Below are 57,671 nucleotides of genomic sequence, written 5' to 3' on the forward strand. Positions count from 1 at the left end.
GCGTCCCCTAGGGGATTCGAACCCCTGTTACCGCCGTGAAAGGGCGGTGTCCTAGGCCTCTAGACGAAGGGGACGCAAAGACATTCATTCTAAAAGTGCAGATTAATTGGCGTCCCCTAGGGGATTCGAACCCCTGTTACCGCCGTGAAAGGGCGGTGTCCTAGGCCTCTAGACGAAGGGGACGCACGAAAAAATCTTGGTGGAGCTAAGCGGGATCGAACCGCTGACCTCTTGCATGCCATGCAAGCGCTCTCCCAGCTGAGCTATAGCCCCACACTTTTATGTTTTTAACCAACTTGCGTTAGCGCTGAACACGGGGCGCATTCTAGGGTGCCACTGAAAATGTGTCAACAATTTTTTCTACAGGTTTTTTCGTTCGGCCATTTTTTAAACGTCACGCTGCATTAATCGACACTTTTCGCCTGAAATTACAGCAGTTATAATAACTTAGCCAATAAATAGCATCCGCAACCCACTGAGAGAGCCTGCAGTAGAAGTTAAAAACTCTTGGCTAACTTTATCAGTAGGATCGTGTTTCCAGCATTTTTTGTATACACTAACGGTAGGCTAATGAGTGGGTTTGCACTCAGTGTCACTATAAAGGAAGCGTCATTATGTACGAGAAGTACTATGGGTTCAGGGATCGCCCATTCCAACTTACCCCCAGCCCACACTTGTTTTACGCCAGTAAATTGCACAAACGAGCTCTGGCCTATCTGCAATATGGCTTATCACAAGGTGAGGGATTTATTGTGATAACCGGCGATGTCGGCACCGGTAAAACCACTATTGCTAATCAATTACTGGCGCAGTTAAACCAGGACGAAATAATTGCCAAGCAAATTGTCACCTCAAAACTTGAACCGGATGATTTGATCCGAATGATTGCCTCCAGTTTTAATCTGGTGGTGACGGAACACAATAAAGCCAGTTATCTTGACGCCATATACAGCTACCTGAAACGGTTACATGCCCAGCACCGTCGTGCCTTGTTATTAGTGGATGAAGCTCAGAATCTGCCTTTAGCAGCGATTGAAGAGCTCAGAATGCTGTCTAACTTCCAACTTAACGGCAAACCTCTGCTGCAAAGCTTTCTGTTGGGGCAAAATGAGCTTAATGCCATTATTCAAGCGCCAAACATGGAGCAGTTTCGTCAACGTATCATTGCCTCTTCAAACTTATCGGCTTTCGCCGAAGAGGACACTAAAGCCTATATTCAGTATCGGCTGCAACAAGCAGGCGGCCAAAGCAGCCTGTTGTCAGAGGCATGTTACCCGTTGATACAGCGATACAGCCGCGGTATACCACGTAAAATAAATACGGTGATGGATCGTATTTTGTTGTTTGGTTACCTGGAAGAGCAGCCGGTCATCAATGACGATGCGGTACAAATGGTGTTAGACGAACTGGCGCAGGAAATTGCCAATCAGCCAGCGGTCGCCATGCCAGTGGCCAGCCAAACTCAGACCTCAGCCACTTCAGCATCCTCTAAAACCATGCTACATGAGCTTACCGCCATGTTAGACAATGAGCTGGAGCAAAAGCTAAAGATGGCGAAAGAACTGGACGCCTTGCTCAAACGGCAACAGCAACTACTAAATAGCCGCGACAACAATGACAGCACCGATTAAAGGTGCTGTTAAAAGCGTTGATTCAGGCTCAGCCAGATGCGGTCTTCTGAGATATCCCGACTAGCCAGGGTAGAATCACGTTCGATACGACGAAACATTGCACTGACATCTGCCCTGCTGTTCAGCTGGTATTTAATACCACCCTCTAACGACACATTTTTATCGGCTCGTTGTTCGGTGCCATAATCAATATCGTAGTAACGTGCGTTTAGTAGCAAACTAGCATGGGGCGTTAAACGCCAGCTGGATTGTAACGAGATAGTATCTCGCTCACTCTGTCGGCCAGATTCGACATAATCATCTTCGCTGCGACTAACCAACAGATTTAATGCCAGCCTGTTGCGGTTGTAACCGGCAGCAAAAGACGCTGACCGCCGATTAATAATTTGCTCAGATAGCTCTAGTTCGGTACCAAATAACTGGCGAAAGCTTTCGCCAGTTTGCAGCTGATAGTTGTTTGTTGGCGGACGAAAGCAATCACTAAACTGCGCGGCCGTGTCAGGGCAAACGAAAATGCCCAGATCTTCTGTTATTTCATCAAGAGTTGATAAGGTTTGTACTGTGTCAGACAAGGATAAACGTAACGACAAGAACCGTAATTGATAACTGCCCTGCACCACGGCAGTGCGCCCGGTATAGCGCCGATCCAAGGTATAGGATAGCGATGTGCGTCGGCTGGGGGCCAAAAACACCTCTGCCGCGGTATAGGTTTCACGCACTTTGAAATCAGGAGAATCATTAGGGGTAATCACCGCCCGGTTTCGGCTGACGCTGATGCGTGATGCCCGGCCAAATTTATATTCCAGCCCTGCACCATAAGAGACAAACTTATTGTTGTAACTGCGTCCGGCATCGTTTTGGTCATAACTGCCGCGCACTATCGCCGATAAATTACGATACAGCGGCACGCCACCCGTTGCTGCGGCTTGTTTAGCCGTGAAACTTTCGCCACTGTCACGATCTGTCTTACGATAGCTGCCACTGGCCTGCCAAAACAACGTAGAGTGGCGGTCAGCACTGCCCATTGCCAGGGTTGTGGTATAAGCGTCGTTATCAAAATTGCCAAAGCCATCGTCAATATCTGGCGCGTCTGAGCGCAAACGGCGATAATCCAACCCCAGCAGGCTATACACATCGGCATTAGCCCCGGTAGACAGACTCATATTTGCGCCAAGGCTGGATGTTTTGGATAAATTATCAGACCCGGTAATAATGTCAGAAAACACGCCAACCTGTGAATTGCGAATACGGTGTGCCGAACTGGCACTAAGCCCCACTCTGAAACGCTCATCCAAGGCACTAAGTTGACTACGCCAGTTATAGCTGGACAAACTTTTATGCGAGCGCTGGCTGTCGTCGTACCAAACTGATTCGTTCTTCAGGCTAAGCGCAGAAGATAATTGCCGCCCCGTGACATTAATCCCTAATGTGGGTGATAAAAGCGCTGCCAGCCCCTTATCCAAACCGCCACCGGTCTCATCCTGTCGCAACCAGAAGCCATAGCCACTTGCTGTTACAGCGGGTTTTATCTCCACCTCTGCAGCTGTTACTGAGGCCACGCCTGTCAGATTTAGCACCAGCAACATCAGGGGTACCCTTACGGGGATCAGCTGCATTTTTTCCGTTCTAATTGGCGCCATAATAATAGCCGTAACCATAGCCTTTACCCTGATTACGATGGGCTTTATTAATTAAAAAGCCGGTCGCAATATCTTTTGGTAGTAACGCTACCGCCTGCTCAATTTCTGAGAGCTTAGTATGGTTTTCCTCGACGACGATAACCGCTTGCCCACACATTGACGCCATAACCGCCGTTTCGTTGACACCCAATAGCGGTGGTGCATCGAAAATAACAATACGATCGTGGTAGCGGGTGGCAAACTCGTTCACTAACATTTCCATCCGTTCACTGGCTAGTAACTCAGTCGATAAATGATGTGGCCGCCCGGCCGTGATAATTTTCAACCGCTCAACATTGGTGCTCAACATAATGTCAGACACGCTAATTTTGTCGGACAACAAATAGTCTGTCAGACCGACATCATGATGAATTTGCAAGGTTTTTGACACACTTGGTCGCAATACATCACTGTCTACCAGCAGCACTGTTTTATCCTGCTCCAGGGCAATACTCAATGCAAGATTAATGGCAGAGAAGGTTTTTCCCTCACCGGGCCGTGAACTGGTGACCAAAATAAGGTTAGGATGCTTAAGTGTCTGACTTAAAGCACCCACAGCGTTATTAATCAGCTTACGTTTTATTACCCGGTATTCTTCGTTAATCAGCCGCCGTTCGCTGGACAGCGAAACAAAGTTACGTTGCTCTAGTTGTTGTAAATTAAGCGTTACCGCTGCTTTATGCTCTCGTGCCGGCTCGACCCGTTCATGAACCGGTGACACAGTTTCAGCCTGAGTTAAAACCTCTGGTTTTACAGATACTCCAGCTGCCGGCTCAATAAATACGTCTTGCTGTGCCGGGCTATGCTCCTGCTGGGCACGCTCAATCGACGTTTCGCGAGGTTTGGCTGGGAATTCTGACTGTTTATTAATGGCTTTTTCAATAATACTCACCGGATCACCCTCAACAACAGTTCAGCTGAACGTCCAAACAACACCTCATTACTGAGCAGCGCGGCATAACACAGCAGCAAGCCGCCACTTAACAAGGCAAAATAGACAAAATGCATTCGCACCTGACGCAAAATGGCCGCTTTCTGTGTATGAGAAACTACGCCAAATACAGGTAGATCAGTAATACTGTGCAACTGCGAAGCGCGGGTTAATACCGGCGAAATCAGACTGCGTAAGAACGCCATAAATACGCCGGCACCAATACCAACAACCAATACCAGTGTATAAAACAAGCCCCGGTTTGGCCCTGATGGCGTTAATGGCACCCTTGGCGGTTCAATAATATTGAACTGCACATCCTGTTGAGACGCATCGGCTCGACGTGACAGCTCAGCTGACTCACGTCTGGCCAGCAAGGCTTCGTATTTTGACTTGGTAATATCGTAATCGCGGTTAAGGCCGGTAAACTCGGCCTCAATCTCCGGTATAAGGTTAAGCTTACTCTCAAGGTTCGCCACAGTGTCTTCAAAGGCTTTAACTCGCACCCGCGCCGAAGCAACCTCGGTTTCCAGCCGGGCAACACTGATCCGTAACTCCTGATACACCGCATTCTGATTTAACCCTGCGCTTTGCTGCGGATTTTCTGAGGAAAACTGCGCCATGGCGGTCAATTCTTCCTCACGTTGTTGCTCCAGTTGCGCCAGCAAACGTTTAGTTTCCAGCACATCGGGATGAAACTCGGTATAACGGATCAGCAAGTTATCCAACTGTGACTGTAAACTGCGGATCCGGTCATCAAACTGTGTGGGTTGACGCGAGGCACTGCCAGACGAAAATGGCATTACGCCAAATACCGGCTCTTCCCCCTCCAATTGACTACGCGCAGAGCTAAGCCGCGTCTCCAGCTCTCGCAATCCAAGGCGGGCCTCTTCAAGACGCTTTTTTTCGCTGCTAATCTGGCCGTAGTAATCACTTTCATTACCCGGCAGTAAACTTAACCGGTTCTTTTTAAAATCCGAAAGTCTGATTTCCGCTTCCATTAAGCGACGCTCATAATCCGCGATCTGCTCATTTAAAAAGCGCTCTGCTGCCTGAGAGTCCGCTCTGCTGGAACCAAGCCGCCCTTCAACAAAGTTGTTTAACGTCTCTTGTACCACTTTCAATGCCAATTGAGGTTGGGGGTTGCTGTACGCAATAACGTAGATATTTTCGCGCCCCGATGCGGATATTTTTATTTGCGACTGCAAGCTATCTATCAGGCTCTCAAATGACTTGTCATCTTTAGCCTGGATATCTAAATCGGTTGCACGGGCAATTTTTTCCAGATTTGGCCTGCTAAGTAAGGTACGGGCCATCAACTTAATTTCATCATCGCTGTTGGTTCGCAGCGCCAGGCCTTGCAGCAAAGGCTGCAATACCGTACTGGTTTCAACATATAGCTTGGCGTTGGCTTCAAAGGTGGGTGGCATGTTGTAAACAAAAAACCATCCCGCCGGACATACCAGCCAGGCGGTTATAACAATATAGCGGCGTCTTAACCACACTCCCTGTAGATAAGTTTGCACCTGCTCTATGGCTTGCTGCAGTTCTCTCATTTATCACTCCCTGAACTGTTACTGCTTTTCTGTGACTTCGTCTTTAAAACCAAGCCTCAGGAATTATCACGACATCTCCTGGCAACACGTCAACATTAGCGCTGATCTCTCCCTCCCGGATCAGATCATCCAGCCGTAATTCAAATGTCTGCTGTTTACCATCAACCACTCTGACAAGCTTGGCAGCATTACCATCAGCAAATTCTGTCAGGCCGCCCACTTCAATCATCAAATCCAGTAATGTCATATACTGATTGTAATTAATCGCTCTGGGGTTGGTGGCAGCACCAATAACACGCACCTGCTCACTGTAGGGACCAACAAAATTAGTAACCGATACCGTAACTACCGGATCGCGGATGTATTTACTTAAAATTGCCTCCATGTCGCGGGCGATTTGCGTAGGCGTTTTCCCGCTGACAGGCACATCCTCAACCAACGACGTTGAAATTTTGCCATCAGGTCTGACAATAAAGGTGCCGGACAACTCAGGGTTGCGCCAAACAAAAATGGAAACGTTATCGAGGGGGCCTACCAGATACTGATAGTTTTCAACTGAGGTAGTAAGGGAACTCTGCACTGTGGCGCCCGGCAAGGTATTGCTACTGCAACCACTGATAAATAAACAGAATAACACCCAAAAACCGCACATTCCTTTAGCAGATCTTGCCATCATAATACTCGTCCTTATGCTGATGCCTAACTAATATAACTTAAAAATTTACGCTTGTGCTGCAAAAAACGAAAAATTAATTTCTGTTTTTATTTTAAAATAGTATAATTAACGAGCTAACTTTTGCAGTATAGTAGCTTTGCTGTCCTGCAACAGCCTGAACGCAATGGATGCAACAAGGATGTCGTTATGAGTAAAGCAAGTCGTTACGGACGAAATACGATTGCCGATAAGCTGTTTTTACTGGGTGAAGTAACCTTACTTTTAGCCGCCAGTTTGCTTGCCAGTTATCTCCATGATAAGTACCTCTTTGCTGTCGCACTTGAACACCAGCTGCTTAACGCTGTGTTGTTTTCTGCATCGGTGATGCTGTGCGCGCTGTCAGTCGGCTTGTATGATCAAAAACTACGGGAAGGCCGCAAAGGCATAATAAAACGCGTAGTCATAACCCTACTGTTTAACGCTATCTTACTTGAGCTGATGGTTTTTCAGTTATTTCCGACATTGCATATTGGAACCACTTATTTGGCGGGTGCGTCGGCACTGGCTGCGATCTTTCTGTCAGGCTTCAGGGCTTTTTTCCACTACCACGATATTACCCGCATCAGCCGCCGGCGCGTGTTAGTGCTGGGCGCTGGCGAGCGCGCTTCTATTATTGAAAGGCGCATGCGTCGCAGTGTCGACAAACGCAACTTTGATATTATTGGGTTTGCGCCGATAGAGGGTGATAAAGATGCAGGTATCCCTGCTCACCGCTTGGCGCATTTCGACTACAAGAATGACTTGTTTCAGTTTGTGCAGGAGCACCGCGTCGACCAGCTGGTAATAGCCTGTGATGAACGGCGTAACATGTTACCCGTTGAGCATTTATTTAAATGCAAAACGCGCGGCGTTGATGTGATTGAAATACTGGATTTTATCGAGCGCGAAACCGGCCAAATTGCGGTTAACCTGATATACCCAAGCTGGGTGATCTACGCCAACGGCCTTGAACTAAACCACGGCTTTAAAACCAACCTCGATTACAAGCTTAATGTTGTCCTAGCAGTGTTAATGCTGGCCGTAACCTGGCCAATCATGTTGATTACAGCGCTGTGTATTTATTTGGAAGATGGCTATAAAACCGGAGCTTCTATTTTCTACAGGCAGCTGCGGGTTGGTTATGACGGTAAACCCTTTTATATCGTTAAGTTTCGCAGTATGCGTACCGACGCGGAAAAAAATGGCGCGCGCTGGGCAACTGAAAACGACGACAGGGTCACCCGTGTCGGCCGTGTGATTCGTAAGTACCGCATTGATGAGTTACCCCAGCTGTTAAATGTATTGGCAGGTGACATGGGCTTTGTTGGCCCCCGGCCTGAACGTCCAGAGTTTGTTAATGAATTAGCAAAAGACATCCCCTATTACAACCAGCGTCACAATGTGAAACCTGGCTTAACCGGCTGGGCTCAGCTGAAATATCCTTATGGCGCCACTGCAGAGGACGCTCAGGAAAAGCTCAAATTTGACCTGTACTATATTAAACATCGCAGCCTGATGCTGGACTTGATGATCCTGGTCAGAACCGTGGAAATTGTACTATTCGGCAAAGGGCGCTAGTGATAATGCAGTTAGCAGAGCCAAGAAGTAATGCACTGACCGTTGATGTCGAAGACTATTTTCACGTGGCTGCCTTTGATGCCACCATAAGCCAAACTCAGTGGCATAACTTGCCACAACGGGTTGAGCGTAATACTGATATTTTATTGCAACAATTTGCTGACCATCAAGCAACAGCCACCTTTTTTGTGCTGGGTTGGGTAGCCGAGCGTTTCCCACAATTGGTAAAAAAAATTCATGCTGCCGGTCATGAGGTAGCCAGTCATGGATATGCCCATGCTAAAGCCACAGTACAAAGCGCCGCAGAATTTCAGCAGGATATACGCCGCGCGAAAGCGCTTCTGGAAGATCTGACCGGCGAAGCCGTACTGGGTTACCGCGCACCCAGCTTTTCTATCGACAAAACGAATGAGTGGGCTTTTGCCCTGCTAAAACAAGAAGGCTACCTATACAGCTCCAGTACCTATCCGGTGGTGCACGATTTGTACGGCACGCCGGAATGGCCTCAGCATCCTCACAAACGCGATGAAGGTATTTGGGAATGCCCTATGCCAGTGCTTAACAAGGCTGGCAAACAATGGCCAATAGCTGGCGGTGGTTATTTTCGTCTGCTGCCTTATTGGTTGAGTAAAAAGTGCATCGACAGCTACCTGAAGCATAGCAGCACGCCTTATATGTTTTACTTCCATCCATGGGAAATCGACCCTGGACAACCCAGATTTAATCAGGCGCCAATGAAATCGCGATTCAGGCACTATACCAATCTAACGCGGATGGAGGGCAAACTGGTGCGGCTATTACAAGATTATAAATGGCGCAGTATGCAGGAAGTTTATCAGCCATACTTTGTATAACGTAGTAAGGGATTAAGATGTATCAGCTGAATACATTGTCGCTCAGGGACGAGCACGCCATAGCATGGGATGAGTTTGTCACCGCACAGCAGGACGGTACTTTTTTTCATTTAGCCGCCTGGCAAGATGTGATTAGTGCGGTAGGCCATCAATGTTATTACCTGTATGCCACTGTCGCGGGCAATATCAAGGCCGTGCTGCCTTTGGCCCGGGTGAAAAGCCGCTTGTTTGGCGATGCGTTAGTCTCAACCCCCTTTTGTGTGTATGGCGGGGCCGTAGGTGAAGAGGCCGGCAAACGCTTTTTAGAGCAAGAAGCCGTGAAGTTAGCACAGCGTCTTAAGGTGCAACATCTGGAGCTACGCTACAAAACAGCGCAAGATAATCAGCTTATTACCCGCAGCCAGCATGCTTATTTCGCCTGCGAGCTGGCAGACAGCCCGGAGAGTATTTTAGCCGGCATCAAGAAAAAGCAACGTGCCGTTATCCGTCACGCCCTGAACGAATCTTTAAATTTTACGCTTGATAAACAAAGCGATGACTTTTACCAAACCTATTCAGAAAGTGTACGCAACTTAGGTACTCCGGTGTTTAGCAAAACGTTTTTTAACAGTATTTTGCAGGCATTCCCGGCACAGAGTGAAATTTTAACCGTGCGTAAGCAGCAACACCCCGTGTCATCGGTACTGAGTTTTTATTTTAAGGGCGAAGTCCTGCCTTATTACGGCGGCGGTATCAGCGAAGCAAAATCGCTGAAAAGTAACGACTTCATGTATTACCAACTGATGTGTCATGCCAAAGAAAACAAGGGCTGTAGCCGATACGATTTTGGCCGCAGCAAAATAGACTCAGGCGCCTACCAATATAAAAAGCATTGGGGCATGACGCCTGTTGAATTGCCCTATCAATACCAGCTGATTACAGCCAGCGAGTTACCTAATTTAAGTCCGAACAACCCAAAATATCAGCTATTTATAAAACTGTGGCAAAAGCTGCCGTTAGCTGTTAGCCAATGGCTTGGCCCTCAGCTGTCGAGGTATCTGGGATGAAGCAGCCAAAGCCGCCGTTACTGTTGTTGGTACATCGTATTCCTTATCCGCCAAATAAGGGCGATAAAATCCGCTCGTTTCATTTACTCAAGGCATTAAGCGAGCGTTATCAGGTACACCTTGGCTGCTTTTATGACGATGACTTTGACCAGCAATATATCAGTAGCCTGCAGCAATGGTGCGAAACAGTGTGTTGTCTGAAACTGTCCAAATGGCGGGCGATGTTAACCGGCCTAACGGGCTTTCTCAGCGCCAAAGCAGTAACACTCCCCTACTACTACCAACGGCAAATGGCGGCCTGGGTCACGGCGACTCAACAGCGTTATGGTATAGAAAAGGTGTTGGTGTATTCATCATCGATGGCGCAGTACGTTGACAGTACCCATTTTGCCAAATTAACCCGGGTGATTGATTTTGTTGATATTGACTCAGATAAATGGCGCCAATATGCCAGTAAATCCAGCGGCATTAAAAAATGGTTTTACCAACGCGAAGCGCACTTGCTGCAGCAATATGAGCTGGCGATTTGCCAACGCTTTAACCGCAGTTTGTTTGTATCGGAAGATGAAGCCAGCGCCTTTCGCAACCTGCTGACGCCCGATTTACAGCCCAAGGTACTGAGTTTACTTAATGGTGTTGATACAGATTACTTTAGTCCCGATGCGTCTATACCGCTGCCTGAGCCGTCCTTGCCGGCAAATTTTATTGTCTTTACCGGTGCGATGGATTATTGGGCCAATGTCGATGCAGTATGCTGGTTTTGCCAACACGTGTGGCCGGTGTTACGCCGGCATCAACCCGATTTACAGTTTTGGATTGTTGGGGGTAAACCCACGGCTGATGTCCAGGCCCTTAGCCAACAAGCTGGTGTAGTTGTCACCGGCAGAGTGCCTGATGTACGGCCCTATCTGGCCGCAGCGCGCTTTGCTGTAGCGCCGATGTTAATTGCCCGCGGTATTCAAAATAAAGTGCTGGAGGCCATGGCCATGAACAAGGCTGTGGTTTGCAGCGCTATGGCGATGGAAGGCATTAATGCCCCACGCAATGCCAACGCCGTTGTTGCCGACGGCGTCGAGCAGTTTAGCAAAGCCTGCTTGCAGCTGCTGTCGGAGCACGCAGCACCCACAAACCGGCAATGGATCCTGGAGCATTTCACCTGGCCTCATACACTGGCAGCTTTGCCCCGTCTTATTGAAGCGGAGTACCCGCTATGACAGTCGGCATGCAGCGCACGCTCTGGCTGGCCACAATGGCACTGCTACTGGTGATCTACAGCTTACTGTACGCCAGTACCTGGCTAGATATGGAGCGGGTTTGGCGCAGCTCTGCCACCTATAACCACTGCTATTTAATTTTACCGATCAGCCTGTATTTCTTTTGGCAAAAGCGGCATCAGCGGCCACGGCTCAGTATTAACCCGGGCTGGCTCTGGTTCCCGCTGCTGGCTATCGTGCTGCTGCAAGCCATCTGGCTATTTGGCTACGCGGCTGACCTGGCGCTGCTGATGCATGGTGCAGCTGTGTTAAGTCTGCAGGCTGTGATTTGGTTGCTGCTAGGCAATCAGCGCAGTTATCAGCATCGTTTCGCGCTGGCTTACCTGATTTTTCTGCTGCCATTTGGCGAGGAGCTGTCACCCTTTTTACAAAATATCACCGCTGATCTGACGGTGATGATGCTGCATCTGGTCAATATTCCGGTGTACCGTGAAGGCTTATATCTGGCGACACCGGTTGGCCTATTTGAAGTCGCCGAAGCGTGTTCAGGTTTACGGTTCTTAATTGCAGCGCTTGCCATTTCAGTGTTGTTTGCTCATTTACACTATCGCAAATGGTACAAGCAGCTGCTGTTTGTCGGCTTTATGGCTGTATTGTCAGTGCTGGCCAATGGTGTGCGGGCCTTTATGCTGGTGTTTATTGGTGAAAAGTCTAACATGCAGCTGGGGTTTGGTGCAGATCATTACCTGTACGGCTGGCTATTTTTTGGTTTAGTGCTGTTAGCCGGCTTTTGGCTTGGTGCGCGCTTTGCTGATCCGTTTAGCACACCATCAGCGGCGGAAAAACCGCTGCCAACTACTCAGACAACCTCGTTGCAACTGTCGTTTCCGTTAATAGCAGCCATCGGCATACTGGCACTTACCCTTAGCTTTCGTGCCTCACTTCATGTCCGTGCTGCACCGTTACAGGCAGTGCAGCTTAACCTGCCCTTCGCGGCATCCAACGCAGCAACATCTGACTGGGGGATCCACTTTAACAACAGCCAAAGTTACATCAGCGCGCAGGACGAGCACAATATTGACTATTATTATGCGCAGTATGCTAACAAACAGACACAAGGCGAGCTGATAAACTGGAGTAACCAGTTGTTTAATAAGCAAATCTGGCAAATAAAGCAGCGCGCGCATTACGGCGATTACACTGTATTGGAGCTACGTAACCTTACAGGCGAATATAGAACAGTAGTCTATTGGTATCAGGTTGGGCAACGTCGCACTGCCTCTGAGCTTACCACCAAGCTTTATCAGGCGAGCACTTATTTGGCGGACGACAGCTCAACGGCGGCGGTTATTGCCACCTCAAGCCAGGGCAAAATGACTGAGCCAACTGTCAGCGCCCTGCTGTCTGCAGCCGGGCGCCTGACTGAGTTTACCCGAAGCAACGCACAGCATCAGAGTGCTAACGATGACTGAGCAGCAACCGGTACATATTGCCCATGTCATCTGGCACTTTAGCACCGGTGGGCTGGAAAATGGCGTAGTAAATTTAATTAATCATTTACCCCAGGCCCAGTATCACCACAGCATTATTACGCTTACCGGCCACGACCCGACATTTGCCGCTCGTATAGCCACAACCAATGTCCAGTTTTATTGTTTAGATAAAGCACCCGGCCATGACTGGGGCACCTTTCGCCGGTTAAACCAGCTGCTTAAACGCCTAAAGCCCGATGTACTGCACAGCCGAAATCTGGCCACGCTGGAGCTGCAAACTGTAGGCTGGTGGCGCAAGGTGCCGCTGCGCCTGCATGGTGAGCATGGTTGGGACAGTGCTGATATCGGCGGCAGCAGCAAAAAAAACCAGCTGATCAGGCGCCTGTTTCAGCGCTTCGTTAACCACGTTATCTGCCTGTCTGCGGAATCCGAGCATTATTTGCGCAGTAAAATCGGCATCCCGGCAGCAAGGCTTAGCCGCATTTGTAATGGTGTCGATGTTAAGCGCTTCGCCAACGCCGCGCCGGTACAGCTTTGGCCGCACGCAACAAGCATTTCGCCTGTGCTATTTGTCAGCGTTGGCCGCCTGGCGACAGTAAAAAATCATACTTTGTTGCTGCACGCTTTTGCCTTATTACAACAGCAAGCGCCACAATTCAGTGACAGAGCCCGTTTGGTACTGGTAGGCGATGGCCCATGCCGGACTGCACTGGAACAGCAAAGCCAGGCGCTTGGCATTTGCGACAAGGTCCACTTTAGTGGCGAACGTCAGGATATTGCCAGTGTAATGCAAGCTGCAGACGTCTTTGTGTTGCCCTCGTTAGCCGAGGGCGTGTCCAACACTCTACTTGAGGCGATGGCGGCAGGCACCCCGGTTATTGCCACTGCGGTAGGCGGCAACCCGGATTTGTTACCAGAGCAGCTTACCGCCACTAATCTGGTGCCCACAAATGACGCCCCGGCCTTAATGCAGGCAATGCTTAGGTACCTTAAGCAGCCACAAGCATTAAAAACCGACGCAATGTTGGTAAAAAACCATTGCCATCAGCACTTTAGTATAGATACGATGGTAAACCGCTATAAACGGATTTACGACTTAACAAGGACGCAACGCTAACCATGTGTGGTATCGCAGGAATTTATCAGCTGAACAGTCAGGAGCAGCCTGACAGCGCCATTCTCAGCAAAATGAATGACAGCCAGTGGCATCGGGGCCCCGACGCCGGCGACTATTTTTACGGTCCGGGGGTTGGCCTGGCGCACCGGCGTTTATCCATTATCGACATTGCCGGCAGCCCGCAGCCGATGCAAAGCACCAATCAACAAGCCTGGATCGTGTTTAACGGTGAAATATATAACTACCGTGAACTACGCCAGCAGTTGCAGGAAAAAGGCCACCAGTTTGCCACCGTGGGCGACACCGAAACCATTCTCAACGCCTGGCTGGAGTGGGGCCCAGACTGTGTGCAGCACTTACGGGGTATGTTTGCTTTTGCCATTTGGGATAAAACCCAGCAATGCCTGTTTTTAGCCCGCGACAGGTTGGGTGTAAAACCGATGTTTTACAGCCTGCTGGATAATGGTCAGTTTTTGTTTGGCTCCGAGCTTAAAGTGTTGCGCCAACACCCAGAGTTTGTCCATCAGCTGCGCGACAGCGCCATCGAAGACTACTTTAGCTTTGGTTATGTGCCAGAGCCACATACCATTTATCAGCACAGTTACAAATTGGCGCCGGGCCATACGCTACTGCTGCGCTTTGGTGATAAGCAGCTGCCTGAACCCAAACAATATTGGGATGTGCCAAGCCAATGGCAACATAGTTTAAACGAGCAGGAGCTTAACGAAGATATTATCCGCCGTTTACGCGAAGCCGTGCAGATCCGTCTGGTAGCCGAAGTGCCACTGGGCGCGTTTTTATCTGGCGGTGTCGACTCCAGCGCCGTGGTCGCGATGATGGCCGGCCTGCAAGACGAGCCCGTCAACACCTGCTCTATTGGCTTTGACAGCCCGGAATTTAACGAAACGGACTTTGCCCGTCAGGTTGCCGCCCGTTATCAGACAAACCATCACGAAGATATTGTCAGTCAGGACGATTTTCAACTGCTGGATAAACTGGCCGACTTATACGACGAACCTTACGCCGACAGCTCTGCCATTCCAACCTACCGCGTATGTCAGATGGCACGTAAGCACGTTACTGTCGCCTTAAGTGGTGACGGTGCAGACGAGCTGTTTGCCGGTTATCGCCGTTATAAATTACACCTGAATGAAGAGCATTTGCGCCGCGTGCTGCCGCTGTGGCTGCGCCGGCCGCTCTTTGGCTTCTTAGGCAAGGTGTATCCCAAGCTGGATTGGGCCCCCCGCTTTTTGCGGGCGAAAACCACCTTTCAGTCACTGGCACTGGACACGGTAGCGGCATATCACAATTCTATTGCCATTATGCGCGATGATCAGCGCCAACGGCTGTTCTCCCCCCGCTTCAAACAACAGCTGAATGGCTATAACTCGTTACAGGTATTTCGCCGTTATGGCGACAAGGTGCAGCATTTAGATCCGATGAAAATTGCCCAATATCTGGATATGAAAACCTATCTGGTCGGCGATATTCTCACTAAGGTTGACCGCGCCTCGATGGCGCATTCGTTAGAAGTCAGGGTGCCGTTTTTAGATCACAAATTTGTCGAATGGGCCTTTACCGCTGAGTCAAACGCTAACCTGCGTGACGGCATTGGTAAATACAGCTTAAAACGCGCACTGGAACCCTATTTACCGACAGATGTGCTGTACCGCAAAAAAATGGGCTTTGCCGTGCCACTTGCTGAGTGGTTTCGCGGCCCGCTACAGCAAAAGCTACAGGATAAATTGCTGTCAGAGGCCATGCAGCAAAGCGGCTACTTCAATATGGCTGAGATCCGTCAACTACTGAGCGATCATCAACGCGGCTTAAAAGACAACAGCGCCATTCTGTGGACCTTGCTGATGTTTTCCGCCTTTTTGGAGCGCGCCAGCTTATGAAAGTCCTGCATATTTTCGATCATTCGCTGCCGCTACACAGTGGTTACACCTTTCGCTCGCGTGCTTTGCTAACCCAACAGCACAACATGGGCTATCAAACCTGTCATGTCACCAGCCCAAAGCATCCGCACAGCGACAATGCAATTGAACAGGCCGATGGCTTAAGCTTTTATCGCACCAAACCTTATAGCAGCTGGTTCTGGCGCCTGCCGGTGTTGAAAGAGCTGGCCGTTGTACTCGCTTTAAAGCAGCGCATTTTAGAGGTGATCCGGCTGGAGCAACCGGCTGTGCTGCACGCTCACTCGCCAGCATTAAATGGCCTGGCGGCACTTTGGGCGGCCAAGCAAGCAAAACTGCCTGTCGTCTATGAAATCCGCGCCTTCTGGGAAGATGCCGCCGTTGATCATGGTAGCTGCGAAGAGGGCGATCTGCGTTACCGGCTAACCCGGGCGCTGGAAACCTATGTCGCCAAACGCGCCGATGCCATTACCACCATTTGTCAGGGCCTGAAGCAGGATCTGGTTGAGCGCGGTATCGACAGTGAGAAAATTACCGTTATTGCTAACGCGGTCGACCCGGGCCAGTTTAGCCGCATCAGCGAAAAAAACCTGCAACTACAACTGCAACTTAAACTAAAAAACAAAAGAGTGCTGGGTTTTCTCGGCTCTTTTTACGGCTATGAGGGCCTCGACTTATTAATTAAAGCCCTTAAGCAAATTCGCCAAACGCTGCCGGATACCTGCTTGCTGCTGGTAGGCGGTGGGCCGCAACAACAGGCGCTTCAGCAGCTCGTGCAGCAACTGCAGCTTGAAGATGCGGTGATTATGCCTGGCCGGGTACCACATCAGGAGGTGATGAAATATTACAGCCTGGTCGACTTGCTGGTGTATCCGCGTAAAGCCATGCGCCTGACTGAGCTGGTTACGCCACTTAAACCGCTTGAAGCAATGGCCCAGGGTATGCCGCTTCTGGCCTCAGATGTTGGCGGCCATCTGGAGCTGATTGAACATGGTAAAACCGGCTGGTTGTTCCAACGCGATAATGTTGATGATTTAGCCGAGCAAGCTATCCGTATTCTGAAAAATATCGATGATCACCAGCAGATCATTGAAAATGGCCTTGCCTTTGTCAGCAACGAGCGCAATTGGGCAGCCACCACCCGGCCTTATCAGCAACTGTATGCAAGGCTGTTAAATGACAGCTGAGCTAAAGGGTATAAAGTTGTGTCTGGTTGGGCCTATACCTCCACCGGCCGGTGGTATGGCTAATCAAACCCGTCAGCTACAACAACTATTAGTGCAAGCCGGCACACAGGTAGAGCTGGTGGCGGTTAACGCGCCCTATCGCCCGGCTTGGGTAAGCGGCCTGCCCGGTATTCGGGCACTGTTTCGCCTGTTACCTTATCTGGTGCAGTTATACCGCGCTATTGGCCGTGCTCAGGTGGTACATGTCATGGCGAACTCTGGCTGGTCCTGGCATTTGTTCGCCTGCCCGGCTATCTGGCTGGGCTGGCTGAGAAACAAGCCCGTTATCATCAACTATCGCGGTGGCCATGCAGAAACCTTCTTTGCCAAAAGCTGGCGCATGGTGCATTTTTCTTTGCGCCGGGTCAGTAAGGTGCTGGTACCTTCGGCATTTTTACAGCAGGTGTTTCAGCGTTATCAGTATCCCAGTGCCATAGTGCCGAATATTCTTGATCAGCAACTGTTTCATCCCGTGGCTACACCCGAAGCACTCAGCGCCATTGATAAAGCCAGCGCGGTGCATATTATAGTCACGCGCAATCTGGAAGCGATTTACGATGTTGCAACGGCGATAGCGGCATTTGCCCTGGTACGCCAGCACTATCCCAATGCGCAGTTAAGTATCGCCGGCAGTGGCCCGCTACTCAGCACGCTGCAGCAACAGGTGCAACAGCTTAATTTAACCGACGCCGTGCATTTCACCGGCCGGCTGAGTATCGAGCAAATGGCCGGGTTATATCAAAGTGCTCATCTGCTGCTAAATACCAGCCGGGTCGATAACTCGCCCAACTCGCTGATAGAGGCGATGGCCTGTGCCGTACCTGTGGTATCAACCCGTGTGGGTGGCATTGGCCATCTGGTGCGCGATGAGCATGATGCCTTGTTGTGTGAACCCGGCGACGTCGCCGCCCTGGCCAGCGCGTCGATAAAGCTACTCTCCTCGCTCACGCTGCGCCAACACTTGGTGCAGCACGGCCTGCAGAACAGCCAACGCTTTCACTGGCGCGATGTCAGCAAACAGTTGGCCCAGCACTATCACGATGTGCTTAACACGCAGCGCATGGCAATAGCTGACAGGGAGTCCGATTAAATGACATCGTTGTATACCCGCTTTATCGCGCAGTTGATATTTCCACTGCAGGAGTGGCTGAAAAAGCACGACACGGTGCGCCGGCACCGTGCATTAGAGCAAAGCCAGTGGCTGCCGCTTGAGCAGTTAACCGCGTTACAAAACATTGCACTTCAGCGTTTTGTAAGCCAGGCTTATCAACAGGTACCCTATTACCGCGAATTGATGCAGCAACTAAAGCTGACACCGGCAGATATTCAAAGCAGCGCCGATCTGGCCAAACTGCCCTTTCTGACCAAAGACATTATTCGCCAGCAGTTTGACCGGTTAAAAGCGGCTGATGCCGGCCCGTTAAAACGCTTTAATACCGGTGGCTCCAGCGGCGCGCCGTTGATATTTATGCTGGGTAACGAGCGGGTATCACATGATGTCGCCGCCAAATGGCGGGCAACCCGCTGGTGGGGTGTAGATATTGGCGATAAAGAAATTGTCGCCTGGGGCTCACCGATTGAATTAGGCGCGCAAGATAGGGCCCGTGTAATGCGCGATTTGCTGTTTCGCTCACAGCTTATTCCGGCCTTTGATTTAACCGAGCAGAAGCAACTGGCCTTTTTACAGCGCATTATCGACAACAAACCGAAAATGCTGTTTGGCTACCCCTCGGTTTATCATCTGCTGGCACAAACCGCCCAAAAGCATGGTATCGATATGACCAGGCTGGGTATAAAAGTGGTGTTTGTTACCTCAGAGCGGCTTTACCCTTACCAGCGCGAACTGATTGAGCAGGTCTTTGCGGCACCGGTAGCCAATGGCTATGGCGGGCGCGACGCCGGTTTTATTGCCCATCAGTGCCCGGCCGGCGGTATGCATTTGTCGTTTGAAGACATCGTGGTAGAAATTATCGACCCGGCAACAGGGGCCGTGCTGCCCGATGGTCAGTCTGGTGAGATCGTCGTCACACACCTGGCCACCTCAGAATTTCCGTTTATCCGCTACCGTACCGGCGACATCGCCACCCGCTCAACCACGCCTTGCCGCTGTGGGCGCAGCCTGCCGCTGCTGGACGCTATTGAGGGGCGCAGCACGGATTTTGTTATCGCCGCTGATGGCACCATGATGCATGGCTTAGCACTGATTTATATTCTGCGTGACATCAGTGGCATCAGCGCCTTTAAAATCGTGCAGGAAAGCCTGAATCTGACGCGGGTGCAACTGGTGTGGCCGCAGGGCGAGCTACCCGCGGATGTCAGGGCGCAAATTTGCGCTGGCATCAAAGCCCGCCTGGGTGAGTCTGTAAAGGTTGACATAGAACAGCTGGATGAGATAACGCCGGAAAAATCCGGTAAATATCGTTATGTGGTGAGTAAGGTAAGCGCATGATAGACAGTTTTTATTTGCTCACGGTCATCGTATCGGTGTGCTATTTGTTTTACTGGGCTGACAAGCAGGATAAACCCTGATGCGTGATTTATTACTGGTCGGCTTTTTATTTGTCGCTATGTACTTTTGCTTTAAACGGCCCTTTATCGGTATTGCCGCCTGGACCTTTATTGCCCTTTTGGCACCGGCTAACTGGGCCTTTGGTTTCTCCAATGATTTTCGCCTTAACCTGACCATAGTGCTGGTTACCACACTGTCTTATCTGTTTGTACAAAAACAAAAAAAACTGGCGTTTAATGGCATCAGTTTTTGGATCTTTGCCTTTGCTATCTGGACGCTCATCTCATCGATAGACGCGGTAGATAAAAACTACGCGCTGGGTTATTGGAACCAATTTATTAAAGTGCTGCTGCTGTACTTTTTTATCACCTTTATTGTCAGCAAGAAGCTGCATATCGACACCCTTATTTGGGCTATCGTGCTGGCGGTGTGCTCCTATGCCGCCATGGAAGCGGTAAAAGTGGTACTGTCTGGCGGCGGCCATATGGTTACCGGGCGCTCTGGCGCACTTAGAGACCGTAACGATTTTGCTGTTGCCATTAATATGTGTTTGCCGCTTATTCTGTACCTGATTTATGTGACGAAACATCATTATCTGAAGCTCGGGCTATGGGGGCTGTTTTTTGGCAATATCGTCGCCGTCGTCGGCACCGGTTCGCGGGGTGGCTTTATCGGTCTGGCCATTTTGGCCATCGCCTTTTGGTGGACATCCAAACGCAAGCTCCTGTGGTTGCTGTTGGCTGCTTTAGTCTTGCCTACTGCGTATCAGTTTACGCCAGAGCACTGGCGTGAGCGGCAAAGCACCATTCAGACCGCCAGCACTGACGATGCCTCGTTTATCGGCCGGCTGTGGGCCTGGAAAATCTCGGTGATGATAGCTCGGGATAACCCGTTAACCGGCGGCGGCTTTAAAGCGGTAACTGAGCCGGTGCTCTGGTACAGTTACGCGCCCTACACGCCCTTTTTTGGCCCGATTGAAACCCCACCCATCCCGCCAAGTGTGGATCCCAAAGCGGCACACAATATTTACCTGCAGGTATTGGGCGATCATGGTTATATAGGCTTGTTTTTCTTCGGTATGACCTTACTGAGCATGCTGCTGCTTAATGTCCGTAATGGCCGGTTAGCCAAACAGCATAACCAGCTGTGGTGCGTTAAATTATCGCATGCCATTACGCTGTCGCTGGTGGGCTACGGCGTTACCGGAAACAACGTTAGTCTGGCCTATTTTGATTTGATATATGCAATCGCCGGCATTATCAGCGTCATTGCGGTGTACAAACTGTATCAACCGGCACCGGCACACCCCGTCTCACCAACCTCAGTGGCTGGTGGGCATTCTAGCCGCGGAAACAGCTAGTATGAGCGACATTATCTCCCGCACCCGTAGTGCATTTCGCTGGACGCTGGCGCTTCGCATTATGTCGCAGCTCTTCACCTGGTTTGTGTCGCTGTTTGTTATCCGTTTTTTAACTCCCGCCGACTACGGCATAGTGGCTATTGTCGAGACTGTTTCGATGTTAGCGCTGCAACTTGCCAGCGCCGGTCTGGGGAATGCCTTAATACGACAGGACAATCTGGATAAGCTGTTTATCCGCAAAGTGCTGGGTTTATTAATTCTGTTCAATCTTACATTGGCGCTGTTGCAGTGGTGTAGTGCAGAAAAAATTGCCGAGTTTTATCAGCAGCCACAATTAGGTCAGGTGTTGCAAATTACTGCCATCGCGTTTTTATTTAGCCCCTGGGCGACGCTGGCATCGAACTTACTGGCGCGTGAGCTTAATTTCAAAAGCCGCGCCAAAATAGACCTCAGCGCCAGTGTTATTGGCAGTGTGTTGGCGCTAACATTGGCTTATAACGGTATGGGGTTTTGGTCACTGATATTGGCTAATCTGGCTGTCACAATAATGCGAGCCATTGGCTACACCGCCGTGATGAAAACACTGTATTTGCCTGCCATTAATTTTAGCGGCACGGGCGATGCGATTAAATTTGGTGCAACGCTTACGGCCACCGGCTTGCTGTTTACCCTGTTTATGAAAATAGACATTTTAATTGCCGGGCAGTTTTTACAACAAAATCAGTTGGGTATTTACGCAGTGGCCTTCCACCTGGCCCTGTTACCGCTGGCCAAAGCCATGCCATTAGTAAACGAAGTGGCCTACCCGATGTATGCGGCCATCCGCCATCAGGAGGGCGAGTATGCCCGGGTGTTTTGTTATATTTTTCGCATTATTACCGTGTTTAGTTTCCCGTTGTTTTATGGCCTGGCAGCGGTGGCTGAAGATGCCGTTTTGCTAATTTTGGGCGACAGCTGGCAGCAATCGATATTGCCGCTGCAGCTTATTTTACTCACCGTACCGCTACGTTTAGCCACTAACCTGTTTACGCCACTGATGAAAGCGCTGGGCTACCCGTCAACGGGGCTTATCCACGTCAGTGTCTCTTTAGTGGTTACGGCTATCGTTATTTACCTTGCTGCACCTTATGGCGTAAATGTGATGGCGGCATCCTGGTTAATCAGTACACCGTTATTCTTTTTGTTCGCCCTGCAGCTGTGCACCCGCCGGTCAAAAATTCCGTTTGGTACTATTATTGTTGCACTGGCACCACCGCTATTGGCCTCGTTAGTGATGTTTGTCATGATCTTGGGCTTTAATCACCTTAGCGGCGATGCATTACCACGTTGGCTAAATTTACTGATTACTGTGATAATGGGCGCGTTAGTGTACTGCGCAATCTTATGGATAGGGTTTCGTCAGCGCTTTACCGAAGCGCTGAAATTCAGGTTGTAATCAAGGACGATACATGAAGCTGTACTATTTTAAAGATCCCCATGGCAATTTTGGCGACGACTTAAACCCCTGGCTCTGGCAGCAGTTATGGGGTGATATTTTTAACGAGCACGACACAGACTTGTTCGTTGGCGTTGGTACCTTGCTTAATCACCGCATTCCCGCTGCCACGGGTGTTACCGTATTCGGCTCTGGGCATGGCTATGGCGAGTTACCTAAACACCACAAAGACTGGACATTCTATGCCGTACGCGGCCCGCTAACAGCAAAAGCCTTTGGCTTGCCTGACGAGCTGGCCATTACCGATCCGGCCTCGTTAGCGCCCCGCTTTCACAAATACCGCGGGCCCAAATTACATAAAGTTAGTTTTATGCCGCACTGCGAAAGTGCACGGCTGGGCGATTGGGCCAAAGTTTGTGCCCTGGCAGGCATACATTATATTGACCCTCGCCAACCGTTTTTACAGGTGTTTGATGCCATTTGTCAGTCAGAGCGCTTGCTGACAGAAGCCATGCACGGCGCCATTTTAGCCGACTCGTTCCGTGTGCCTTGGGTACCGGTTAAAGCCTACCGGCACATCTCCGAGTATAAATGGCAAGACTGGTTTATGTCGGTTGGGCTTAACAGCCCGTTCCAGGCGCTCAAGCCGGTATGGCGTGGCGATGATCACCTAAGCACCACATCACGGCTGAAAAACCAGCTAAAACGCGGTTTGCGTCATACGCCTTTGTGGCAAAAAAGCTGGGGCAATCCACCGCCAAAAGCCTCAACACTGCGCCAGATAGAACAAACAGCCAGCGAGCTACGTCAGCTGTGCCATGCTAAAACATATTTAAGCACTGATGCAGTATTTGCCGCCAATACCGAGCGGCTGTTAGCAACGGTGGCGCGCTTCAAACAAGATCAGGGAGTTTGACATGTCGATGCCACTTGTTAGCGTGATCATGCCCTGCTACAACAGTGCCGCGCACTTGAATGAAGCGATCGACAGCGTGTTGTCGCAAGATTACCCCAATATTGAGCTTATCGTAGTAGATGATGGCTCAACCGATAACAGCCCTGAGATCTTGCGCCAGTATGGCGATAACATCCGGGTTATTTTTCAGGCCAACAGCGGCCCTGCTGCCGCCAGAAACACCGGTATGCGCGCTGCAACTGGCGAATACATTGCCTTTAACGACAGCGACGATATCTGGCTGCCAGGCAAACTCAGTGCGCAAATTGCTTTATTAGAATCAAGGCCAGAAATCGGCCTGTGCTACACCGGTTGGATAGTCTGGGATCAACAACAACCCTTGGCCGATATTTTAGCCAAACGGCCCCCGGTATCCGCAGAGCAGCTGGTGCCGGAGCTGTCGGGCTGGCTATACTTAAAATTACTGGCGGTATGTTATATCCATACCACTACGGCAGTGCTCAGAAAAAGCCTGCTACAGCAGATAGGTTATTTTAACGAAGCTTACCGCATTGGCGAAGATCACGACTATTGGCTGCGTATTTCCCAGCATTGCCAGGTAGCCAAGTTACAGCGGGCTTATTCGGTATACCGTGATAACCCGGTCAGTATCACCAAAAAGCTACACGCAAAAAACTACAGCCTACTGGTACTGGAAGCGAACCTGAAACAGTTTGGCTTACGCTGCCCCTCGGGCAATAGCATCAGCCAACAACAAGCCAACCGCTACCTGGGGCAGCGCCATTTTATTTATGGTTATCAGGCCATGTTAAACCGCAATCGTACTGTAGCCTATGAGTCCTTTCGCCACAGCCTGAAGTATGGCCATAATCGCCTTAAAGCCGGTTTATTAATGCTGGCCTGCAGTAACCCGATCACCTTTTCTGTGTTGGTTAAACGAAAGGAAGCCTGACATGTCATGGACTATCGCGCAAAGCGCCGAGCGACAAATACAGTTAAGCCACGCCAAGACGGCCTTTACACTGACACTCAGCAGCCGCCAGCCGATTGCAATTGCAGAAAATGACCAACATATCCTCGCCGTGATTGGCCGCGTAAGACCTTATAACGAGGACTACCTGAGCCAGGACAACGCGCTGTGGTTACTGACACAACCGCTGAATGACGCAGCAACACTGACCAATGCCCTGGCCGGCTTTTTCCTGATACTGCTGGTAAACAAACACAGCGGCCAGATAAGTATTATCAACGACCACGTTGGCAGCATTCCCTGTTATATCGATCAGCGCGATAACAGCAGCCTTCACATCAGTGACAATATGCCCGCATTGCACGGGGCGCAAAACGATGCATCACTTGCGCCACAGGCACTGTTTAACTATTTGTTTTTTCATTGCATTCCCTCCCCACTGAGTATTTATCAGGGCATTAGCAAACTGGCGCCTGGCGTTATTGCGACCGTTAACGCCACCCAGGCAGTGCAACAAACCAATTATTATCAGCCGGTGTTTAAGCCCAGTAATGACAGCGCCGAGGCACTGATGGCACGGTGTAAAAAGCTGATCGCCGTGGCTGTTAAGCGCAATATGGCGGATAACTGTGCGGCGTTTTTAAGCGGCGGCCTGGACAGCTCAACTGTGGCCGGTATGTTGGCCAAACATCAGCAGCCTATGGGCAAAGCGGCGAAAACCTATTCTATTGGCTTTGAAGCTAAGGGTTATGATGAAACCGAATATGCGCTGATCACAGCAAAGCACTTTAACACCGAGCACAAGGTGCACTATTTACAGCCCGATGAAATCGCCCAGCACTTTAACCAGGTCGCCGGGTATTTTAACGAGCCCTTTGGCAACTCGTCGGCCATGGCGGCCTATATTTGCGCCAAAACCGCCAGGGCAGATGGTATTACAGTTATGCTGGCCGGTGATGGCGGCGATGAAATTTTTGCCGGCAACGAACGCTACGTAAAACAAAAGGTATTTCAGCGCTACAGTGCCCTGCCCAGCCCTCTTCAGACCTTGTTAACGCAGGGGTTAGATAATGCGCTGGCCGATAAGCTGCCGCTGATTAAAAAAGCCAGCAGCTATGTGCGCCAGGCCAAAGTCGCGCTGCCAGACCGGCTTGACAGCTACAACTTTTTAAACCGCTTTAACTTAACGCAAATGTGTAGCCCGGCGCTGTTGCAACAGGTTGATACCGGCTTGCCAGCGCAGCAAAAGCGCGAGCGCTACCAGGCCTGCCAGTCAGACGATGCAGTAGATAAAATGATGTACCTGGACTGGAAGTTCACCCTGGCCGACAACGATTTAGTCAAAGTAAGCCAGATGTGTCAGCTGGCAGGTGTCGAGGTGCGCTTTCCGCTGTTTGAAAAAGAGCTGGTCGATTTTAGCTGCACCGTGTCGGCTGAGCTAAAAGCCCCCGGGCAAAAGCTGCGAGATTTTTACAAAAACAGCTTTCGTGGCTTTTTGCCCGATGCCACTCTTAGCAAGAGCAAACACGGCTTTGGCCTGCCGTTTGGCGTATGGATGAAACAACGGCACGATTTACACAGCCTGGCGCTTAATGCACTGCAAAGCTTTAAACAGCGCGATATTTTGCAGCCGGCCTTTATCGACCATGCCATAGATACTTTTGAAAACGGCCACGCCGGCTATTACGGTGAGCTGGTGTGGATTATTGTCGTGCTGGAGCTATGGCTGCAGCAGCACAGCACTTAGCCATTAGGGTTAAGTGCTGAAGCTGATTGTGCTGCTGACAAAGGTGTTGCGTTGATAGCTTGTGCGATAACATCAAACATACTATTAATACCTGCTCTTGCCTGAAGTTTGAACGCCCGAAGAGCCGTCAGCTCTTCTTGCGTGTAGGTGTAATTGCTGGTCATAGCAATCGACGCAATCGCATTTTCAGCAATTATTCTGTCTGGTGATAGACCAATATCGTTCAGCATTGACTGTATTTTATGGCTATTGCCATCAATACCGAGGAAAGGTGTTTCCGTAAGAAGACAGAAGCAAATCACATGGAATCTGCCACTGACAACAACATGGCATGATGCCACCGCATCAAAGAACTGCTTGATGGACTTTTTAACATATAAATTTCTAAGCTGTAAGTATTCCTCAGACCCTGATAATTTTAGTTTTAGCTTAGTCAGTTCAAATTTCACATCCCGCAGCCGCTCGGTCAGATTAAAAACACCGTCATACTTGCTACTTCGCAACACCGGTAAAAATAGTGCATCATTTTCCCGACACAACGCGAAAAGCTTTTTTGAAATTGGTGTGATAGAGCTATCACTTACACCAATATTCTTCCGCTCTGAGTGAGGTTGATAGTCATAACTTAAAGTGATATCAGGCACCACAGTTGAGGGCACTGCGATTTTCGCTAACTCCTTAGCGCTCTCACCTTCACGCACAAAAATAGCGGAAAACTTATCCAGATACTGTTTAAACTCCGGCGGGTTGTCCTGATACGTGGTATTGATAAGAAAAGCCGGTATCCTATGTTTTTCAGCAAGCTCGGTTACCTCAAGTAACTTGCGCCCCGCCGGCCTGTTATGGTGGATAGTACCCTCGCCATTAACAATAATGGCATCACAACGTGCCGCTGCAGCTAAAAATGCCTGGTCGTTGCGCCAATCAGTTCCCTCATCTGAGGTAGCAAGTACCTTGATACCTCTTTTGGCCAGCAAAAGCCGGATTTGTCTCATTACCAACTCACAACCGTGGTGCATTTGTGTAGTGGTATCGTTGACTAACACAACAGATTTCATTAATGACTTCGCCCTAATACGATAACTAATAAATTAATTCGAGATAAACTTAGCCAGGCGCCAGATCACCGGTTTATCCGCCAACCAGCGCTTTAACTTTTTGTCGGTGCGATGTACCACCTGAAACAGCCCCTGATCGGCTAACGAGAACAAATCGGCCGTAAAGTTAATATGCTTACGTGGCACCGGTGTGGCGGTACGTGGTGACACAGCGTGGATGGATTTCTCTGAATTAATAAACAGCACCAGCGTATTAGCCTCGTAGGTGGCACTGTTAACCACTTTTACCTTGTCTGGCTCAACTTCCATTGGTAAATGGTCTACCAGTATTTTTTTACCCGGATGCATTTGCTCGGGGTTTAGTGCCTTACACACCTCCAGGTTGCTGCCGGTTGAATCATCATTATCCTGGCGAAAATACAGCAAAGCGGCATATAACTCGGTTGGGCGATCGACATGAGGGCCGCGTACCGCGCGTGGCTGCTCGGTATAATTGACATAAAACTGGCACTCTAACGACACATCTGTCACATAATTTTGCTGATTATCGGCCGCACCGTTTTGCCGCATACTGGTAGAGAATTCTTCCAGCTTTTTGCCAAACTTCTGCTCTAACAGCGGGTGCCACTGCCGGATCGTATCGCCAAACAGTTGCATCAGCTCCTGATAAAACGCCGCTGAGGTGTGATACGCCAGAAATTCCTGCCATAGTGGCGTTATCTTGCTATTTTGCAGCGCAAAGCAAGCCGGGTAATCGTACCAGGTATCTTTTTTCTCCCGGCCATTTAACACCACAGCAGGATCAGGGTATTCGTCGGCCAGTTGCTGAAAAACCTCCGGATCCAGCGCATTTCTTATAATGATATGCGGGTAAGGCTCAGTAACAACATCCAATTGACTGGCATTGGACAGGATACTTAATCGGTTGGTCATGTTAATTCCCTTTTACAATCGCTGTTACGATGCGTCGATAAGCGCAATATTTCGTGGTAAAGCACCGGACAATTGTGTTAACTGCTCAATAACCTGCCGCGCCTTTTCAGTGTTGCCGGACTCAGTTGCCGATGTGGCTAAAAATGTTGCAAGACCCGCTGCGTCACTCAGTTCTGTAAACAGCTGTTTGCTGCGGGCAATGCTAAACACCGGGTAACTGGGGTAGCTTGGTTCCCAATTACCCAGCACCGCCACCGGTTTACCCAAACTTAGTGGTTCCAGAATATTGTGGTTAATACCGACATAGCAGGCATAAGCGGCGGCATAAAACGCCTTTAACTCACCAAAGGTATCAACAATTAACGCATCGTTAAATTGCAGCGTTTGCGCCGTTACCTGGCTGCGATACTGATAAACCAGCTGATGTTGTTGAAGCAAATTCTCCAGTGCCGATAGCTGCTCAGGTTTTTCCGGGTGGCGCGGCGCAATCACCAGCTTAAGCGCCGGCATATGTTGCTTTGCATTGGCAAAAGCCCGGATAACCAACTCATATTCCCACACATCGGTCACGCAGCCGGCAACAAACAATTGTGGCTGCTGGCGCAGCACGTTTAGCAAAGCGTGTGTTGGCTCGCTTAGGGTAAGGCTGGCATCGAGGTTGTCGTATTTCATATTGCCGCTGACCACCAGCCGCTCTGGCCTGGCGCCCTGCGCTATCAAACGCTGTTTTATGTCTTCGGTTTGCACCGACATCACATCAAAGCAGCTGAGGTAATCTTGCTCAAATAAGTATTTTTCAATGCTGTCTTGTTTACAGGCTGGCTGATAACCATACAGCCAGCCATTGATTAGACACAGTCTAACCTGCTGTTTTTTAAGTAAACGCAGCACACCATAAGACAAACGGCAGGGCGCATCATGTAACAGCAGCGGAATTTCACACACTATGGCCAGCTTGGGCGGGTATTGGTTTATCAGGCTTTGCGTGTGGCGAAAATCCAGCGCGGCAACCGCGACGGCGGCAGTGGGAAACTGTTGCTGATAGCTTTCGAGGTAAATATCTCTATCGGTCAGCAGTAACACCTTTGCCTTTGCACAATAGTATGCGATCAGCTGTTTGCAAGCGTTTAGCTCACCTATGGTAGAGCAAAATATCCAGATATAACGTTGCGTCTGTGCAGGTGCAGCAGGCGTTATGGTAACGGCATTGCGGTGCAGCAGCCGATGCAGGAGCCCATAGCCGGCCCAGCGCACGGGCTCGGGCAGCAAGCGGATAAGTTTTTTCAGCACTGTTATAATCCGACGTCGGCTAACGGCTGTTCGGGCTCGGGTTCAGGTGCCACCGGCTCTCGCCATACACCCCGGCTGCGTAACTTTTCTTTTAGCCCCGGCAGCGGATATCCCAGGTTATAGGCAGTGTGGGCATGCTCCAGCGCCTGCTCTAACTCGCCGGTCGAGACCAGCAGCAAGCCTAAATTGTAGTGTGCCTCGGCCGCATCCGGTTTTAACGTAATGGCGCGTTCGTAATGGCCTTTGGCTTGCTCAAAGCGTTTTAATTTGTGCTGATGTATCGCCATCACCAGATAAACCGCAGCATCATTGGGTGCAACTTGTAAAGCACGCTGAAAGTAGCAGTTTAAGGTTGGATAGTATTTGTCTTTACGCAGCGGGTGCTGACGGCTAAACCCCGGGCGCTGCTGCACGTCGGCCATTACCGACAAGGCATAAGGATGATTAGGAAAAACCCGCAGCACAAAGTCCAGGTCGCCAATTAACGAGCCGGCATTACCTGAGGTGCCCGAACGCACGCTTTGCGTAAAGTGGGCGCCTTCGGCTAATCTTAAGCGCTCTCTGGCCAGATCAGAGGGGTCATTGTAATCAAAGGGGGGGCCGTTTTTAGACAGTTTTAACGGCTCGCAATCGATTGGCTCTGCCGCCAGTGGCAATAAAGCAGCAAACAGGGTCAGGCTTATAAAGGCTAACAGCCGGATCATAACAGACACTCCATGTCGATATTTTGCCCAAGTGTACTCATTTATTTGGGCTATTTCCAGTTAGCCGGCATAACATTACCAGGCTTTACCACTTTACACTCGCCGCTAGACTTAGCCGGTATCGTTAAGCTAGCATAAGCCGGTAACAGCAGTATTGCACCAGATAGGATCTGCGGGCACAACAACAGGGACAGCCATTATGCTTCACAGTGCCATCAAACTCGCCGGTAAGGTTGTCGGCGCCAATAAACTTAGCATCTTAATTTATCATCAGGTACTGGATACGGCTGACCCAATGCGGCCCTCTGAGCCCACCGCCGAGGTGTTTGACTGGCAGATGCGCCTGTTGCGCGATTACTTTACGCCGCTATCTTTAGATCAGGCACTGACACACTTGCAGCACAACACCCTGCCTGCTAATGCCGTGTGCGTTACCTTTGATGATGGCTATCTGAATAACCTAACCGTGGCACAGCCCATTTTGGTCAAATATGGGATACCGGCTACGGTGTATATTGCTACCGGCTTTAGTGAAGGGCAAAACATGTGGAATGACCGTGTTATCCACTTATTTGCTGATACTTCGCGCAGCGCCCTGCAGCTGGATGACACAGTGGTAAGTTTATCTGACTGGCAAGACAGGCGCAGCAAAGCCCAGCAGTGGCTAAAAAGCCTGAAGTATTTACCTTTTGAGCAGCGCCTGGCCAAAGTAAACCAGTATTACGCGCAAAACCACGCGACTGAGCAAGCCCCCTTAATGATGAACCCCGCCCAGTTACAGCAACTGGCTGCCAGCGGCGTTACCCTTGGCGCCCATACGGTGCATCACCCTATTTTAAAAGTGCTGCCAGCCGGGCAGCAGCAGGCGGAAATAAGCCAGTCGAAGCAGCAGTTAGAGCAGTGGCTGGGCCAGGGCGTAAGACATTTTGCTTACCCTAACGGCGGCCAGGGCACAGACTTTGACGACACTGCAGTGCAACTTGTCGAGCAAGCGGGGTTTGCCAGCGCTGTTGTGACGAATTGGGGCGTATCAGACAAGCATACCCCACCTTATCTGCTAAAACGTTTTACCCCCTGGGACAAAACCCCGCTAGCGTTTCATCTGCGCTTAATAAAAAACATGCTCAGTTAAACCTGAGCGTCAGGCGCTGCCTTGCTTGCGCCCCGGCGTGCGCGATATTGTTTAAGCTGGCGTACCAGCCACTGCAGCAAGCGGGTGCGCTGCCAGCTAAGATGTACAATTGGCCGCAGTTCAGAGTTCAGACGTTTGTGCCAGTCCATGGCTTTGCCGTAAAACTCAATATTGTTAATACCCAACTGGGGATTAGCCGCGTAGTATTTTAGCATCTCAAGCTTGAGTAATAAGGCTGGAGAGTAGCGGGCATATTGCTCATCAAAGGTGGTTTTAAGAATAATCAGGTTACCGTTTTTTATAACGCACAGATCCACAGCGGCTATGTTGCCCGACACGTTAAAAAACCAAACACAGGCCGCGCCGCGCTGCGCCAGTGTAGTCATCATCTGCTGATAAAACCGGCCTTGCTGATTATCCGGGCTAATCGCCGTGCCCTCCTGTGCTTTCCAGCTGGCGCTTTCAATCTCGCCATAGTGGATAACGCCAGCCGTTACCTGCTCGGGCGAACACACAACGTCTGCACTCAGGCTGTCTTTCTCACGCTCGGCGCGGTTGTAGGCCTTGTTGCAGTTTTGCCGTAAATTCTTACCTATGGTGCTGGCAAAGTCGTCATAATGTGCCGGTACCGGCCGGTTGCCGGTCTCGATATAAAACTGCTGATAAATGGCCGGCGCTACGGTTAAGTTACGGCTGTCAGCCTGCAGTAAATCCAGTTGTAATACCGGGCCTGGCAACACCTTTGCAATCGCCTGCAGCAAGGTTTCATCGATGCTATGCGAGCTTGCCAGCCAAAGCCCAACAGGCGCTTGCGATGGCATCACCGTTTGCCAGCAACCAAAGCCGGTGCGCTGAAAAAAACCGATAAAACGCAGTTGTGACGCCTGATACAGCACGACCAGCTGCTCGTCGCCGCGAAAAAAATGCGTAATTAAACACCTGACAAAATCGGCATCTAAAATGGCCTGGCATTGTGTCTGCTGATTCAGAAAGTCCCACTGTGGCCGCAAGGTGTCAAAATAACTTATCGGATATACGCCTGTTTCCATTACAACTCCGTCAGGCCCGCCATGGCCTGGATAATATAATCTAACTCTGCCCGGGTTAATTTATGATGACAGGGCAACTGAATTAACCGGCTACGATATTGCTCGGTGATATCGCAGCCACTGGGCGCCATTTCTTCCCAGCGCAGCACCTGAATTTTTTGTTGCCGCAGATGCTGAAAATGACGGCCGTCGCGCAGTAAAAACGGCAACACATAAGGCGCTTCATCAGCAATAACAGGATACAGGCAACTGCCTGCCGCTACGCCAGTCAACCCTGCCACCAAATAACGATAATTCGCCCGCCGCTTCGCTTTGATGGCCTCCAGATTGCTGTACTGTAGTATCCATTTGGTGTGGCGAAAGCTGGCAGAGTTCAGATCAGCGGGTTTGAAGTATTTAAACTCCGTTGTCGCGCCCTGAACCGATACCGCAACAGACTTACGAGTCTTTGCCCGCTGCCTGAAGCGCTCTAAACGCTGCGGGATTTTAAGTAAAAACGCGATGCCTTTTAGCTCTTCCAGCCAACTACAATAACCGGGTTGCCTGCTCTGCTGTTGGCGCAAGTACAGTAAGCCACCATCTATAGTTGGCAGCAGCTTATTAATACTGCAAATACGCGCCGACACACGCGGATCGTCTTGCTGCAGTGAGGCAACAAAGTCAACCAAACCATGAGCACAGTCTTCCAGCACCCGCTTCCCCGCAGCATGGGCAAGCTCAATAAGATGATTCGCGTTTTGCTTAAAGCCAAAAAACTGCACAACCACACAGTGGCTAACATCTGCAGTGAGTAAGCGCTGAAATACGTCAGCGTCAACCGATAAATCGGCCTGCACCGGATAGAACCGCACCTGGTAACCCAGCCAGAGAAAAGGCTCTACCAAAGCCGGGCAATGATAGGCCGGCAACAATACGGTGTTGGTTTGGTTTGGAAATTTGAGTTGCTGCGCAGCAATAGCGATCGCTGCCCGACCATTGCGGGTATAGGTGCACTGACCAAGCTGAAGTTTCTGCCATAGCAAACCGATATCCCTAAAGCCAAAACCAGGCGTTGCTCTGATAATTGCTTCGGGAAAATCTGCCGCATTTGCCATCACAGGGGCAAATTTAACATCCATGTGTTGAACCCCAAACGAAGATACGCTCATGCTAACACTAACTAAAACGGCAGTACAACCTGTGCTGATCAAGATGCCCGTGCAACAGACTTGGATGCCGGATGCAGACAAGGTATGATTTACCCTCAGTAAGGGCCATTAACAGGCCAGCGCGACAGATGCAGGATGCAGCATGCAAACGGATTTAACCGCCAGTATTAATCAATCCGGCTTTTTACCCCTAAGCCAAGGTAACGTATTTCTTCACACCCAAGTAGCTAAAACAACCTCTGCCACAATACTTTTGCCACCTTTTGCCGAGGAGATGAATAAAACCCGGCATTTACTCAGCGCAACAATGCGTGGGCTCGCGGCTGCCGGCCAGAGCTGCTTTATGCTGGATAACTATGGCACCGGCGACAGCGCGGGTGATTTAGACAGCGCTTCAGCTGTCATCTGGCGAGAGGATTTATTGGCGCTGCTTAAGGTGCTAAAAGCTGAGGGCTATCAGCAGCTGAGCTTTATTGCGGTGCGTTTTGGTGCTTTGCAGCTGTTCGATCTGCTTAATCAGCCGGAGTTACCCTTGCCCGTTACCCGGCTGATTTTATGGCAACCGATGTTTGACGTGACAAAGTTTTGGCAACAATTTGCCCGCATTAAAGTGGCTGAAGCGATGGCGACCGGCGTAAAGCTTAGTCAGGCTGAACTGGAGCAACAACTGTTAGCCGGTGAAGCTGTGGAAATTGCCGGTTATCCGATAAGTCAGGCGTTTTATCAAAGCCTGCCTGAGCTGCAGTCAGCTATTCCACCGCAGTTAGCACAGTGCCAGCTTAGCTGGTTTGAAACCTCGCAGCTTGACGCGGTTGGACTGCCAGTGCAAAAAAAACTTGAACAGTTACAGCAAGTCACAGCAGTAAACTTTGTCCAGTTAAAAGCTGAACCTTATTGGCAAACCACTGAGCTTGCCCGCGCAGATGAGCTTATCGCGCTTACCATTGAGCAATTTAGCCGGGGTGATGCATGAACGAGCAGTTTATCAGCATAGCCTGTAATGATGAGAGCCTTAGCGCTATTTTACACCGGCCAGACAGCCTTAAGCAGGACACTGGCGTACTCATTTTGGTGGGCGGGCCACAGTATCGGGTGGGAAGTCACCGCCAGTTTGTTAAGCTAAGCCGGGCGTTGGCAGCAGCAGGAATAGCGTCGCTGCGATTGGATGCCGCCGGCATGGGCGATAGCAGCGGCATAAAAGCCGAATTTTATCAGCAAGATGCTGATATAGAGGCAGGAATAACCGCGCTGATGCAACAGTGCCCACAGCTGAAACATGTGGTGCTGTGGGGCCTGTGTGATGCCGCCAGCGCCATCTTGTTATACCTGAATACGCCTGATGCTCGAGTAAGTGGCGCCGTATTGTTAAACCCCTGGGTGCGCCAGCAACATAGCCATGCCGAGGTAATGTTAAAACACTACTACGTAAAACGGTTGCTCAGCCGCCAGTTCTGGCAAAAGCTGTTCGGTGGCGGTGTCGCACTAAAACACAGCGTGCTGGGGCTTTGGCATACACTTAAACAGCGCCGGGCGAACCGCCCTGCCGCCAGTATGTCACCGCAAGCTAATGCGCAAAATTATGTACAGCTAATGCTGCGCGGCTGGCAGCACGCTAATGCTAAGGTGCTGGTTATCACCAGTGGTAATGATTTAACCGCGCAGGAGTTTTTGCAGCTTTGCGCCAATGACAAGGCTTGGGCAAGTTGTTTAGCCCGGGCACAACATCAGCACATGAGTGACGCTAACCATACCTTCTCCAGTCAGCTATGGCGCGAGCAGGTAGAACAGGCTACGCTGCAATGGTTAAACACACCTTAAGCAACTAAACACCGACGATGGCCAATACCAAGTCACAGAGCAACACACCAAGACGCCTGCCTGCCGGGCTAAAACCTCTGCTGCTGTTGGGTGCGCTGCTGGTGGTGTTATGGTGGCTACTGACCAGTAGTGGCCAAATCAGCAGCAGCAATATCAGCAGCAAAGATGTCACTACAGCGCGTAAACTATTAAGTTCTACCCTGCGCCAGCTTAGCCATGCCGACGATCGTATTGAGCTGCGCTTTGAACAGGCGCAGCTGGACGCCCTGATGAATGTAGCCAGTTATACCCTGGCGCCAGTGCAGTTTTCAGGCGTGATTTCTAATTTTGGTGTGGCGGTGCGTGCTGACTGGCAGGTTCTCGCGCAGCGTAAAGTGAGCGCCTATTGCCTGTTGTTACCCGGCAATGAGGGTTTTGCTATTGATCATTGCCGGCTGGGTAAAATACCGCTACCGGGTGTCGTCGCTAATGCCCTGCTGTCAGCGGCAGTGAAAACGATGCTGGCCGCTCCGGCCGATGAGCAGCTGCTATCCTTGCTGCAAAAGGGCGAGCTGGCTAACGGCAAGCTGTATTTTGTCGATGAAAATGCCAGTGCACTGAAACTGAAACTTAATCCACAATTGTATCAGGCGCGCAATATGGCGCGCGATCTTCTGCAAAGCGATAGCCGCTTTGCACCGGATATTGCTGTCTATCTGCAGCAGTTACGCAGCCTGTACCAACAACACCCTGACGAGCGCAGGCTAGCATTTTACAGCCGCGAGCTGCTGCTATTTGCTGCCACGCGCGCCGCTGGCGATAACCCTGAATATGAGTATCGTCAGGCGATGTGGGCTTTAGCGGTGGGCTTTGGTAACCGCCATTTTGTCCGCTACGCCACCGATAACGTTGAGCCTGGTCAGGTACCAAGGCTGGCCAAAGTAACCTTGCTGGGCCGACACGATCTGGCCCTGCACTTTTTGTATTCGGCGATTTTTCAGCAACTGGGCAGCGCCGGCATTTCCAGCCAGATTGGTAATTTAAAAGAAATACTCGACGCTGACAGCGGCGGCTCTGGCTTTAGTTTTGCCGATCTTAGCGCTGACAGAGCCGGCATTTTGTTTGCCGAGCGTTTAAGCCGTATTGACGCTAACCGCTTGGCGCAATTTGACAGCGATGAGATGGAAATGGCGATGATGCCTGCTGTGCATGATTTGCCCGAGGGGTTAACCGAACAGCAAGTTATCGAGCAGTTAGGTGGCTATCAGGGCGCAGGCTTTAAAGCGCTGGAGCAAGAAATCGCCATAAGGCTAGACCAACTGGCGCTGTACCAGCAAGCCGCCTCTTTTAGCGGTGTCGCACAGTTATCGCGCACCGCTCAGGCACTGGCAAGCAGAACCCTGATTGCCGATTTACACCTGCACAGCCGCTATTCTGACGGCGCGCGCAGCATTGATGAACTGGCGCATATGGCGCAGCAACATGGCTGCGACGTGATTGCGCTGACGGACCATTCAGACCGCGGCTTAACCCGGTTTGATACCGGGCGCTATCAGCAGGATATCCTCAGCGCCAGAGCCCGCCATGCTCCCCTTAATATCATTACCGGGCTGGAATGGAATGTACTGCCATTTCGCGGCCGCGAACATGTTGGTGTGTTGCTGCCCGACCTGGACCATACCGCTGAGTTACTGCAACAATTTCGCCAGCAGTTTGACAGTGGTAGTACGACACCCTTTAATGCGCAACAGGCGTTAAGCTGGTTAAACAGCCAGCCGGGGCTTAATCAGCAGCCAGCAGTGCTGTTTTATAACCACCCCAGTCGCAAAGATTTGTCCGCCGGCGAAAACCTGTTTGATGTAAAACTATGGCGCAGTCAGTACAGCAATTTAGTCGGTTTTGAGGGCGGCCCCGGTCATCAGCGTCAACAAGGTAATAAAAACGCCAGCTATACCTACCGCTACCGTACTGTAGACGGTTGGGATCCGGCCGTGGCGGTTATTGGTGGCCAGTGGGATAAGCTATTACAGCAAGGCATGGATATCTGGGGCGCACTGGCCAGCTCGGATTACCATAACGACAGCCTCGACTACGCCCCTTGTCAGTTTTCCCGCACCCATATTCATGCCAGCGTCAATACCACAACGGCGGTACTTGACGCTTTACGACAAGGGCAATTTTGGGGCTCGCAGGGTAATACCATCAATAGCCTGCAATTTTATGCCGACACCGCCGCGGGTGAGCGGGCCTACGCCGGGCAGCGGGTTAACACAGCGGCGACACGGGTCACGGTAACACTGGCACTGCGCCTTAACCCGACCGATTGGCAGGGGCTAGCGGTGGGTATGCCAAAAGCCGAGCTGATTATGATTACACCCGACGCAATAACAAGCCAAAGCATTACACCGACGCAGCAAGCCGATGGCAGTTTTACGCTGCAGTACCAGGTTAAACACCAGGATAATACGGTGTTGCGCCTGCGTGGTTATACTGAAAACCCGCAAGGGCAACGCTATTACTTTTATACCAACCCGCTGCGTTTTAGCCGCTAACGCCCGGCATTAAAAATCATCCTGATAATAACGGCCGGCATTAAACTGGATAACAATATCAAAAATCTGTTTTTGCACGTCGGCAGAGAGTTGTTTACGCCATTTATACGCCGATGTCAGTGGATCTTTGGTGGTACTGTAGTACGCACTGTCCTCGCCACCTTGTGTTGAGCTGTGTAAATAAGCCAGACACTGCTCATCGGCCTCTAGCTGACAAAATGCCAGACAGCTGTTAAACACCTCCAACGGCTTTTTGCATAAGTCTTCGTACACCAGCACCATATTGCGTGGCGTGTCGCTATTTTGTGCCAGTGCAAAGTCGTTAATTAATCCCCAGCGCACCGCCAGCCGCTGCTCTTTGCTCATCGCCTTAATGTCATCCAGCGTAAATCGCTGCTCGCCACTTTGCTGTAGCAACTTGTCAAATAAGTCCCAGTCTTGCCAGATTGGAATACTGCCATCGAACAAACCGCCATCCTGCCCTTTTAACGTAGAGGCAATATGACCACAGGGGTGGCGCAGAATATGGATACTGTACGCATCGGTAAGCTGACTAATGGCGGCCATGCGGCCTAGCGACTCGATCGATTTCCATACTACCACTGGCGCGGTTTCTGGTTGCAATCGCACGGGCTTTACCCAGCCTTTAACCCCCACGCGTCCTGCCAGTTTAGTGGCATAAGCCGACGCCAGAAACAACGCCCAGCTGACGGGGTTTAAATAGGCTTTGCTAAAAAAGGGGCGGGAGGCGATAACTTTTTCGGTTTTGTTACTTAACCAGCGCGGTAACTGTGCTGGCAGCTCAGATGTCTCTGCCTGTGCTTTATCCAGTAATAACGGGATGCGGATATTCGCCTCCACGCTGTCAGGCTCATGCAGATAATAAGTTTGACGCTGTGCATCAAATAATTTGCCCAGCCAGGTCGTCCCAGAGCGCGGCATACCAAATAATAAGATCAGTTTTTGTTTATTCATTAAAAATCCTTATCCACCAGGCCCTGTTTGCGATCGAGCACAACATAACGTGTTAAAACTGGAAATAGATAAACGGCGCCTCAGCCGAGCCGAAAACTACTAAGCCGTATAACAAGGCTACCAGTGCCGGCGCTTTTAGCACTATGGGCCAGTGATATAGCCGCAACTGCCAGTGCTCTAAATAGCGTGGCGTTATGCCATGCAACAGCACCGATAAGACCAGCGCAGCCGCCCCAACCGCCGTTAGCTGAAACGGTACAGCGGTGTTTTGCCAAATAGCCAGCAGATAACCACCGGCTCCTTGTAAATCCTCGGCACGAAACATCACCCTCAGCAAACAAACCAGCGTAAAGGTGCGGCCAACGGCCAATGCCCAGCGCCACCCTGTTTGTTGCACCAACCAGCCTTTTTGCCGCAACCAGCGCTCCAGTGCCACCAGCATACCGTGACACAGGCCATACAGTACAAAATTCCAGCCCGCACCATGCCAGACACCAATAGCAACAAAGGTAATGATCAGATTAGCGTAAACATTGCCTTTTTTACTGCCGCCCAGGCCGTAGTACAGGTAATCGCGGAAAAACGATGACATCGAAATATGCCAACGCTGCCAAAAGTTAGATATAGTATCTGCCAGATAAGGCCGGTTAAAATTAACCGGCAGCTGATACCCCAACAAGCGGGCGCAGCCACGGGCAATATCGGTATAGGCGGAAAAGTCCAGATACACCTGAAAGCTGTAACCGATGAGCGCAAGAATTAAAAACCACGATGACTGTTGCTGATAACTGGCAAAGGCCGGATCAACTAAATGCAGTGCTAATACATCCGCTAACAACACTTTTTTAATCAGGCCACGCACAATCAGCAAGGCACCATCGCGCTGATCCTGCGCGCTGGCACGGGTTAACTGGGTCAGCTGCGGTAAAAAATAACTGGCCCGTACAATCGGGCCGGCCACTAGCTGTGGGAAAAACGACACAAACAAGGCAAAGTCTGCCAGGGAGTTAACCGGCTCTAATTCGCGCCGGTAAATGTCGATGGTGTACGACAACGCCTGAAAGGTATAAAACGAGATGCCCACAGGCAGCAGAATCTGCAGCAGATTAATGTGCGATGCCATACCCACCAGGCCAGCCACTGCCGCGAGGTTATCAAGAAAAAAGTTAAAGTATTTAAACAAGCCAAGTACGCCAAGACTGAACACCAGGGACACCGCTAACCACAGTTTAGGCAGCCCGGAGAACCTGATCTGGCGACCACAGTAAAAGTTGACCAACGTCATCAGCAGCAACAAGCCGCCAAAGCGCCAATCCCAACTCATGTAAAACCAGTAACTGGCCAGCAGTAGTATGGTTTTCTTTTGCCGGTTGCTGTTAGTCACACTGAGCAGTGCCAGGAGAGCCAGCAAAAACACATAGAAATGCAGTGAGGTAAAACTCATTTTGCCACCTCTGCTAAGCCATGCAATGCATCAGCTAAGGCATCTGCCATGGCGTGCTCGCCTTTAGCAGAAAAGTGCACACTATCAGTAAAATACGACTTACCGCCGGGTACCTTATGTGACAACGGCAAATAGTGTACGCCCTGCTGTTTCTCGGCTACCTGAGCCAGGGTCTGATTGTACTGCTTGAACACCTCGGAGAATTGCTGTACATCCAGACAAGGCGTGTAATACAAGGCTGAGCTGGCCAGCGTTTGTTGTAATGCGAGCGGCTGCTCTGGCCGAAAGGAGGTTAAGTTTTCGGCCAGTAAGATATGTTGCACCCCACGTTCTTGTGCCAGCTGAATAATCGCCTGCAGGGTTGCCTGATATTGTGCCAATAAACTGTCAAGATCCGGCATCGGCTGATATTTGTAGGGCACGTAGCGCAGCGATGTGGTGTTTTTTAACAACAAGTCGACACTAAGCAGCCATTTAGGCGCGCTAAGCTGCGGCAAGGCATAACTTTTACCACTAGGCTTTGTACGGCATAACCGGCCAATATCATTACTCAGACCAGAGTAAATGATAAGCATATCTTCATTCACGCCGCTGAGCTGCTGGCGATACAACTGATACTGGCTGTCTAAGTCGTTACCGGGGATACCGGCATTTATCACTTCAAGCTGTGCGTTTAACCGCTGTTGTAATAATGCCGGAAAGGTTTCTGCGTTGGTTTTGGCATAAGCCCCATAAGTACTGGAGGCGCCCAATACGATTAGCCGGCTATTACCTGGTGTTTTTTCTGTCAGCTCTGGCGAGCGTAACCCCAGGCTATTGCTTTGCACGCTGATACTGCTACCAGCAAAATGCTGGTTGGCGCTGAGTACCTTAAAGCCATCGCGGCTTTCAAACATGCTGGTGATGTTGTCAGTAGCTGCCGCTGCACTAAAAATACTGTTGCCAAATTTCACCTCGGCACGCCACTGTAAGACGACTTCTGCCAGCACAAACAACAGCAACACAGCAATTAAGGTATTACGAAGTTGACTGTCCATAGTCACAACCCGCTTTAACGTGATGACATTACACTAAAATTTCCACCACCGCCGGATGGCCCAGAAAATCCTGCGGACTGGCGGTGGGGCCATAAGCGCCGGACTGATACACCACTACCCAGTCCCCTACTTCTGCCTTGGGCAGTTCAACCCGGTCGGCCAGAATATCCAGCGGCGTGCATAAAGGCCCGACGATAGTCACCAGCTCTGTGGTATCGCTGCTGAGCTTATTACCGATAGCCACCGGGTAATTTTTGCGGATCACCTGACCAAAATTACCCGAGTTAGCCAAATGATGATGCAAGCCGCCGTTACAGACTAAATAAGTGGTGCCACGCGAGACTTTTTTATCCACCACTTTGCAGGCGTAAACGCCCGCTTCCGCCACCAGAAAGCGGCCCAACTCGATCACCAGCTCAATATCTCGCAAGGCGTCATCGTATTGCTGTAGCAATTGCTGTAACGAGGCTGATACGTCAGTTAAATCAAGTCGTTTTTCGCCAGCGAAATACGGAATACCAAAACCACCGCCCAGGTTAATTAAATCAGGCTTATACGGGCTGGCCGCGACCAGTTTGGCTGCCAGTGCAAAGGTAAGCTGATGGGCTTCTATCAGCGCCTCGGGTTTTAAATTTTGCGAGCCACAAAAAATATGAAAACCGCGCAAGTTAACCGGCATATCGGCTATTTTTGCTAATAACAGCAGTACCTGCTCTTCATCGATACCAAAAGGCTTAGCACCGCCGGCCATTTTCATGCCGGAGGCTTTGAGTTCAAAGGCCGGGTTAACCCTAAGTGCAACCTGTGGCGTACGCTTAAGCTGTTGCCCCAATGCACACAAACGCCGCAGCTCGCCTTCAGATTCGACATTTAATGTCACACCGGCACAGATAGCCGCGCTAAGCTCCGTATCGGTTTTACCCGGCCCGGCAAAACTAATATCCCTTGCTGCCATACCGGCTTGTAGCGCCAGCAGCATTTCTTTTTGTGAGGCGACATCAAAGCCGTCTACTAAAGGCTTTAAATGCTGCACCACCGGCCAATAGGGGTTAGCTTTAATGGCATAATGCAGTTTTATTCTAGCTGGCACTGCACCACGAAAACGTGCCACCTGTTGGTCAATAACGGTCCGGTCGTAGGCATAAAATACGTCTTTCGCCAGTAGCGTACTCAGCTCGTTTAATCTGTAGCCGCCAATCAGCAATTCGTTGCTATGCTGGTTAAACTGTGACATCTGCTCATGTGCTGGTGCACTGCTTTGGCTCATCCTACTGCCCCGTCAAAAAAATTCTGGTATTGCTCTGCTAACAGCTTGCGGTCAATTTTGCCATTGGCATTTTTCGGCAGTGCCGGTTTGGCAATTAACGCCTTGGGCTGCATAAAATTTGGTAAGCTGCGTTTAAGCTGATTCACCCAGCTTTCGGTGTCTGGCTGCTCGCCCTCTTTACAGGCAAAAAGCACCAAAATGGCCTGCCCCAGCTCGGCATGCGGTACACCTATAGCGGCGACATCCTGCAATAGCGGGCTTAGCTGATACACCGCCTCTTCTACCTCGGTAGGGCTAATGCGGTAACCAGAGCTTTTAATCATCTCGTCACGCCGGCCGATAAAATATAAGTAGCCCTCTTCATCACAGCGCACGGTATCGCCAGACCATACCGCCAGTTGCGGTAGCTGTATGCCCTTGGGTGCAACCGGATCGGGTTTAAAACGCTCAGCGGTTTTCTCCGGCGCATTCCAGTAACCCAGGCTGACCAAGGGCCCCCTGTGCACTAACTCACCGGGTTCATTCGGGCCGCACAGGCTGCCATCTTCGCGCACCACGACAATCTCGGCGTTGGGGATGGCTTTACCCATCGAACCTGGCCGGTTATCCAATTCAGACGGTGGCAAATAAGTCGAGCGGAAGGCCTCCGTTAGGCCATACATTAAATAAGGTTGCGCCTGGCTGAAGATCTGCCGCAGCTGCGCCAGCAAAGGCAGAGGCATAGCGCCGCCAGAATTAGTCAGGTAGCGCACCGTATCACTGCTGCCGGGCGCCCAATTGGCCTTAGCCAACTGCGCCCAAAGCGGTGGCACCGCAGCGATACCGGTCACTTTATGTTGCTGTACGGTGCGCACGACGTCCTGCACCAGGAAAAAATCTAACAGTACCACCGCCGCACCACTAAGAAAGGCGGTCGTTAACTGGCTTAAGCCATAGTCAAAACTCAGTGGCAACAGTGCCAGCAGCACATCATCCTGGGTATTGTTAAGATAGCTGGCGACGCTTTGTGCCCCTACCAGCATATTACGGTGCGACAACACCACCCCTTTGGGTTTGCCGGTACTGCCAGAGGTGTAAAGAATGGCAGCCATATCGGCGTCGGTACTGTGAGCATAAGGCTTAACCGGCGTATCGCGTGTTAACCGCAGTGGCTTTACCTGAATATGCGCCAGGCTTATCACCTCGCCCGGCTCTGCGTCGGTCAGTAGCACGGTGTGCAAATCACTACACAGGTGTAATTCGGCTTCCAGTGCAGCCAGGCGCTCTTTACTGGTGACCAGCAAACGCACATTACAGTCTTGTAGAATATGCGCAACTTGCGCTGCTTTTAACCCCGGATTAACCGGTACCGCTACGGCACCCGCTTCAGAGGCACCAAACAGGCTATAAACCGTCTCGAATTGTTTTGGCAGGTAAACGGCTACCCGGTCAAAGCGCTGCACATCGCACTGCTGAAACAGCGCGGCGGTGGCAGTTATGGCTTGGGCTAATTCAGCGTATGTTAACACCTGCTGCTTAAAGTATAAGGCAGGTCGGCTTGGATAACGCGCAGCCGATTGGGTGATGAGATGGTGGATATTTTTGGTCATGGCGTCCTTCAGACCTTTCACTTTTAATCCCTTTGTGTGCAATAATAAAACAGTTTTGCAAAAAAACCGACTGGAATTTTGCGTTCTGTTGCACAAGTTACCAAAGGTTTAGCATACAGGGACGCAACATTGGACAACTGTTTTAAGGAAAGCCTGATGTCACAGCACCACCTCCTCGCCGATATTCTGCGTAACGTATTACAAATAGATAAAGATTTTACTGACAACACACCCTTATTGGGCGCTATTGCTGAGTTTGATTCAATGGCGGTGATAGCGGTGATCACTCAATTGGAAGACCAACTGGGTATTGAAATTAACGACGACGAAATTTCTGCCGAAGTGTTTGAAAGTTTCGGTCAGTTACGTCAATTTGTCGAACAAAAACAGGCAGCTTAACAGCGTTGTTAAGCTCAACTTTTAGTGTTTTAAGGACGTGCTATGCATAGCTTTTCCCGTGTTTCTGTAATTGGCCTTGGTTATATCGGTTTACCTACTGCCGCTGTTATTGCATCGCGCGGCGTTGAGGTACTGGGCGTAGACGTGTCAGAGCATGCTGTTAACACCATCAATCAGGGTAAGATCCATATTGTGGAGCCAGACCTGGACATGCTGGTACAGGCGGCAGTAACCACGGGTAAGTTAAAAGCCTCACTGACCCCCGAGCCGGCTGAAGCCTTTATGATAGCGGTACCAACGCCTTTTACCGATAATAAAAGCCCAGATTTAAGTTATATCCGCGCTGCGCTGGAAAATATTGCGCCAGTCATCGCCAAGGGTAACCTGATTGTGTTGGAATCGACGTCACCGGTTGGCACCACTGATAAAATTTCCGCCTGGCTTGGTGAGCTGCGGCCCGACCTTGTCATGCCACATCAGGACCCTGACAAAGCCGATGTGTATATTGCCCATTGCCCGGAGCGCGTGCTGCCTGGCCGGGTGTTGCAGGAGCTAGTCAGTAATGATCGTATTATTGGCGGTATCACGGAGCGCTGCGCGCAAAAAGCGGTGTCCTTGTATAACTTGTTTGTCCGCGGTGAATGTCTGCTGACCAACGCCCGTACCGCCGAGATGGCGAAACTGACGGAAAACTCTTTTCGCGATGTAAATATTGCTTTTGCCAACGAATTGTCGATGATTTGCGACCATTTAAAAATAAACGTCTGGGAGCTTATTAAACTGGCAAACCGCCACCCAAGGGTAAATATTTTATCACCCGGCCCCGGTGTAGGCGGACACTGTATCGCGGTAGATCCCTGGTTTATTGTTGACTCAGCGCCAGAGCAAGCACAGATTATCCGCAAAGCTCGCGAAATCAACGACAGTAAGCCACACTATGTCATCAATAAGATTAAACAAGCCGCTGATCAGTTTAAAAAACCGGTGATTGCTTGCCTTGGCCTGGCCTTTAAAGCCGATATTGACGACTTACGTGAAAGCCCGGCGCTGGATATTGCGATGTCATTACTGCATGACAATGTGGGCGATATTTTATTAGTTGAGCCCAATATTAAGCAGCTGCCGAAAAAATACGCCGAGCATAACGCCAGGCTGACTACCCTGCCCCAGGCGCTGGAGCGGGCTAACGTGCTGGTCGTGCTGGTCGACCATAAACAGTTTAAAACACTACACCCTGTCGATGTGGCCACTAAAGTGGTTATCGACACCAGGGGGATTTTTGGTTAATTAGGTTTACTTGTTACAGGGAGTGTACGATGAAAAAAACAACCATACTGGCCAGCGCCGTTATGCTGGCCTTGCTTAGCGGTTGCGGTGGTAAAGACGCCGCTGAGCATTATCAGGATGCGCAAACTTACATTGCACAAAATAAGTTTAACGCTGCGGTTATCGAGCTCAAATCTGCCATTCAACAGATGCCTGAACAGGCGCAATATCGCCAAACCCTGGGTTTACTATATCTACAAACGTCTGATCCGGTGTCTGCCAGCAAAGAATTATCGCGGGCAATAAGTTTAGGTGCAGAAGCCGAACCCATAGCACTACCACTGATGCAGGCACTTTATCTCTCTGAAGACTACCAGGCGGTACTGGCCGGTTTAGGCGATGAGGTGGTATTAAGTGATGCAACCCAAAATTATGTCAAACTATATCAGGCGCTGGCGGAAACAGAGCTAAGCGGTATCAGTGCCGCCATTCCTATTTTCGATACATTGCTATTGACCGACCAAGCCGACCTCAAACTCTTTGCTGAAGCGGCGCTGTCTGTTAACGCTAAACATTATGACAATGCGCAATCCCGATTGGTGCAAATCGCAAAAGATAGCCCGGTGTATTACCAGGCGTTGTTGATGAATGCGCACCTGGACCTGCTATTACAACAACCTGATAAAGCGTTAGAGAAGCTAACGAGTTACCTGGACTACATGCCCACTGCGCTGAAGGTGAAGTTACTGACTGCGCAAATACTGGTGCAAAAAGGTGCCTTTGACGATGCCGATACGCATTTGGTTCAGGTACTCAAAGCCGTGCCTGAGCATGGGCTGACAAATTATCTTAAATCCGTTGTTGAATATCAGCAGCAAAATTATCAGGCAGCAAAAGAGTCTATTGATAAAGCGCTGCAAGCCGGGCAAACCACTTTTCAAAGTCGTGTACTTGCCGGTCTTATTAGTTACCAACTTGGCCTCGAAGCACAAGCACTTAACCATTTTTCCAGCGTAAAGAAACAGCTGCCAGCCATTCCAGAGGTAAACAAGCTATACGTTGCTCTGCAGCTTAAAGCAGGAGAAACCTCCGAGGCCGCATCCAGTTTGGCGCAAGGCACGCTGACAGCTGATGATTTGAAGCTGGTCGCAAGTACCGCGTTTCAGCTGCTCCGGGATGGCGATCAATCTGCCGCTGTCGACATGCTTAGCCGCTACCAGAATGCCGTTGGTGATAACGATGCCGAAGCGCTGCGTTTAATGGGGAACGTAAGGTTAGGCATTGCCGGACAGGAAGAGGCAGGCCTTAGAGATTTGGAAAATGCGTTACAACTAGACCCGAAACAGCACCACACACGCATGGTACTGGCCAGCAGTTACATCAGACAAAAGCAGTTTGATAAAGTATTGCAATTGGCTGACGAGTGGCTGGCTGATGAGCAGACCAAAGCTGCAGGGTATAACCTTAAGGCCATCGCGTATTTACTGAAAAATGATGCGGATAATGCAGGGAAAATGCTTGATGCTGCAGACTTGGCAGAGCCAGGCAATACACAAACACTGTTTATGCGCTCTGCCCAAGCTCGAATGCTTGGCCAGCTGGAGCGTGCTGATGAACTCTTGTTAGCCACCCTCGCGCAAAAGCCCGATTTTTTACCGGCATTGGTTACGTATCAGGAGTCGCAAAATCGGCAGGGCAAGCCAGAGCAAGGCTTAGCCGTTGTCGAAAAAGCACAACGGGAACATCCCGACAACAACGAAATCCGTTTATTATTGGCAGCGATGTATCAGCGGCAACAAACGTTCGATAAAGTTATCACGTTACTTGAGCCCATTGCCAAACAACATCAAGAGTTAACGCAAAACCTGTATACATTGTTAACCAATGCGTATATTCAAACCAGTAACCGTGCTGAAGCATTAACCCTCTCTGAGCGATGGTACAAACAGTTTCCGAAGAATCAGTTAGCCGGGCTGATGTACGCCAATATGCTGGCCTATCACAAGCAATACCCGCAAGCCGCTAAGGTGATTGATGAAGCTTTAGCATTGAACCCTAATCAACCGGCCATGCTCAAAGTAAAAATGGCCGTCGCAATTGAGCAAGGCAGTTACCCGACAGCTATTGCTGCTTATGAAAAAATGCCCAAAGAAATGCAAGAAAGTGCAGAAGTGTTGTTTCATTACGGCAGGGTTCAGTTACTCAACGGGCAAATTACACCGGGCATTAACAGCCTGACTCAATCCTATGCTAAGGTGCCTGACCCCATCACGGCTATTGCATTAGCAGAAGCCTACGCAAAAGATGTATCATATCGCAAAGCAGTTAATTTTATTGAGCAACATTTCGCTAAGCACGGCGACATCCATACCGGGCTGAAGTTTTATTACGCTAACTTACTGCTTGAAGAGGATGCCGCAAAAGCCAGTGATGTTTATGCCGATATTATCAGCCAACACGCTGAAAACTTTGTTGCACAGAATAACTATGCCTGGGCACTGTTGCAGGCAGGAAAGGTGCAAACCGCCCTGCAACACGCCGAGCTGGCAGTAAGCCTTAACAACAAGCATCCGGATGTCCTTGACACCTATGGCAAGGTGCTTTTTGCCTTAAAACAATATGACAAAGCCAATACGCAATTTAAACAGTCTCTGACATTACGGCCAGATAACGCAGAAGTACAAATTAACTACGTAAAATCGTTAATTGCGTCCGGCAATAATACTGCAGCCAAAGAGATACTCGCGAAAGTTCGTACCGAGGATGCCGTATTACAAAACACAGTGTCTGAGCTACAACAACAGCTTAATTAGCCCTTTCTCACCCATCAAAAGGCCATGTCAAATTACTTTACACATGGCCTTTTTTATCGGCGCAAAAATTAATCAAAAATAATAAATATTCAATAAAATCAATAATATAAAAACAAAACCTCACCATGGCACATATCCTGCTTACTTAAGGCAAGGTAATGATTACCTAACCCGATTAACTCGTAGGGAGCAGAAAATGAGAAACATTTACAAAGCACTACTGGCAGGGATTGCATTAAGCTGTTCTGCAGCCCCCGCTATCGCTGGCAACGTTTCCGTTGGCGGCGTAACCTGGGATCCGGACTTTAGTCAGGCATTCCCACCTCTGGATGACTTCACTGCACAAACTAAGTTTGCCCAATGGTATGTTGGTGCCGGCTCACCCACCGCGGGTGTTGGCGTTGGTAATATTGGCGTTGTGCCAAACCCTGCTGATGCTATCGCTGTAGGTGCAGCGGGTGTAGGCGATGTCCTGGTTGGTTATGGTTTTATTGACGTTATCAATGGTACAGGTGAAGTTGATTTTTGTACTAATTACCCATGCCGCTTAACGTACACCTTTGGTGGCTTCGAAGTAACAGGTTTATCTGCGTCATTAAACCCACAGCCACGTCCGTTGTTCACTGGTGGTTGGGTTAACTTCTACCTGGATGATACAGCGCCATTCGTTGGCAATCCGAATCTTACCAACCCAGGTGAAGCAGCAACAGGCAACCTGTGGCTATCAGCAATTGCAGAGACTTTCACCAATGATTTGGGCGAGTCTACAACGTTAAACTTCCTTGAAGGTGGTATTTTTACCGGTTCTGCCGAAGCGTTTTTAAGCGTAATTGGTGGTGCGGCCTTTGGTAATTTTGATACTGATCTGTTTACGGCACCAGGTGGCGCAACAGCTGACTTCCTGTACTCTGGTAACGCATCATTTACCAATGCTTCTGGACAGTTGGACCCTACAGCACAATTCTCTACCAACGGTAATGGTCAATTACGTGGTGACTCAATCCCTGAACCAGGTATTTTATTCCTGTTCGGTGCGGGTTTAGTGGGCCTTGGCGTAATGCGTAAAAAAGCCGCTTAATAAGTAACACCAGAAAAAGGCCCTGTTAATCAGGGCTTTTTTTACTGCAATTAAGCCAGCGATGTACAAAGCTGCCGCCAGGCTACTTTATTGAAAAGTAACCGGGGTCATAGCGACCCGGACTAATAATATTATGCGGATCTATCGCCTGTTTTAACTTGTGTACGGTTTGCCAGTATGGCGAGTTGGCATCAAGTAACTCTCGTTGCTGTTGTAAATTTAACCGATATGGCACCCAGCCAGATTTAAGCCCGCGGGACACTAACTCTTGTAAGCACTGCTGTGCCAAACGGATTGCCTCCTCATCCTGGCGGTTAAATACTATAGGTACCGTGCTGTCTACTGTGTCATATTTTAAGCTGGTGAAGGTTATCATCGGCTCAATACCATAACGAGGGCACACCTCACGCACCATGCTGATAAACTGCCGCATGCTGTCGGCTCTCATCGGGATAAGAGGGGCATACCAGAGCAAACCACAGCCATCACGGGCAGGATGCAATGCGGTGTCCTTTGATGCCGTCGGATTACGCCAATAAGCTAATGGCAATGCCACCTGATTGGGTTTGCCTTGCATAATCTCTATACCTAAATCGAGCGACGCTAACATCGCCCTAACCCCGGCAAGCTGATTTTCCGGCAAGATATTCAACACAGTGCGTGCGACACGTAACAGTGCGCCGCCAGAAAACAGCAAGCGTTTAGCGCGGCCCGCCACAAAACGGCGCACCTCTTTGCGCGCGGCCTTAACGACCGACTGCTGGCCATAAAGGGTACCCACTAGCATCCAGCCGGGTGTGTCGTATTGTTTGGCTAATTGCGCAACTTGCTGTGACGACATCGCGACATGCTTGGCTTTACCATTAGGATTTGGCGCCATCATCGATAATAACCGGCGCTGATCCATTAAGTTTACCGAGCCAACAACGCCGTCCAAGTGCTGTAAAATGCTAAAGGCGATCTGCTGTGCCAGTTCAAAGTCAGTGTCATTAGCAAACTGAATATAAAAAGAGTCAAAAGCTTCTGGCCTGCGTTTTAGCCTTAGCGTTATCTCGGTAACGATGGAAAAACCTGATTGACTAAAGAGCCCATCAAGATAAGGCCCAATACCGTATTTGTAGGTCTTATCGATAAAATCATCACCGGAGCTATCTAATTCAGAAATCGGCGACTGATAAAAACTGCCATCGGCCAGATAACCTTTAATGCTATTCACGGCGGCGAAGTGGTCTGTAAATGGCGTAATGCCATAGCCTCGCTCTAACGCATTAGCCAGGATACTACAACTAGGACCAGCGCCAGTGACAGGCACCATAAAATCAAGCTGACGTCTTTGCAGCTCGTCATAGAGCATTTGCTGTGTAACACCGGGCTGCACTGTCACTATGCCAAGCTCAGCACTCGTTATGGTGATTTGCGTAAGCGCAGATAAGTCGAGCAAAATAGCATCTTGCGCGTTAGGTGCAGCAGAGCCATAGCCCCAGTTCTGCCCGGTACTGATGGGGTGAACCTTTAACACTGAAGCGCCTTCGGTTGCAGCAGTGGCAGCTAAGTGCAGCACGCGCTGAATATCCTCAATAACACCAATTTTAATAACGCTATCAATAGCGTTGCTAAAGCCTTCGCAGTTACTGCGATACGCTGCCAGCGCTACCTCATCCGTCAGCACTTTGCTGTTGGGGCTGAGTACAGCTGCAAGCTGTTGCAAAACAGCATTTTTCATAGGTTAATTAACCAATATCCCATTACCAGCCGGCATCTTTACTGACGTAGTAGCGTTTGGTGTCTTACTATCAAACAACGATTTTTCTATTGCCTGAAGCAGTTTCAGATAGCCCGGGCTTAATGTCCGGCGCAGCTCTCGTGAGTCAACATAATAAGGCGCTCTCTTGCCATGAAACTCGATGGTATCGCCCAGTTGCTTAAACATAATACCGACAAAGGATAAACTGCGGGCCAAACGCGGCTCCATCATCACGAACACATGAAAGCGCTTGGTTTTTAATGACATGGCCGCAGCTGATAAGTACAGGCAGACGGCGATATAGGGAAAGCAGCGCAGTTCAGTCTCGGAATACTGTTTTTCGTTTATTGCACCGGTGGCGGCACCAGCAAATTTATCCACTTCGCGTTTTCTAAAGGCAGCAGGCACGGCGAGCCTTGAAATCTCACAAATTTCATGTCGGCCAAAGTCTCGCGGATGTAACTGTTCGTCGGTCAGGGCATGCGAGCAATACTGCTCGATTGGCAATAACTCAGCGTCAACCGCCGACGTGATAAGCCTGACAGTGCCGGCCATCGCCCCCGAACTTAAATGGCGGACAAAGCAATGTATGGCTCTGGCATCAAAGTCATCACATTCTTCATGTGTTTCTTTTACGTCCTCAAAGTGCAGCTCTTCACAATACACATTGTGTCGTAACTTATACACTTCATGCCGTAACTGCTCTGTATCTGCCAGTTGTGGTTGCAGATATTGCGAAAAATGCTCAGAAATTGTTTTGGCATCATTACTGGCTAAAGACGCCATCGCTTTTTTCACTACCCCACCAATAATGGGTTTATCAGCAAGCGCTTTTAATCGTTTCATGGAAAGCCCTCTGTTCCTTCAGACCATCAACTGTGTATGGCTTTACATAGCTTAGACGCTGGTAAATTAGTTGCCAGATAAGACCATGCTTATTTTTGCTGCTTAGCCAGCTACGCTGTCATGCCTCGCTGCCAATTGCTTAAGACTATCCCCAGTCACCCTGTTAATACGCCAATCGTGCAGCAGCACCGCTCCCTGAGACTGATAAAAATCGATAGCACTTTGATTCCAGTCAAGCACCGACCATTCCAGTCGGCCACAATCACGCTCTACGGCCAGTTTCGCCAGATAACTTAACAAGGTTTTACCTAAGCCATGACCGCGAAACTGTGGCAGCACGAATAAGTCTTCCAGATAAATACCGGGTTTGGCGAGAAAGGTTGAGTAGTTATGAAAAAACAGTGCAAAGCCAGCCGGCTGCTGGCGATAGTCAGCAATGACCACTTCGGCATAAGGTTTATCACCAAACAGCGTGTCCTGTAACTTCTGCTCGGTGGCGACCACCTGATCGGCCAGTTTTTCATATTCGGCCAGGCCAGTTATAAAGGCCAGTATAGTGGGAACATCCTCTGGTGTTGCTAAACGTAAGCGAATATCAGCGCTCATGGTTAATCCTCATATAAAAAACGCCGGTGTCAGTACCGGCGTTTTTATCATTCAGCTTACTAAGTTACAAGCACCTCAGGCGGCATTGGCTTTGGGTGCCAGTGCTTCAAGCGCACCCGGCTTAAAGCTGTCAACGCTAATCGCACTAAAGCGCAATGTGTTCATGCGGTGTAACTGCTGTGCCTCCGCCTCGCTTACTACACCCGCTTCCAGCGCCTGAGTAATGGTTTTGTCCATTGGTTGCTTACGGGCGACTTTGCCCTCGCGCTGCGCCTGGTAAATCTTCTTAAGCAGCGGCTGAGCTTCATGCATAGTCACAAAAGCCGTTTCCATCAGACCGGTAGGGTCGTTTTCATCCGCGCCTATATAACACAGATGGGTTAAACGATCGCGCACAACACCAGGCTTGGATAAAGCTTCGCAGATCTGAATTGCGGTAGCATCATCCGGCATTTTGTAACCTATACCAAATGGGAATACCAACGTCTTCAACACACGTGCCACCACCCGGCTTGGGAAGTTAGCGAAGAAGCCATCAAAGGCACGGCCAATTTCAAACAGCGAGCGCTGCACACTGTAGTGCACAAACGGCAGATCGCACTGCTGACGGCCATTGTCTTCATAGAACTTCAGTACGGCAGAGGCAATATACAGCTGGCTTAATACATCACCTAAGCGGGCAGACAGCATTTCACGCCGTTTTAGTTCGCCGCCTAACATCAGCATAGAAAAATCGGCACTTAAAGCTAAGGCACGGCTCATACGGCTTAACTGCTTGTAGTAGCTGGCCGTTTCGCCCGATACCGGCGCACCGTTAAAGGCGCCCGCGGTTAAACCCTGCCATAGGGCACCGAAGGTATTGCCGATAGCAAAACCAATGTGTTTTAGCAGCAGGCCGTCAAACTGCTTTAAGCCCTGCTCTGCATCCGGGTTTGCGGCAGCTTCTAACTCCGCCAACACATAGGGGTGACAACGGGTAGCACCCTGACCGAATATCATCAGATTGCGGGTTAAAATATTGGCGCCTTCTACCGTAATAGAAATAGGCATGCCCATATAACCGTGTGCCAGATAATTCTTCGGGCCCACCTGAATAGCGCGGCCGGCGTGAATATCAAAAGCATCGTTTAACAAGGTGCGTGACATCTCCGTCATATGGTATTTGGCTATAGCGGTGACCACGCTGGGGCTTAATTTCATGTCGATCGCGCCAGCTGTCATCACGCGCATCGCCTCCAGGCTATAGGTTAAGCCACCAATACGGGCCAGCGACTCCTGCACACCCTCAAACTTACCAATAGACATACCAAACTGTTGGCGCACATAACCATAAGCACCTGTCATACGGGCGGCTAAATGGCCGGTTGCGGTGGCCAGTGCCGGCAAGCTGATGCCGCGACCGGCGGATAAACACTCTACCAGCATACGCCAGCCACGACCGGCATATTCCGGGCCGCCAATAATCCAATCCAGCGGAATAAACACGTCTTTGCCGTAAGTCGTGCCATTCATAAACGCCATGTTCATCGGAAAGTGACGATCGCCAATCTGCACGCCCTTATGACTGGTTGGGATAAGCGCACAGGTAATACCCAGCTCTTCTTTGTCACCCAGCAGTTTCTCGGGGTCATACAGTTTAAATGCCAGACCTAACACAGTCGCCACCGGCGCTAATGTGATGTAACGTTTATCCCAATTTAAACGGATACCCACCACTTCTTTACCGTCATACTCACCTTTACACACCACGCCGGTATCAGGAATTCCACCGGCATCAGAGCCTGCTTCAGGGCCTGTCAAGGCAAAACAAGGTACGTCAGTGCCATTAGCCAACGACGGTAACCAGCGGTCTTTTTGCTCTTGTGTACCGTAGTGCATCAGTAGCTCGCCGGGGCCCAGAGAATTTGGCACCATCACCGTTACTGCGGCAGTCAGGCTGCGCGTGGCAATACGCGATACGATAGTTGAGTTAGCAATCGCAGAAAACTCGCGGCCACCGTAAGCTTTAGGGATAATCATGGCGAAAAAGCCTTCACGCTTAAGGTACGCCCACACCTCTTCCGGCAGATCGCGCTGCTCCTGAACGATTTTGTAGTCATCAAGCATTTTTAACAGCGTTTCAACCTGATTATCCATAAACGCCTGTTCATCAGCGTTTAACTCTGCTTTGGGGAAACTGTGCAACTTTTGCCAGTCAGGTTTTCCTTTGAACAGGTCGCCATCCCACCAGACATCGCCCGCTTCCATCGCCTCACGCTCGGTGTCAGATAGCGGCGGTAAGATTTTCTTAAAGACGGTAAATACCGGTTTGGTTATCAAATTACGGCGGATGTCGGCAACGCCAAACACCACAGCCAGGGCAACGACCAATATTAACAGAGCTAACATATTACCTTCCTTCACTCGCCATTAGCGGCGCGGTTTGACTTGTAGTTTGACTAAGTTGTGTAACTTGCGGTATCGGTGCTGCAATGGCTGCGGCCAGATAGGGCAACAGACGCAGGATCACGCCTTCAATATCCACCTTTTCGTTAAAATCAGCTTCTGCAATTTCAGCTAACGCCTCACTGGATGCCATGGTAAACACCGCAGTACCCAATGAAAAATGCAGGCGCCAAAACAGCTCACTGGCAGGCAAATCCGGACACGCCTGTTGTACCAGCAATACCAGCTTGTCGAGTACACGGCCATAATGATGGTTAAAAAACCAGCGTAAATGCCCCTGCACATCGGTGTAACCGCGGCCTAATAACTGCAAAAATATTCGTGTACCGTGCTGATGTACTTTGTTCAGTTCCAGCAGGGGACGCACAAACACCGACAGCACCTGGTTTAAGCTGTTAGGTTGTTGTGATGCCAATAGGCGGGTGAACTCTTGATCAAGTCTTGGCATTAGCACCACCAGATAACGTTGTAACACCGCCTGTATCAGCTCTTTTTTTGAGCCAAAATGGTAGTTTACTGACGCCAGATTCACCTCAGCCTGGCTGGTGATTTGCCTAAGCGACGTGCCATTAAAGCCGGTTTCGGCAAACAGGCTTTGCGCAGCATCCAGTATTTTATGTTGCGTACTGAGTTTGTTCGACATAAGCCAACCAATATTTAAACAGATGTTTGAAATGTACGTTTGAATATCTAAACTGTCAAGCGACAAATGCGCCACTGGTCCAACCTCAACAGTCAAATTCACGGCAATTTGGGGACATTTTCGTCAATTGTTAAAAACCACTTGACAGCACGAGACGGATCCGCGAGTTTAAGCGCTATCAGTGTTCCCCATTTCTTCAGAGACAGGAGGCGTAATTATGCAAAAATGTGCAGTTAACCATTACGGCTACTACGTCTCGCCCTACTACTTATCCGAGTGGTTCAATAATTAGTTCTCCCTCTGCGTCTGGCAGAGGGTAAGCTGACAATCCCTTTCTAACGCTTGATGCTGGCCATATTACTGGCTCAGCATGGTGTTGGAGATCCCTCTGCTAAGACGCATTTTTACTGCTTTTTAATCAGATCGCCTTTAAAGGCGGCGTTTATTATCCAGAGGAATGTGTATGTACATTAAAGCAAAAATGAAGCTATCTACCCTTAGTATGGCCATGCTGATGGCAACGTCCGGTTATGCCGTGCAAGCCGCCGAATCAGCTGAAGCAGAACAGGAAAAAATTGAAAAAATTCAGGTAACCGGTTCACGCTTAAAAGGCGTGGATATGGAAGGTGCCAACCCGGTACAAATTTTCAGCCGGGAGGACATGGCAAACCGCGGTTATGACAGCGTAGGGTCCTTCCTGCGTGACCTACCGCAAGCATCCAGCGCCGGCACCTTTACCGAAAATGGCGGTGTGGGTGGTGCCGATGGCGCACCCGCTGGCTCGTCTGGTGTCAGCCTACGCGGTCTGGGCAGCAGTTCTACCCTGGTACTGGTAAATGGCCGACGTGTGGCAGTAGATTCGTTTACCAACGGTTTTGATTCTTTTGTTAACGTTAACTCAATTCCGATGTCGGCACTGGAGCGGATAGAAGTACTGACCGATGGCGCATCATCAGTTTATGGCTCTGATGCCATTGCCGGCGTTATCAACTTTATTCTGCGTAAAGACGTCGAAGGCCATGAGTTTTCCGCGTCTTATGGCGATGATACCAAGAGCAGTGACTTTGGCCGCACCAACTTGACCTATGTTGGTGGTTTTAGCACCGCGAACAGCAATACCACTGTCGTGATTGACTACTTTGACCGCGAGGCCTTGTTTAACAGTGACAGACCGATTGAAGTGACGCTGAAATCCAGTACCCGCGTCACTATCGATGGCGCCGACTATGCCGAGCCCTGGTGTGGCGATGATGTCAGTAACGGTGGCACCCGCTGTCGTTACGATTATGTAATAGAGCGCGCTATTCAGCCGGATACCAAAGCCATTGGTGCTACCCTGCACCACAATTACCGTTTGAGTAACGGCAGCGAGTTCTTTGCCGAAGCCATGTACCAGAACAATACCGGCTCTGCTTATGACTCCGCAGCGGCATTTGATGTTGACGTTGCCGGCGACTCGGCTCTGATCCCGCAATGGGCACGCGACATCGATGCCTTAGACGGTGAAGTAAACGACATTCGCGTGCGCTCGCGCTTCCCGGAAACCCGTATTCAAGACTACGACACAACCAGCTACCGGGTATTAGCCGGTCTGCGCGGTGAAATCGCCGATTGGTCATGGGAGACCGCGGCTACTTATGGTAAGACCGAAAATGAAATTACCCATGTGCAAGGCTACATGGGTAGAGACAAAGTACTTGCAGGCATTGCCAACGGTAGTTTTGACCCTTTTAACCTGGGCCGTGACAACAGTGAAGCAGAGCGCGCTGCCGTGCGTGAACTAGCACCTCGTGTGGGTGAGTCTGAAGTATTATCGGTGGACTTTAACTTCGCCGGCGACTTACCGCTGGAACTTTCAGCCGGTAATATCAGTGCCGTGTTTGGTGGTGAGTTCAGAAGCGAAGATATTTTTGATCGGCCGGCACAAATTGCCAAAGAAGGTGGTGTCTTTGCACTGGGTGCCAGCGATGCGGCAGCCGATCGC

At 50.1% G+C, this 57,671-nt stretch carries 45 protein-coding genes and 3 tRNA genes (1 of these 48 running past the window's edge); 25 read left to right on the forward strand and 23 right to left on the reverse strand.

Translation table 11 applies throughout. The features are described 5' to 3' along the window. Position 1: 1 nt before the first annotated feature. From ABGI61_RS13945 to ABGI61_RS13955, 3 genes are all read right to left on the reverse strand, one after another. A tRNA-Glu gene (locus ABGI61_RS13945) sits at positions 2 to 74 on the reverse strand. 33 nt (positions 75 to 107) lie between these two features. After that, a tRNA-Glu gene (locus ABGI61_RS13950) sits at positions 108 to 183 on the reverse strand. A 14-nt stretch (positions 184 to 197) separates the two neighbouring features. Beyond that, positions 198 to 273, reverse strand: a tRNA-Ala gene (locus ABGI61_RS13955). Between the two features lie 341 nt (positions 274 to 614). Here ABGI61_RS13955 and ABGI61_RS13960 point away from each other — a divergent pair. Beyond that, positions 615 to 1,631 (forward strand): ExeA family protein, encoded by a 1,017-nt coding sequence (locus ABGI61_RS13960; protein ID WP_347602098.1) that lies wholly within the window; start codon positions 615 to 617, stop codon positions 1,629 to 1,631. 8 nt (positions 1,632 to 1,639) lie between these two features. On the opposite strand, the gene ABGI61_RS13965 is transcribed toward ABGI61_RS13960, so the two are convergent. The 4 genes from ABGI61_RS13965 to ABGI61_RS13980 are packed head-to-tail and all read right to left on the reverse strand — an operon-like array spanning position 1,640 to position 6,473. Further along, on the reverse strand, positions 1,640 to 3,271 hold the full coding sequence (locus ABGI61_RS13965; RefSeq protein ID WP_347602100.1) for a TIGR03016 family PEP-CTERM system-associated outer membrane protein: 1,632 nt from the start codon (positions 3,269 to 3,271) through the stop codon (positions 1,640 to 1,642). Next, entirely contained in the window at positions 3,258 to 4,202 is a 945-nt protein-coding gene (locus tag ABGI61_RS13970) for an XrtA-associated tyrosine autokinase (RefSeq protein ID WP_347602102.1), read from the reverse strand. The genes ABGI61_RS13965 and ABGI61_RS13970 overlap by 14 nt, the downstream gene beginning before the upstream one ends. Continuing rightward, entirely contained in the window at positions 4,199 to 5,797 is a 1,599-nt protein-coding gene (locus ABGI61_RS13975) for an XrtA system polysaccharide chain length determinant (RefSeq protein WP_347602104.1), read from the reverse strand. Before ABGI61_RS13975 ends, ABGI61_RS13970 begins: the two co-directional genes overlap by 4 nt. A 43-nt stretch (positions 5,798 to 5,840) precedes the next feature. Next, a complete protein-coding gene (locus tag ABGI61_RS13980) occupies positions 5,841 to 6,473 on the reverse strand; it encodes an XrtA/PEP-CTERM system exopolysaccharide export protein (RefSeq protein ID WP_347602106.1) in 633 nt (210 codons plus the stop codon). Between the two features lie 186 nt (positions 6,474 to 6,659). Between ABGI61_RS13980 and ABGI61_RS13985 the strand changes: the two genes are divergently transcribed. The 15 genes from ABGI61_RS13985 (at position 6,660) to ABGI61_RS14055 (ending at position 25,872) form a co-directional block, all read left to right on the forward strand. After that, a complete protein-coding gene (locus ABGI61_RS13985; RefSeq protein WP_347602108.1) occupies positions 6,660 to 8,069 on the forward strand; it encodes a TIGR03013 family XrtA/PEP-CTERM system glycosyltransferase in 1,410 nt (469 codons plus the stop codon). A gap of 5 nt (positions 8,070 to 8,074) precedes the next feature. Next, positions 8,075 to 8,923, forward strand: a complete 849-nt coding sequence (locus ABGI61_RS13990) for an XrtA system polysaccharide deacetylase (protein ID WP_347602110.1) — start codon at positions 8,075 to 8,077, stop codon at positions 8,921 to 8,923. Between the two features lie 17 nt (positions 8,924 to 8,940). Continuing rightward, entirely contained in the window at positions 8,941 to 9,969 is a 1,029-nt protein-coding gene (locus ABGI61_RS13995) for a FemAB family XrtA/PEP-CTERM system-associated protein (RefSeq protein ID WP_347602112.1), read from the forward strand. Beyond that, entirely contained in the window at positions 9,966 to 11,183 is a 1,218-nt protein-coding gene (locus ABGI61_RS14000; protein WP_347602114.1) for a TIGR03087 family PEP-CTERM/XrtA system glycosyltransferase, read from the forward strand. Before ABGI61_RS13995 ends, ABGI61_RS14000 begins: the two co-directional genes overlap by 4 nt. Next, the gene (xrtA, locus tag ABGI61_RS14005; RefSeq protein ID WP_347602116.1) at positions 11,180 to 12,655 is read left to right on the forward strand and encodes an exosortase A; all 1,476 of its coding nucleotides are present in this window, start codon (positions 11,180 to 11,182) and stop codon (positions 12,653 to 12,655) included. The genes ABGI61_RS14000 and xrtA overlap by 4 nt, the downstream gene beginning before the upstream one ends. Continuing rightward, positions 12,648 to 13,793: a TIGR03088 family PEP-CTERM/XrtA system glycosyltransferase gene (locus ABGI61_RS14010; protein WP_347602118.1), complete on the forward strand. Its 1,146-nt coding sequence runs from the start codon at positions 12,648 to 12,650 to the stop codon at positions 13,791 to 13,793. Before xrtA ends, ABGI61_RS14010 begins: the two co-directional genes overlap by 8 nt. A gap of 2 nt (positions 13,794 to 13,795) precedes the next feature. Then, positions 13,796 to 15,691, forward strand: coding sequence for an XrtA/PEP-CTERM system amidotransferase (locus tag ABGI61_RS14015; RefSeq protein WP_347602120.1), 1,896 nt, complete (start codon positions 13,796 to 13,798; stop codon positions 15,689 to 15,691). Continuing rightward, positions 15,688 to 16,896, forward strand: a complete 1,209-nt coding sequence (locus ABGI61_RS14020; RefSeq protein ID WP_347602122.1) for a TIGR04063 family PEP-CTERM/XrtA system glycosyltransferase — start codon at positions 15,688 to 15,690, stop codon at positions 16,894 to 16,896. The genes ABGI61_RS14015 and ABGI61_RS14020 overlap by 4 nt, the downstream gene beginning before the upstream one ends. Further along, positions 16,886 to 18,025 carry a glycosyltransferase family 4 protein gene (locus ABGI61_RS14025; protein ID WP_347602124.1) on the forward strand — a complete coding sequence of 380 codons (1,140 nt, stop codon included), beginning with the start codon at positions 16,886 to 16,888 and terminating at the stop codon, positions 18,023 to 18,025. The genes ABGI61_RS14020 and ABGI61_RS14025 overlap by 11 nt, the downstream gene beginning before the upstream one ends. Continuing rightward, the gene (locus tag ABGI61_RS14030) at positions 18,026 to 19,384 is read left to right on the forward strand and encodes a phenylacetate--CoA ligase family protein (RefSeq protein ID WP_347602126.1); all 1,359 of its coding nucleotides are present in this window, start codon (positions 18,026 to 18,028) and stop codon (positions 19,382 to 19,384) included. Positions 19,385 to 19,463: 79 nt separating this feature from the next. Further along, positions 19,464 to 20,804 carry a putative O-glycosylation ligase, exosortase A system-associated gene (locus ABGI61_RS14035; protein ID WP_347602128.1) on the forward strand — a complete coding sequence of 447 codons (1,341 nt, stop codon included), beginning with the start codon at positions 19,464 to 19,466 and terminating at the stop codon, positions 20,802 to 20,804. Between the two features lies 1 nt (position 20,805). Then, a complete protein-coding gene (locus ABGI61_RS14040) occupies positions 20,806 to 22,239 on the forward strand; it encodes a lipopolysaccharide biosynthesis protein (RefSeq protein ID WP_347602130.1) in 1,434 nt (477 codons plus the stop codon). A 13-nt stretch (positions 22,240 to 22,252) separates the two neighbouring features. Beyond that, positions 22,253 to 23,155 carry a glycosyltransferase family protein gene (locus tag ABGI61_RS14045; protein WP_347602132.1) on the forward strand — a complete coding sequence of 301 codons (903 nt, stop codon included), beginning with the start codon at positions 22,253 to 22,255 and terminating at the stop codon, positions 23,153 to 23,155. Position 23,156: 1 nt separating this feature from the next. Beyond that, on the forward strand, positions 23,157 to 24,107 hold the full coding sequence (locus tag ABGI61_RS14050; protein WP_347602134.1) for a glycosyltransferase family 2 protein: 951 nt from the start codon (positions 23,157 to 23,159) through the stop codon (positions 24,105 to 24,107). A 1-nt stretch (position 24,108) separates the two neighbouring features. Beyond that, positions 24,109 to 25,872, forward strand: coding sequence for an asparagine synthetase B family protein (locus tag ABGI61_RS14055; protein ID WP_347602136.1), 1,764 nt, complete (start codon positions 24,109 to 24,111; stop codon positions 25,870 to 25,872). On the opposite strand, the gene ABGI61_RS14060 is transcribed toward ABGI61_RS14055, so the two are convergent. Genes ABGI61_RS14060 through ABGI61_RS14075 form a run of 4 tightly spaced genes read right to left on the reverse strand, consistent with a single transcriptional unit; the run spans position 25,869 to position 29,857 of the window. Beyond that, on the reverse strand, positions 25,869 to 26,930 hold the full coding sequence (locus ABGI61_RS14060; RefSeq protein ID WP_347602138.1) for a polysaccharide pyruvyl transferase family protein: 1,062 nt from the start codon (positions 26,928 to 26,930) through the stop codon (positions 25,869 to 25,871). The two genes, ABGI61_RS14055 and ABGI61_RS14060, sit on opposite strands and share 4 nt — an antisense overlap. A gap of 33 nt (positions 26,931 to 26,963) precedes the next feature. Beyond that, the gene (locus ABGI61_RS14065; protein ID WP_347602140.1) at positions 26,964 to 27,863 is read right to left on the reverse strand and encodes a hypothetical protein; all 900 of its coding nucleotides are present in this window, start codon (positions 27,861 to 27,863) and stop codon (positions 26,964 to 26,966) included. 24 nt (positions 27,864 to 27,887) lie between these two features. Beyond that, positions 27,888 to 29,153 (reverse strand): 3-deoxy-D-manno-octulosonic acid transferase, encoded by a 1,266-nt coding sequence (locus ABGI61_RS14070; protein ID WP_347602142.1) that lies wholly within the window; start codon positions 29,151 to 29,153, stop codon positions 27,888 to 27,890. A 2-nt stretch (positions 29,154 to 29,155) separates the two neighbouring features. Beyond that, entirely contained in the window at positions 29,156 to 29,857 is a 702-nt protein-coding gene (locus ABGI61_RS14075) for a tetratricopeptide repeat protein (RefSeq protein ID WP_347602144.1), read from the reverse strand. Positions 29,858 to 30,056: 199 nt separating this feature from the next. Here ABGI61_RS14075 and ABGI61_RS14080 point away from each other — a divergent pair, with 199 nt between their 5' ends. Continuing rightward, positions 30,057 to 30,989 carry a polysaccharide deacetylase family protein gene (locus ABGI61_RS14080; RefSeq protein ID WP_347602146.1) on the forward strand — a complete coding sequence of 311 codons (933 nt, stop codon included), beginning with the start codon at positions 30,057 to 30,059 and terminating at the stop codon, positions 30,987 to 30,989. Here the strand turns inward: ABGI61_RS14080 and ABGI61_RS14085 are convergent. Continuing rightward, positions 30,986 to 32,038, reverse strand: a complete 1,053-nt coding sequence (locus tag ABGI61_RS14085) for a GNAT family N-acetyltransferase (RefSeq protein WP_347602148.1) — start codon at positions 32,036 to 32,038, stop codon at positions 30,986 to 30,988. The genes ABGI61_RS14080 and ABGI61_RS14085 overlap by 4 nt on opposite strands. Beyond that, positions 32,038 to 33,156, reverse strand: a complete 1,119-nt coding sequence (locus ABGI61_RS14090) for a DegT/DnrJ/EryC1/StrS family aminotransferase (protein WP_347602150.1) — start codon at positions 33,154 to 33,156, stop codon at positions 32,038 to 32,040. Before ABGI61_RS14090 ends, ABGI61_RS14085 begins: the two co-directional genes overlap by 1 nt. Positions 33,157 to 33,328: 172 nt before the next feature. On the opposite strand from ABGI61_RS14090, the gene ABGI61_RS14095 reads away from it, so the two are divergent. Genes ABGI61_RS14095 through ABGI61_RS14105 form a run of 3 tightly spaced genes read left to right on the forward strand, consistent with a single transcriptional unit; the run spans position 33,329 to position 37,535 of the window. Beyond that, positions 33,329 to 34,159 carry an alpha/beta hydrolase family protein gene (locus tag ABGI61_RS14095; RefSeq protein WP_347602152.1) on the forward strand — a complete coding sequence of 277 codons (831 nt, stop codon included), beginning with the start codon at positions 33,329 to 33,331 and terminating at the stop codon, positions 34,157 to 34,159. Beyond that, positions 34,156 to 35,004 (forward strand): hydrolase 1, exosortase A system-associated, encoded by an 849-nt coding sequence (locus tag ABGI61_RS14100; protein ID WP_347602153.1) that lies wholly within the window; start codon positions 34,156 to 34,158, stop codon positions 35,002 to 35,004. The genes ABGI61_RS14095 and ABGI61_RS14100 overlap by 4 nt, the downstream gene beginning before the upstream one ends. A 17-nt stretch (positions 35,005 to 35,021) precedes the next feature. Beyond that, complete coding sequence (locus tag ABGI61_RS14105) at positions 35,022 to 37,535, forward strand: PHP domain-containing protein (protein WP_347602155.1); 2,514 nt, start codon at positions 35,022 to 35,024, stop codon at positions 37,533 to 37,535. Between the two features lie 9 nt (positions 37,536 to 37,544). Here the strand turns inward: ABGI61_RS14105 and ABGI61_RS14110 are convergent, their stop codons facing one another. Genes ABGI61_RS14110 through ABGI61_RS14130 form a run of 5 tightly spaced genes read right to left on the reverse strand, consistent with a single transcriptional unit; the run spans position 37,545 to position 43,847 of the window. Then, positions 37,545 to 38,510, reverse strand: coding sequence for a sulfotransferase (locus tag ABGI61_RS14110; protein WP_347602157.1), 966 nt, complete (start codon positions 38,508 to 38,510; stop codon positions 37,545 to 37,547). 52 nt (positions 38,511 to 38,562) lie between these two features. Then, a complete protein-coding gene (locus ABGI61_RS14115; RefSeq protein ID WP_347602159.1) occupies positions 38,563 to 39,954 on the reverse strand; it encodes an MBOAT family O-acyltransferase in 1,392 nt (463 codons plus the stop codon). After that, positions 39,951 to 40,991 (reverse strand): SGNH/GDSL hydrolase family protein, encoded by a 1,041-nt coding sequence (locus ABGI61_RS14120; RefSeq protein ID WP_347602161.1) that lies wholly within the window; start codon positions 40,989 to 40,991, stop codon positions 39,951 to 39,953. Before ABGI61_RS14120 ends, ABGI61_RS14115 begins: the two co-directional genes overlap by 4 nt. Positions 40,992 to 41,019: 28 nt before the next feature. Next, complete coding sequence (locus ABGI61_RS14125; protein ID WP_347602162.1) at positions 41,020 to 42,258, reverse strand: pyridoxal-dependent decarboxylase, exosortase A system-associated; 1,239 nt, start codon at positions 42,256 to 42,258, stop codon at positions 41,020 to 41,022. Continuing rightward, positions 42,255 to 43,847, reverse strand: coding sequence for an acyl-CoA ligase (AMP-forming), exosortase A system-associated (locus tag ABGI61_RS14130; RefSeq protein WP_347602319.1), 1,593 nt, complete (start codon positions 43,845 to 43,847; stop codon positions 42,255 to 42,257). Before ABGI61_RS14130 ends, ABGI61_RS14125 begins: the two co-directional genes overlap by 4 nt. A gap of 156 nt (positions 43,848 to 44,003) precedes the next feature. Here ABGI61_RS14130 and ABGI61_RS14135 point away from each other — a divergent pair, with 156 nt between their 5' ends. The 4 genes from ABGI61_RS14135 (at position 44,004) to ABGI61_RS14150 (ending at position 49,403) form a co-directional block, all read left to right on the forward strand. Further along, on the forward strand, positions 44,004 to 44,246 hold the full coding sequence (locus tag ABGI61_RS14135; protein WP_347602164.1) for an acyl carrier protein: 243 nt from the start codon (positions 44,004 to 44,006) through the stop codon (positions 44,244 to 44,246). 42 nt (positions 44,247 to 44,288) lie between these two features. After that, positions 44,289 to 45,533, forward strand: a complete 1,245-nt coding sequence (gene wecC / locus ABGI61_RS14140; RefSeq protein WP_347602166.1) for a UDP-N-acetyl-D-mannosamine dehydrogenase — start codon at positions 44,289 to 44,291, stop codon at positions 45,531 to 45,533. A 29-nt stretch (positions 45,534 to 45,562) separates the two neighbouring features. Then, positions 45,563 to 48,325, forward strand: coding sequence for an XrtA/PEP-CTERM system TPR-repeat protein PrsT (gene prsT, locus ABGI61_RS14145; RefSeq protein WP_347602168.1), 2,763 nt, complete (start codon positions 45,563 to 45,565; stop codon positions 48,323 to 48,325). A 196-nt stretch (positions 48,326 to 48,521) separates the two neighbouring features. After that, positions 48,522 to 49,403: a PEP-CTERM sorting domain-containing protein gene (locus ABGI61_RS14150; RefSeq protein ID WP_347602170.1), complete on the forward strand. Its 882-nt coding sequence runs from the start codon at positions 48,522 to 48,524 to the stop codon at positions 49,401 to 49,403. An 82-nt stretch (positions 49,404 to 49,485) separates the two neighbouring features. Here ABGI61_RS14150 and ABGI61_RS14155 read toward each other — a convergent pair whose 3' ends face one another. The 5 genes from ABGI61_RS14155 to psrA all read right to left on the reverse strand — a co-directional run bounded on the left by ABGI61_RS14155 (position 49,486) and on the right by psrA (position 55,687). Beyond that, the gene (locus tag ABGI61_RS14155) at positions 49,486 to 51,126 is read right to left on the reverse strand and encodes an FAD-binding oxidoreductase (protein WP_347602172.1); all 1,641 of its coding nucleotides are present in this window, start codon (positions 51,124 to 51,126) and stop codon (positions 49,486 to 49,488) included. A 3-nt stretch (positions 51,127 to 51,129) separates the two neighbouring features. Beyond that, positions 51,130 to 51,993, reverse strand: coding sequence for a PEP-CTERM/exosortase system-associated acyltransferase (locus ABGI61_RS14160; protein ID WP_347602174.1), 864 nt, complete (start codon positions 51,991 to 51,993; stop codon positions 51,130 to 51,132). 102 nt (positions 51,994 to 52,095) lie between these two features. Next, entirely contained in the window at positions 52,096 to 52,599 is a 504-nt protein-coding gene (locus tag ABGI61_RS14165) for a GNAT family N-acetyltransferase (RefSeq protein ID WP_347602176.1), read from the reverse strand. 75 nt (positions 52,600 to 52,674) lie between these two features. Then, positions 52,675 to 54,987, reverse strand: a complete 2,313-nt coding sequence (locus ABGI61_RS14170; protein ID WP_347602178.1) for an acyl-CoA dehydrogenase — start codon at positions 54,985 to 54,987, stop codon at positions 52,675 to 52,677. 1 nt (position 54,988) lies between these two features. Next, the gene (gene psrA, locus ABGI61_RS14175) at positions 54,989 to 55,687 is read right to left on the reverse strand and encodes a TetR family transcriptional repressor PsrA (RefSeq protein ID WP_347602180.1); all 699 of its coding nucleotides are present in this window, start codon (positions 55,685 to 55,687) and stop codon (positions 54,989 to 54,991) included. Positions 55,688 to 56,150: 463 nt separating this feature from the next. Between psrA and ABGI61_RS14180 the strand changes: the two genes are divergently transcribed. Continuing rightward, on the forward strand, positions 56,151 to 57,671 hold the 5' portion of the coding sequence (locus tag ABGI61_RS14180; protein WP_347602182.1) for a TonB-dependent receptor. It continues 1,083 nt past the right edge of the window; the window shows 1,521 of its 2,604 coding nt (coding positions 1–1,521); it begins with the start codon at positions 56,151 to 56,153; the stop codon falls past the right edge of the window.

The organism is Rheinheimera fenheensis (assembly GCF_039871805.1).
GTDB lineage: Bacteria > Pseudomonadota > Gammaproteobacteria > Enterobacterales > Alteromonadaceae > Alishewanella > Alishewanella fenheensis.

Excerpts from the sequence above, each read along its gene's own strand:
- ABGI61_RS13960 (WP_347602098.1), top strand. The coding sequence starts at position 615 with ATGTACGAGAAGTACTATGGGTTCAGGGATCGCCCATTCCAACTTACC.
- ABGI61_RS13965 (WP_347602100.1), bottom strand. The coding sequence starts at position 3,271 with ATGGCGCCAATTAGAACGGAAAAAATGCAGCTGATCCCCGTAAGGGTA.
- ABGI61_RS13975 (WP_347602104.1), bottom strand. The coding sequence starts at position 5,797 with ATGAGAGAACTGCAGCAAGCCATAGAGCAGGTGCAAACTTATCTACAG.
- ABGI61_RS13980 (WP_347602106.1), bottom strand. The coding sequence starts at position 6,473 with ATGATGGCAAGATCTGCTAAAGGAATGTGCGGTTTTTGGGTGTTATTC.
- ABGI61_RS13985 (WP_347602108.1), top strand. The coding sequence starts at position 6,660 with ATGAGTAAAGCAAGTCGTTACGGACGAAATACGATTGCCGATAAGCTG.
- ABGI61_RS13990 (WP_347602110.1), top strand. The coding sequence starts at position 8,075 with ATGCAGTTAGCAGAGCCAAGAAGTAATGCACTGACCGTTGATGTCGAA.
- ABGI61_RS13995 (WP_347602112.1), top strand. The coding sequence starts at position 8,941 with ATGTATCAGCTGAATACATTGTCGCTCAGGGACGAGCACGCCATAGCA.
- ABGI61_RS14000 (WP_347602114.1), top strand. The coding sequence starts at position 9,966 with ATGAAGCAGCCAAAGCCGCCGTTACTGTTGTTGGTACATCGTATTCCT.
- xrtA (WP_347602116.1), top strand. The coding sequence starts at position 11,180 with ATGACAGTCGGCATGCAGCGCACGCTCTGGCTGGCCACAATGGCACTG.
- ABGI61_RS14010 (WP_347602118.1), top strand. The coding sequence starts at position 12,648 with ATGACTGAGCAGCAACCGGTACATATTGCCCATGTCATCTGGCACTTT.
- ABGI61_RS14015 (WP_347602120.1), top strand. The coding sequence starts at position 13,796 with ATGTGTGGTATCGCAGGAATTTATCAGCTGAACAGTCAGGAGCAGCCT.
- ABGI61_RS14020 (WP_347602122.1), top strand. The coding sequence starts at position 15,688 with ATGAAAGTCCTGCATATTTTCGATCATTCGCTGCCGCTACACAGTGGT.
- ABGI61_RS14025 (WP_347602124.1), top strand. The coding sequence starts at position 16,886 with ATGACAGCTGAGCTAAAGGGTATAAAGTTGTGTCTGGTTGGGCCTATA.
- ABGI61_RS14030 (WP_347602126.1), top strand. The coding sequence starts at position 18,026 with ATGACATCGTTGTATACCCGCTTTATCGCGCAGTTGATATTTCCACTG.
- ABGI61_RS14035 (WP_347602128.1), top strand. The coding sequence starts at position 19,464 with ATGCGTGATTTATTACTGGTCGGCTTTTTATTTGTCGCTATGTACTTT.
- ABGI61_RS14040 (WP_347602130.1), top strand. The coding sequence starts at position 20,806 with ATGAGCGACATTATCTCCCGCACCCGTAGTGCATTTCGCTGGACGCTG.
- ABGI61_RS14045 (WP_347602132.1), top strand. The coding sequence starts at position 22,253 with ATGAAGCTGTACTATTTTAAAGATCCCCATGGCAATTTTGGCGACGAC.
- ABGI61_RS14050 (WP_347602134.1), top strand. The coding sequence starts at position 23,157 with ATGTCGATGCCACTTGTTAGCGTGATCATGCCCTGCTACAACAGTGCC.
- ABGI61_RS14055 (WP_347602136.1), top strand. The coding sequence starts at position 24,109 with ATGTCATGGACTATCGCGCAAAGCGCCGAGCGACAAATACAGTTAAGC.
- ABGI61_RS14060 (WP_347602138.1), bottom strand. The coding sequence starts at position 26,930 with ATGAAATCTGTTGTGTTAGTCAACGATACCACTACACAAATGCACCAC.
- ABGI61_RS14065 (WP_347602140.1), bottom strand. The coding sequence starts at position 27,863 with ATGACCAACCGATTAAGTATCCTGTCCAATGCCAGTCAATTGGATGTT.
- ABGI61_RS14075 (WP_347602144.1), bottom strand. The coding sequence starts at position 29,857 with ATGATCCGGCTGTTAGCCTTTATAAGCCTGACCCTGTTTGCTGCTTTA.
- ABGI61_RS14080 (WP_347602146.1), top strand. The coding sequence starts at position 30,057 with ATGCTTCACAGTGCCATCAAACTCGCCGGTAAGGTTGTCGGCGCCAAT.
- ABGI61_RS14085 (WP_347602148.1), bottom strand. The coding sequence starts at position 32,038 with ATGGAAACAGGCGTATATCCGATAAGTTATTTTGACACCTTGCGGCCA.
- ABGI61_RS14090 (WP_347602150.1), bottom strand. The coding sequence starts at position 33,156 with ATGGATGTTAAATTTGCCCCTGTGATGGCAAATGCGGCAGATTTTCCC.
- ABGI61_RS14095 (WP_347602152.1), top strand. The coding sequence starts at position 33,329 with ATGCAAACGGATTTAACCGCCAGTATTAATCAATCCGGCTTTTTACCC.
- ABGI61_RS14100 (WP_347602153.1), top strand. The coding sequence starts at position 34,156 with ATGAACGAGCAGTTTATCAGCATAGCCTGTAATGATGAGAGCCTTAGC.
- ABGI61_RS14105 (WP_347602155.1), top strand. The coding sequence starts at position 35,022 with ATGGCCAATACCAAGTCACAGAGCAACACACCAAGACGCCTGCCTGCC.
- ABGI61_RS14110 (WP_347602157.1), bottom strand. The coding sequence starts at position 38,510 with ATGAATAAACAAAAACTGATCTTATTATTTGGTATGCCGCGCTCTGGG.
- ABGI61_RS14115 (WP_347602159.1), bottom strand. The coding sequence starts at position 39,954 with ATGAGTTTTACCTCACTGCATTTCTATGTGTTTTTGCTGGCTCTCCTG.
- ABGI61_RS14120 (WP_347602161.1), bottom strand. The coding sequence starts at position 40,991 with ATGGACAGTCAACTTCGTAATACCTTAATTGCTGTGTTGCTGTTGTTT.
- ABGI61_RS14125 (WP_347602162.1), bottom strand. The coding sequence starts at position 42,258 with ATGAGCCAAAGCAGTGCACCAGCACATGAGCAGATGTCACAGTTTAAC.
- ABGI61_RS14130 (WP_347602319.1), bottom strand. The coding sequence starts at position 43,847 with ATGACCAAAAATATCCACCATCTCATCACCCAATCGGCTGCGCGTTAT.
- ABGI61_RS14135 (WP_347602164.1), top strand. The coding sequence starts at position 44,004 with ATGTCACAGCACCACCTCCTCGCCGATATTCTGCGTAACGTATTACAA.
- wecC (WP_347602166.1), top strand. The coding sequence starts at position 44,289 with ATGCATAGCTTTTCCCGTGTTTCTGTAATTGGCCTTGGTTATATCGGT.
- prsT (WP_347602168.1), top strand. The coding sequence starts at position 45,563 with ATGAAAAAAACAACCATACTGGCCAGCGCCGTTATGCTGGCCTTGCTT.
- ABGI61_RS14150 (WP_347602170.1), top strand. The coding sequence starts at position 48,522 with ATGAGAAACATTTACAAAGCACTACTGGCAGGGATTGCATTAAGCTGT.
- ABGI61_RS14155 (WP_347602172.1), bottom strand. The coding sequence starts at position 51,126 with ATGAAAAATGCTGTTTTGCAACAGCTTGCAGCTGTACTCAGCCCCAAC.
- ABGI61_RS14160 (WP_347602174.1), bottom strand. The coding sequence starts at position 51,993 with ATGAAACGATTAAAAGCGCTTGCTGATAAACCCATTATTGGTGGGGTA.
- ABGI61_RS14165 (WP_347602176.1), bottom strand. The coding sequence starts at position 52,599 with ATGAGCGCTGATATTCGCTTACGTTTAGCAACACCAGAGGATGTTCCC.
- ABGI61_RS14170 (WP_347602178.1), bottom strand. The coding sequence starts at position 54,987 with ATGTTAGCTCTGTTAATATTGGTCGTTGCCCTGGCTGTGGTGTTTGGC.
- psrA (WP_347602180.1), bottom strand. The coding sequence starts at position 55,687 with ATGTCGAACAAACTCAGTACGCAACATAAAATACTGGATGCTGCGCAA.